28 protein-coding genes (1 of these 28 cut by a window edge) are annotated in these 45909 nt (G+C 59.4%); 20 read left to right on the top strand and 8 right to left on the bottom strand.

Annotated elements, in window-relative coordinates; genetic code table 11:
* Positions 1–679: 679 nt before the first annotated feature.
* From WBA38_RS03960 to WBA38_RS03945, 4 genes are all read left to right on the top strand, one after another.
* Positions 680–2155, top strand: coding sequence for an alpha/beta hydrolase (locus WBA38_RS03960; protein WP_424322109.1), 1476 nt, complete (start codon positions 680–682; stop codon positions 2153–2155).
* A 2-nt stretch (positions 2156–2157) separates the two neighbouring features.
* Positions 2158–2715 (top strand): LppA family lipoprotein, encoded by a 558-nt coding sequence (locus WBA38_RS03955; protein ID WP_424322108.1) that lies wholly within the window; start codon positions 2158–2160, stop codon positions 2713–2715.
* A 306-nt stretch (positions 2716–3021) separates the two neighbouring features.
* The gene (locus WBA38_RS03950; RefSeq protein ID WP_424322107.1) at positions 3022–3210 is read left to right on the top strand and encodes a hypothetical protein; all 189 of its coding nucleotides are present in this window, start codon (positions 3022–3024) and stop codon (positions 3208–3210) included.
* A gap of 875 nt (positions 3211–4085) precedes the next feature.
* The gene (locus tag WBA38_RS03945) at positions 4086–4625 is read left to right on the top strand and encodes a hypothetical protein (protein ID WP_424322106.1); all 540 of its coding nucleotides are present in this window, start codon (positions 4086–4088) and stop codon (positions 4623–4625) included.
* A 384-nt stretch (positions 4626–5009) separates the two neighbouring features.
* Here WBA38_RS03945 and WBA38_RS03940 read toward each other — a convergent pair whose 3' ends face one another.
* Complete coding sequence (locus tag WBA38_RS03940; RefSeq protein ID WP_424322105.1) at positions 5010–5879, bottom strand: hypothetical protein; 870 nt, start codon at positions 5877–5879, stop codon at positions 5010–5012.
* Between the two features lie 1006 nt (positions 5880–6885).
* The gene (locus WBA38_RS03935) at positions 6886–8097 is read right to left on the bottom strand and encodes a hypothetical protein (protein ID WP_424322110.1); all 1212 of its coding nucleotides are present in this window, start codon (positions 8095–8097) and stop codon (positions 6886–6888) included.
* Positions 8098–8779: 682 nt separating this feature from the next.
* On the opposite strand from WBA38_RS03935, the gene WBA38_RS03930 reads away from it, so the two are divergent.
* Both WBA38_RS03930 and WBA38_RS03925 read left to right on the top strand, forming a co-directional pair.
* Positions 8780–9829, top strand: coding sequence for a lipoate--protein ligase family protein (locus WBA38_RS03930; protein ID WP_424322104.1), 1050 nt, complete (start codon positions 8780–8782; stop codon positions 9827–9829).
* 85 nt (positions 9830–9914) lie between these two features.
* Entirely contained in the window at positions 9915–10952 is a 1038-nt protein-coding gene (locus WBA38_RS03925; RefSeq protein ID WP_424322103.1) for a hypothetical protein, read from the top strand.
* 230 nt (positions 10953–11182) lie between these two features.
* Here the strand turns inward: WBA38_RS03925 and WBA38_RS03920 are convergent, their stop codons facing one another.
* On the bottom strand, positions 11183–11950 hold the full coding sequence (locus WBA38_RS03920) for a DUF2249 domain-containing protein (protein WP_424322102.1): 768 nt from the start codon (positions 11948–11950) through the stop codon (positions 11183–11185).
* Between the two features lie 83 nt (positions 11951–12033).
* On the opposite strand from WBA38_RS03920, the gene WBA38_RS03915 reads away from it, so the two are divergent.
* From WBA38_RS03915 to WBA38_RS03870, 10 genes are all read left to right on the top strand, one after another.
* Positions 12034–12711, top strand: coding sequence for a helix-turn-helix transcriptional regulator (locus tag WBA38_RS03915; RefSeq protein ID WP_424322101.1), 678 nt, complete (start codon positions 12034–12036; stop codon positions 12709–12711).
* Entirely contained in the window at positions 12708–13859 is a 1152-nt protein-coding gene (locus WBA38_RS03910; protein ID WP_424322100.1) for a hypothetical protein, read from the top strand. The genes WBA38_RS03915 and WBA38_RS03910 overlap by 4 nt, the downstream gene beginning before the upstream one ends.
* A complete protein-coding gene (locus WBA38_RS03905; RefSeq protein ID WP_424322099.1) occupies positions 13856–16474 on the top strand; it encodes a multicopper oxidase domain-containing protein in 2619 nt (872 codons plus the stop codon). Before WBA38_RS03910 ends, WBA38_RS03905 begins: the two co-directional genes overlap by 4 nt.
* 594 nt (positions 16475–17068) lie before the next feature.
* A complete protein-coding gene (locus tag WBA38_RS03900) occupies positions 17069–17914 on the top strand; it encodes an FRG domain-containing protein (protein ID WP_424322098.1) in 846 nt (281 codons plus the stop codon).
* Positions 17911–18990, top strand: coding sequence for a DUF262 domain-containing protein (locus WBA38_RS03895; RefSeq protein ID WP_424322097.1), 1080 nt, complete (start codon positions 17911–17913; stop codon positions 18988–18990). The genes WBA38_RS03900 and WBA38_RS03895 overlap by 4 nt, the downstream gene beginning before the upstream one ends.
* Positions 18991–19269: 279 nt before the next feature.
* Complete coding sequence (locus tag WBA38_RS03890) at positions 19270–21702, top strand: type I restriction-modification system subunit M (RefSeq protein WP_424322096.1); 2433 nt, start codon at positions 19270–19272, stop codon at positions 21700–21702.
* Positions 21699–22946, top strand: coding sequence for a restriction endonuclease subunit S (locus tag WBA38_RS03885; RefSeq protein WP_424322095.1), 1248 nt, complete (start codon positions 21699–21701; stop codon positions 22944–22946). The genes WBA38_RS03890 and WBA38_RS03885 overlap by 4 nt, the downstream gene beginning before the upstream one ends.
* A 50-nt stretch (positions 22947–22996) precedes the next feature.
* Entirely contained in the window at positions 22997–23887 is an 891-nt protein-coding gene (locus tag WBA38_RS03880; RefSeq protein WP_424322094.1) for a GIY-YIG nuclease family protein, read from the top strand.
* Positions 23880–26966 carry a type I restriction endonuclease subunit R gene (locus WBA38_RS03875; RefSeq protein WP_424322093.1) on the top strand — a complete coding sequence of 1029 codons (3087 nt, stop codon included), beginning with the start codon at positions 23880–23882 and terminating at the stop codon, positions 26964–26966. The genes WBA38_RS03880 and WBA38_RS03875 overlap by 8 nt, the downstream gene beginning before the upstream one ends.
* Entirely contained in the window at positions 26953–27675 is a 723-nt protein-coding gene (locus tag WBA38_RS03870) for a M48 family metallopeptidase (RefSeq protein ID WP_424322092.1), read from the top strand. The genes WBA38_RS03875 and WBA38_RS03870 overlap by 14 nt, the downstream gene beginning before the upstream one ends.
* A 927-nt stretch (positions 27676–28602) precedes the next feature.
* Here WBA38_RS03870 and WBA38_RS03865 read toward each other — a convergent pair.
* From WBA38_RS03865 to WBA38_RS03850, 4 genes are all read right to left on the bottom strand, one after another.
* Positions 28603–34017, bottom strand: coding sequence for a DUF4011 domain-containing protein (locus tag WBA38_RS03865; RefSeq protein WP_424322091.1), 5415 nt, complete (start codon positions 34015–34017; stop codon positions 28603–28605).
* 271 nt (positions 34018–34288) lie between these two features.
* Complete coding sequence (locus WBA38_RS03860) at positions 34289–37498, bottom strand: C-terminal helicase domain-containing protein (RefSeq protein ID WP_424322090.1); 3210 nt, start codon at positions 37496–37498, stop codon at positions 34289–34291.
* Complete coding sequence (locus WBA38_RS03855) at positions 37495–39261, bottom strand: phospholipase D family protein (RefSeq protein WP_424322089.1); 1767 nt, start codon at positions 39259–39261, stop codon at positions 37495–37497. The genes WBA38_RS03860 and WBA38_RS03855 overlap by 4 nt, the downstream gene beginning before the upstream one ends.
* Entirely contained in the window at positions 39245–40399 is a 1155-nt protein-coding gene (locus WBA38_RS03850) for a DUF6361 family protein (protein ID WP_424322088.1), read from the bottom strand. The genes WBA38_RS03855 and WBA38_RS03850 overlap by 17 nt, the downstream gene beginning before the upstream one ends.
* Before the next feature lie 289 nt (positions 40400–40688).
* Here WBA38_RS03850 and WBA38_RS03845 point away from each other — a divergent pair, with 289 nt between their 5' ends.
* Positions 40689–43139 carry an AAA family ATPase gene (locus WBA38_RS03845; protein ID WP_424322087.1) on the top strand — a complete coding sequence of 817 codons (2451 nt, stop codon included), beginning with the start codon at positions 40689–40691 and terminating at the stop codon, positions 43137–43139.
* A complete protein-coding gene (locus WBA38_RS03840) occupies positions 43136–43543 on the top strand; it encodes a hypothetical protein (protein ID WP_424322086.1) in 408 nt (135 codons plus the stop codon). The genes WBA38_RS03845 and WBA38_RS03840 overlap by 4 nt, the downstream gene beginning before the upstream one ends.
* Positions 43544–43685: 142 nt before the next feature.
* On the opposite strand, the gene WBA38_RS03835 is transcribed toward WBA38_RS03840, so the two are convergent.
* Complete coding sequence (locus WBA38_RS03835) at positions 43686–43946, bottom strand: DUF732 domain-containing protein (RefSeq protein ID WP_424322085.1); 261 nt, start codon at positions 43944–43946, stop codon at positions 43686–43688.
* A 513-nt stretch (positions 43947–44459) separates the two neighbouring features.
* Between WBA38_RS03835 and WBA38_RS03830 the strand changes: the two genes are divergently transcribed.
* Positions 44460–45488: a hypothetical protein gene (locus tag WBA38_RS03830; RefSeq protein ID WP_424322084.1), complete on the top strand. Its 1029-nt coding sequence runs from the start codon at positions 44460–44462 to the stop codon at positions 45486–45488.
* Positions 45485–45909, top strand: the 5' portion of a protein-coding gene (locus WBA38_RS03825; RefSeq protein ID WP_424322083.1) for a hypothetical protein. It continues 13 nt past the right edge of the window; 425 of the gene's 438 nt are visible here — the first part of the coding sequence; its start codon is at positions 45485–45487; its stop codon lies beyond the right edge, outside the window. Before WBA38_RS03830 ends, WBA38_RS03825 begins: the two co-directional genes overlap by 4 nt.

Below are 45909 nucleotides of genomic sequence, written 5' to 3'. Positions count from 1 at the left end.
CTGTCGTCCCAGGTTGGAGCGGTGGTGCGGGCGTCTATGGAGTCGTACTATCTCTTGGGTTCTGCGGAGAATAAGGCGACAGCTTTGGCTTCTGTGTATCCCGGATTTGAGGCGGCGGTAAGCGATGGTGAGACTGATATTGATTGGTTTCCCACTGCGCGATACCGATTTGAAGGAGTTATCGCACTCTCGGTGCAGGGGGTTGAACAATCGAGTAATGGTCTCTCGAGCTATCTTGTGTGCAGTGATACACGGTATGTGAGTTTCAACTCGGAACCGCTTCCGGCTCCTGACCCTAGTGTGCTGGCGTTTGCGGTAAAGGTGTGGCCGGGGCAGTTTGAGGCGCGTTCAACAACGGGGCCACTGAGGCGCCCTTCGACGAACGTCTTTGGCGATTGGACTGTTGAGTCCATCGTAACTCCCTCTGGGCGGCATGATCTGAAGAATCGCTGCGAGGCTTGGGCCTCTGCTGTTGATCTGACCGGAATCGAGAACAGCAAACGTGTGATTCCCGGATGGCCGTTGGCAGATGCATTCAGACGGTAAAGTCCGAGTTTGGAAATGATGCTGCTCGAACTGCCGTAGCTCCCGCCGAGGCAGACGGATTTCTGCACGGCAGGGTGTGGTTTCGCAGTGAATCGCCGACGTAATCCCCACTGCCGATGGAAGCGCGAGGCTAATGGCTGGTCCGGAATCGCAAAAGACGCTGCCCCCAACTGCTCAGGCCGCGCCAACTTCGGTGCCAGCAGCTCCGGCAGTGCCCATTTCGTCGGCAGCGGGAAGCGAGCCGCCAAGTGTGGGTCCGGAGAAACCGTCCGGCCCGTCGGCGGTGAAATCGGGGGAGCGCGAACAAGCGCCCAAGGGAACGCCGGGATTTAGAGACATCCCGATGTGCGTAATCCCGGAGCAGAAGCCGACACTTGTTGACAATCCGAAGCCGAAGAGTCCGGTCGTCGATGTGACCGCGTCAGAGCCGCCGGCAGAACTTTCGGGAGAGCCTGACGCTGTTGCGACTTGGTGGAAGGATCTCCCGAGCGACGAGCGGGACAAGATCGTGAAGGAGCGACCCGAGTGGGTCGGCAACATCGACGGAATCGCGGCAACGGACCGCGATCGTGCCAACCGGTCGCAGATCCCCATCGAACGGGCCCGACTCGAACGTGAACGTGACCAACTGCAACGCAACCTCGACGACAACTGGTTCGGTGGAACCTTCACTAACGACGACGCCAAGAAGTGGTATGTCGAAGAGAAGTTGAAGGACCTCGACACCGTAGAAAGCACCCTCGCCAAAGGCACGCCCGATGCACCCAGGCTGCTCCTTCTGCTGGATATGCGGTCGGGAGAGCGCGGCCACGCCGCCGTCGCAGTCGGAAATCCCGATACCGCCGATCACGTCGCGGTGACCACTCCGGGCTTGGGGACGACGATTAGCGGTGCGCTTGACGGTGGCCGCCCGTCCGACGGGATGGTCGGTGAAGCCCAGCAACTACGGGCGGAGACAAGTCGGCAGCTTGATCTTGCCGGACGCCCCGACGAAACAGTTTCCACCATCGCGTGGCTTGGATACGACGCACCGAACATGACCGGGCCTGGAAAGCTTGACACCGTCCGAGGTGGCGGAGATGTGGCGTCAACCGGCAAGGCCAACGAGGCGGCGCCCCGGCTGGCGAATTTCTTCAACGGACTCGATGCTGCGTCGGTGAAAAAGGACCCGCATATTGTCGCGTACGGCCACTCGTACGGTTCGTTAGTCACCGCCGAGGCGCTTCGCAAGACTCGTGGCTCGGTTGATGAAGCGGTGTTCTATGGGTCGCCGGGACTAGGCGGCGACCCGAATGACCTGCCACGTTATGAGGCAAAGCACTTCAACCTCACGAGCGATCGGATGTATTTGCTCGAGAATGGGGAGGACCTGGTCGCCGACTTCGGGCATTTCGGCCCCGACCCATCGGTCGCCGGCGGCTTTACCCGGCTGTCGACCCATCCAGGCGTGGACAGAACCAACGTTCCTCGTATCGGAGGTACCGGGCACTCTGACTATCTGAGAGTTGGATACGGTCCAGATGGTCAGACACCCGAAATGCGGATGGCTGGCTACAACATGGCGGCCGTCTTAGGGTCGTTGCCCGACAATCTCATCGAAGGCGATTAATCATGCGACGGATTTCAATTGTGGTTTCGGCCGGGCTGATCGCCTTCGTCGTGGCAGCCTGCTCGACGATCACGCCTAGTTCCAATGAAGGGCCGGACATGACAAGCAACGATTCCTGGCGTCAACTCGACCATCCCGAGACGGCCGAAGCGCTCCTCGCCCGACTCAAAGGAACCGTTGAAGAGATCGGTCGGATCGTTGCCAAGCATGCTCCTGAGATGACGGCGTTTCGTTGGTCGACCACCGAAGGTCGGCGAGGCGGGTTGGCCGGCTGTGGAGACTTGTTGAAGGATAAGCAGTTTAACGGTGCTTTCCCGTCTACCGGTTCTTACTATTCCGATAGTCCAATTCCGGACCTGGCCTGGCCAGCAGCTCTGGCGGAGGTCACTGACTTGCTTGCGCGCGAGTACTCCGCGGTCCCCGACTTCGCGCCACAGAATTCACCGGGGAACTACGACGTCAGATTCGCGAGCCCGGATGGTTTCACCTTTGCGTTCGGATCCAAGGTCGCGACGTCCGTCGACGGGGCGGGACCGTGCCGCCGCAAGGCTGGGATTTGAGGATGAAGACGGTAGATAACGATCTATATCGTATGCCCAAAGTTATTGAGGGAATGGTCCAGCAAGATCCTAATATCAAGAATAACCCCTTGTATAAGGCCTGGGAATCCGAGGATCGTCAGACTCGAAGGAAAACTTGGCACGGAAAATCGTTGAGGCGTATGAGCGAAATGAGACGCCATTTTCTGTGAGGGTTGACCAGGGCAAAATTGGCGGCGAATTTGGAAAGGTGCGTCATAATGTCACGCTCGAACGGCCCGGTGATGGAGAATCTTTCGCGAGGAGTATCTGGATGATTTTGAATCGATGCCTGATGCCACTGTCTGCGCTTGCTGGCGCGGTCGTTTTGGTGTCTGGATGTGCGGGTTCTCCGGATCAATCGGTTTCGGTGTCTTCGTCGACGACGCCATCGGGGTCGCGTTGGTTGTCGCCTGCGACGTTGCCATTGACGACTGTTCCTACCCGCACTACGTTTCCCGGGTGGCCTGGAGGTAATCAATGATCGACTGCCGGTGTCAGTTCGAAAGTCGAGTTAATAGTTCAACAGGGTAGAGTGGGTAGAAACTTGTCTGTCAGAAGTCGATCTTTACGATTCGGGTGTTACGCGCTTTTTGCTATGGTGCCGCTGTTCCTGACTGCGTGTACCAGTGATAATCCGTCAAACGGTGGGCAGGCAATGCCGCCGCAGAATTATCATGCCACTTTTCGGTGGGTTATGAACGGTGACGGTGATCTTTTGAGCCCACAAGCGCAGGTAGCTCGGGCTTTCGTAGAGGCGAACTCGATTAGCCTCTCAACAGTTTCGGGTGTTTCCTATCAAGGGTGGGTCAACCTCTTGAAAGATTCTGGTGAATTTAGAAAATACCCGAATATGTTTGGTAGGGGAGGTGACACTATTCGGGAAATCTACGGTACCTCTTATCGCAGTTTGAAGCTCACCCCTATGGAGTGGGGATGGCGAGTTCTTTCGTGCAATTATTCGGACGGGGTAAGGCAAAAGTTGGAGACGAACCCGACTACTTTTGAGCACTGGGGTACCACAGTCGAGTCGAGTGTTTTCCAGTTGATTCCAAATTTTGACGTTAATCCGACGGATCGGGGTACTGGCGGAGATAGTAGGGTTCCGCCGAGCGACATATTCGATGGGTGGCGGATTAGTACTTCGAACCAAGATCTCGGGATTGGTGAGTGTCCTTCCAGCCTAGATAGTATTCCCAGTGCCATTCGAGGGTCTCAGCTTGGGGCTCCGGAGACTATAGCTCCGGTGGCATTGAGCCCAATCCCAGGTTGGCCAGAGAAGTAGCGAGGATGCTCAAGAGAGAGGCGACGCTGTCGCCGCTGGGCTCGATATTTTCGGCGAAGACCCGCACTTGATCATCTTTCGCGACACGGAGGCGGGAAAGACAAACCTGCTGAAGGCGGCCCTTGGTGAGATTGTGCGGCGCCGTGACGTGCTCAGTAACGACGTTGTGGTGGTGGATCCGCGGCGGTCGTTGCTGGACTTTGTTCCGACACCGCCGCAGCGGCGATATGTCACGACGCAGGAGCAGGCGTCTGAAGTGTTTGTGGCGCTCGATAAATACCTGCGAGCCCGCTTGTCTGGACCGGACGTGACCCCGGCACAGCTGCGTGAGCGGAGCTGGTGGAAGGGCCCGGAGATGGTTATAGTTATCGACGACTACGTCGTTCTGGTGCCGTCCGGAACGGCGCTGAATCCATTTTCGCCGTTGGTCCCGCTCTTGCCGCACGCACGCGACATTGGCTTGCACATCATCGTCGCCCGTAAATCGAGCGGTGCTGCACGAGCCATATTCGACTCGTCTATCTCTGGTTTGCGGGACAACAGTGCGGCTGCGGTGCTGCTCTCGGGTGACCTGGAAACGCGCCCCAAGGAATGCCAGCGTAAATAGTCGCCGATTCAAAGGCGGCTCGTACGACCTCGTAACTCCTTGAGGGAATTACCACGTTCTGGTTGACGGTCCACTGAAAGTAACTCTGGACCGGCGGTGGGCTCGACTCTGCTGCTTCTGGTTCGCTGTTTGGTGAGCTCGACGATTCTGTTGCCCGCTCGCCATGGTTACATGACGTGAGGAGAGGCAAGATGATCAACATCGCAAACAAGAGCCGACTCCGCCGGATGGGACGGCCGTCCCTCACTAGCGCAAACATGATCCTCTATCCGGGGTTGGTGCCTCGTTTTATGTTCGAGACTGGCGATGTCTCGTGCTAACAGTGTATGGAATTCGCGGAGTCGATTGGAGTTAATTCCTCCTCGCAGCTGCTACGTCCACGACCTAGTTTGGAATCCATCGAGGGCTGCTATGCAAATTTGCGCGTTCACGCTCAAATTCGGCTTGCGAGGGCTCGTATCTAAAATCTGACGACCAATGTCCATCATTGCCAATCGTGGCTGCTGTAAATTCACGACAAACAGGGCCTAGATTCGGGGTGTGGTCTATCGAGTCAAGGGTGAATCGGGTGATGTGGTGGTCGCGAAATACGTTGATCTTCGGGCGCCATGTGACCGATCGCGGCAACGGTTGGCCGTGATCTTCGGGGGTCAACGCGCTAGCTCCCGCATCGCTTAGGTCATCTACTTTGAATTCTAGGCTGAAAACTAGGGCTCGCGCCGGTGGGCGAACGTTCGTGCCATCCAGTGGCAGCAATGACCCGTAGGAGATATTGCATCCGCTTGCGCTTATTGTGTCGCCACGCTCCTCGTATTGATAAATCAGTTCTTTAAAGGACCACGGATAATTTGGAAGCGACTCATAGTAGTTCTTTCTGAATCCATTAGAGATCAATCCGTCGACGATACGCGGATCATCGGCAGACTTGGGTATTCCTCCAAGGAAGGACTCTTCATAACCTGGGAAACCGCCCCACGACATACCTCCGTATATGGTTGCCGATTCAATGGCGGCTCGTACGACCTCGTAACTCCTTGGGGGAATTGCCACGTTCGGGTTGACGGTCCACTGAAAGTAACGTTGGGCTGGCGGTGGGCTCGACTCTGCTGCTTCTGCTTCGTTGCCTGGTGAGGTCGACGACTCTGTTGCCCGCTCGCCATAGCTACATGACGTGAGCAGAGACAACGTCATCACCATCGCAAATAAGATCCGACCCCGCCGGATGGCACCGCCGTCCTTCATCAGTGCAAACATGATCCTCTACCCGGGGTTGGTGCCTTGTTTTATGTTCGAGACTGGCGATGTCTCGTGCTAACAGTGTACGGAATTCGCGGAGTCGATTGGAGTTAATTCCGCCAACGCAGCTGCTACGTCCACGACCTAGTTTGGAATCCATCGAGGGCTGCTATGCAAATTTGCGCGTTCACGCTCAAATTCGGCTTGTGATGGTTCGTACGTAAAGTCTGACGACCAATGTCCGTCATTGCCAAACGTGGCTGTTGTAAATTCACGACAGGCAGGGCCTAGATTTGGCGCATGGTGTATCGGATCAAGGGTGAATCGGGTGATGTGGTAGTCGCGAAATACGTTGATCTTCGGGCGCCACGTGGCTGAGCGCGGCAACGGTTGGCCGCGATCTTCGGGGGTCAACGCATTAGCCCCCACATCACTTAGGTCATCTACTTTGAATTCTAGGCTGAAAACTAGGGCTGTCGCAGTTGGGAGATCATCCCGGAGATCATCCGCGCCCTCCGGTGGAAGCAATGACCCGTAGGAGATATTGCATCCGCTTGCGCTGATTGTGTCGCCACGCTCCTCATATTGATAAATCAGTTCTTAAAGGACCAAGGGTAATTTGGATAGGAATCGTAGTAGTTCTTTATGAATCCATTGGATATTGATCCGTCGATGATACGCGGATCATCGACGGACTTGGGTATTCCTCCAAGGAAGGACTCTTCATAACCTGGGAAACCGCCCCACGGCATACCTCCGTATATGGTTGCCGATTCAATGGTGGCTCGTACGACCTCGTAACTCCTTGGGGGAATTGCCACGTTCGGGTTGACGGTCCACTGAAAGTAACGCTGGACCGGCGGTGGGCTTGACGCTGCCGGTTTAGATTCGTTCGCAGAAGAGTCCGACGGAAGTGGGGTCGCCTCTCCGCTGCTGCATGAGGAAGCGAGCGAGACCACAAGGGTCACTGTACACAATAGGCGGCTGAACTGGATATACTCTGCGCTTTTCGCGAGTTTAAACACTACCCACCGCCTGTGGTTGGCACCATATCAGGTGTTCGAACAGGGTAGTCGTAACACGCCATTTCAAAGAGTGTTGCGTAGATTATTTCCCTTTCGACCGCTGAGGGAACATCCTTCTCGATCTCCGCATCGCTCTTCAACTTTCCAGAGCTGTCAAATATTCTACTATTCGGAACTCTGGGAATTATACTCTGGCCGGGTTTTTCCTTTTCGAACATTCCCCGCAAATTCGGAATCTCGCGCAGTACTCGAGTCCTCGGATAGATCACTTCATCAATTCGGCTCATCTGAGTCGAAACGTTGGTACTCGGAAGTGGCTTGCCGTTGTCACCCAAATATTGACCGGTATCGTATGTGAAATTGACGCCGTTCGAGAGGGCTCCCAATTTATCTGCATAGGGAACGATTTTTCCTAAAACGCCCATGGATGTAAACATCAGGCTTTTGGCCGATTCATTTCGTGCAGTGATGGCGGCCGCGATTGAGTCCATATCCGTCGCACTGATTCCACTAGTTATGAACGACTCGCGATCTGCCGTATTTATGACAGAGGCCAAACGGGGGGCCTTCTGGAACTGTGCGCTGTTGGATTCGGATCGGTCGTCCTGTTGACCGTAGCTTGCCAGGTAGTCTTCATACTTTGCCCCAAATACCCTCATGATCGACGTGCGAACGGGATTTGTCTTCTTTCCGGTCTTGTCCCCATTCGCCATTAGGATCGTGAGGAGGTTTACTGACCGGTCAAGATAATTGGTGACCTGATCTTCATTCGAAGGGTCGGCACCAACATTCAAGAGACGCTTGTCGAGATCTGTTCCTGTCTTGTATTCATCTTCCGCGCCTTCGGCGACCCATGCAATAAATGAATTTTCATGCCAATTTTTGGCGACATGATCCCCATTGCTACCTTGGGATACAACGGGACCATCGAAATATTGGCGAATGCCCTTAGGGATATTGTGGTCTCCACCCCGAACTAACTTGAACTTCCCGTTTCCGTCCGGGTCTACGTTCGCGGTGACATTGGGATCCGATGTCCATTCCAGCATCCGACCAATTGCTGTTCTTAGGTCGGGACGCTGATCTAGTGTCCTCTTCAGGTACACGCCGTTGTCGCCGTCGCTGTCGCCAAGTTCGGTGAGGAACGTGGTAGAGAAGCGGTATTTTGTTTGCTCGACCTCCGTGTCGACGTCACCTGACATCGTGGCCAGTTGCTCGGGGGAAGCGCACTAGCAACTTCAACGAGCTTCTTCGCTGCTTCGATCTCCTCCGGTTTCGAGTCCGGATTACGTAAGATTTCAGCGGCCCTTTTGGCCTGTGCTTCCGGGTTTGAAATTGTCTCCCTGCCGTCCTCATGCTTATTAGTTCCGTAAGGAGTACACGTCACCGCGTCGATCTGGGCTTGGGGCTGTTCTCCGTTCCCTGGGGTTTTGTTGTCGACGGGAACGATCGTTGGTCTATCCGGTCCGATAATCGTTTGTTCTGCCCCCTGCGGACTTGTCATTGGAGGCCCGCTAAGAAGCAATGGAATTGGCACGTCGTGAGACCCTGGTGCCTGCCGGTGCAGTATTTCCACTGAAGGCAAGACCTTGCAATCGGCAGTCTCCGGAAGGAGAACGAAGTCGAAAAGTGCGGTCTGATCGACCTCTGCCGGATCTGAGAGTTGGTCAACCCGTAGCGGATTCTCACTCTCGGGTACGTGGGCGACACAGACGTCACCTACAGGTCGGGCGCGGAGGCGTTGCCGGAGACTGAACAAGCAGTGAGTGCGAGGACTGTTGCTCGCGACAAGGCAGCCAGTTGGGGAACACCACGGCTCGTTTTGACCATCCGTTTACCCTATGCGACCTAGGCATGGCCGCCGTCAGCTCCCCACGTCGATACTCTGGATGCGTGCATGGTGAATACAAGGTCCCCGGTGGAAAATTGGTTGTCGCGGACGTCGAAATAGAAGACGGTCGGCTCGCGCAGGTCAGCTTGTCCGGTGACTTCTTTCTTGAACCCGACGAAGCCCTGGAGCTCATTACGGCGGCAGTCGTGGGTGCGCCTGCGGCGGCGTCGGCGAAGGACCTCGGGGCAAAAATCAGCGCAGCGCTACCTGCCGACGTGGCGATGATCGGTTTTGATCCGGAGTCCGTCGGCGTAGCCATTCGTCGCGCGCTCGGCCATGCGACCAGCTGGCACGACCACACCTTCGACGTCATCGAACCCGTCGTCCTCGACCCCGCCATGCATGTGGCGCTCGACGAAGTGATCATGCGGGAAGTCGCCGACGGAACCCGCCCGCCGACCCTGCGGTTCTGGGACTGGGCGACCCCGCTGGTGGTAATCGGCTCATTCCAGTCGGTGCGCAACGAAGTCGATGAGGAAGCCGCGGAACGTCTCGGGTTCGGGATCGTCCGACGCATCTCCGGCGGCGGCGCCATGTTTATGGAAGCCGGCAACTGCATCACCTACTCGCTGGTGGTGCCGACGTCGCTGGTTGACGGACTCAACTTTGAACAGTCCTACGAGTTCCTCGACCGCTGGGTGATGGGTGCCCTCGCCGACGTCGGCGTCAATGCCCACTACGTGCCGATCAACGACATCGTCTCCGACCGCGGCAAAATCGGCGGCGCCGCCCAGAAGCGAATCGTCGCGGGCGCCGTTCTGCACCACGTGACGATGTCGTACGACATCGACGCCGACAAGATGACCGAAGTCCTCCGCATCGGCCGCGAAAAAATCTCCGACAAAGGCATCACCAGCTCCGGCAAGCGCGTCGACCCCATGCGCTCGCAAACCGGCATGACCCGCGACGCCATCATCGAGGCTTTCCTACAGCACTTCCGGACCTGGTACGAAACGAATGATTCCGAATACTCGGAGGGTGAACTCGCTGCGGCAACCAAGCTGGTGGAGGACAAGTTCAGCACCCCGGAGTGGACGTATCGCGTGCCGTAGTCGCCGGAAACAGCCGACCGAAATTGTCAGAGGGTGCGTGTACTTCTAAAGGCACAGACAAGTCGGCGAGTTGAAGGAGAGTGCGATGACGAAAGACTCCGTGGCCAGCACAACCGGCGTGAGTATCGAACACGACAGTCTGCGCCTCGGGCCGGTGCGCGTGTACTTCCAGCGGACGCTGCGCATCCCCGAGAAAGGTCTGCACTACCTTCCACCCGGCATGGGGAGATTCCCACTCCGACGGGTCGACGACTACCCGGACACGGTGCCCGCCGACTGGCGTGCTCGGGGCGGCGTCATGCTCCCGATCTACCAGCGCGAAGCCATGTGGTTGGCATTCTCCACGCGGGAACCCGCAGCCGCGCTACAGGTTGGAATTGGTGAAGTGTGTGCGGTCAGCGGCGAGCAGTGGTCGCCTGAACTCGTGCGCGAGCCCCAGAACTATTTGGCGCTACCCGAACAGCTTTGGCTCGACGGCATCAATTCCGGCGAGGGGCAGATCCGCCAATTCGTCGCTGTCCCACTCGGATTGGGGGCGACGGTGGAAGCGCAAGTGACGGGCGTCGAAGTTCACGGCGGCATTCAGTTGCGCGCGGTCGGCCTCACCGACGCAGGGCTGGCTGCAGCCCGTCGCGAGGAGGCCGCCCGGGCGGAGGCCGAGCGTGAAATGGTGTACGCGCTTGAAGCTTCGGGCGCGCCGCTGATGGACTCGCCTTGGCCGTCGCCGATGCCCCCGCCGACTGGCGCGCCAATGGGTCTGGGGGCAGGCGGAAGCATGCGGCAGGAGATTTACGAGGATCCCCGGCCCGTCACCGACTACGACCCCGAGCGTTCGTGGGAAGTGGTGGTGCACCTGTGCTCCGCCGACCAATGGACCGCGATTACGGGGGAGAAAGCGCCGTCGACTCCCGTCGACCGCGACGCCTACGTCGAGCGCGGCTTCCCGTGGTTCGACTACTACGACGCCGACAACAAAGACCTCGACGCACCGGAAGTGTTCGACGGCGTCGAATCGGTGGGCAAGGTCCTTGGCGAGAAGGCGCCGCCATTCGAGCCCGTCGACCCGAAGACCGTCATCACGATCAAGGGGAAGACGGCCGACGAAGTTGGTAAGCCCGCTTAGCGGCCGGGGCTTTTGAAGCTGGCTGACCCAGTTGGTTCTCACGGGCTCCGCGTGGACGTCCGACACGATCGTGCATACGGTGTCACTTTCGTGCATTGGGGTACGAACTTGATCGACACCTAATGCACGAAAGTGACACCTAATGCACGGTTTTGGCCCAGCCTGTGATCGCCGACTTCTCGATGCGCGGTCTTCGCTTCGCTCGGACCGCTTACTCGAAGATTGGGATGCTAAATCTTCGACAGCCGCAAACGCCAGGCCTCGGGGCCTTGCTCCAAGTATTCGACCTGGATGTGGCCGCCGCTGCGGTCGGCGAGTTGGTGGAGCAGCGGGACCGGATCGTGGTGGGCCACGAGGATCATCGACTCGCCGTCGGCGACCGCGTCGAACGCGCCGAACACCGTTGCGTGACGGATGGCGTGCGGAATCTGACGGACGTCGAGTTCCGGCTCCTCGGTGTCGTGCTCACCGCACGAGCAGCCGGCGTGACCACCCGCATCAGGCGCGGGGGCTGCCGAAACAGTCGGCAAATCAGCGACCAAATCCGCCAACGAAACCGAACTGTCCTCAGCGAGGGCAGGCATCAGCATGTCGGTGACCTTGCCGAAGAACACCTCCATCAGCACCCGCAGTGCCGTGGTGTCAGCGGCCGCATTCACTGCGTCAGTGCCAGCAGTGTTCACGCGCTTCACCAGCTGACTCATCACCCGCGATTCGCCGGCGAGGCCCTCAACCAGCAATCGTGCACGACCAACGTTGAGCGCCTCGGGAAGCAACTTCTTGCGGGCCGCCTCCAGCCACGGTTCCACATCGCCGGTCGCGAACGCGGCGACGGCGGTGCGTGCCTCGTCGACCCCGGTGCCGGAGGTCGCGGCCTTGAGCATGCCGGAGTCGAGCGCCGCCACGCGCCCCATCAGTTCGGCGACCGCCTGTCGCTGCTGCTCCAGGGTGTCGGCGTCGGCGGCGTTGGACGCCATCACTACGTCGTTGCTTGTCATCGCGAGTGTCCTTCCAAATGGTTGTCGGCCGGATGCGGAGGGTGCAGTGGCCGATCTGTCTTCTATTTAATACGGTAGTAACCGTGAATAATAAAGTGCCTGCCAAAGGACCGGCTCCCACGCCGACCGCCGCGCCCGCGCTGAGCGCCGCGCAACAGGCCGCCCTGGAGCAGCTTCGCGGTGTCTCCGGGCCCGTGCGCGTGGTCGACGTCGCGACCGCTTTGGGCTTGCACGCCAACACTGTTCGCGAACATCTCGACGCCCTCGTCGACGCCGGACTCGCTCAACGGACCCGCGCTGAGTCATCGGGCCGCGGTCGTCCAGCCTGGCTCTACGAGGCCGTCGCCGCCGATGCCGACGCCACCCTCCGCGCCTATGCAGGCATGGCCGTCGCACTGGCTGGTCACCTGAAAGCCACGTCCGACGATCCCGCTGCCGCCGCCCGCGAACTAGGCCGCACGTGGGGGAGGGACATCGCGAAAAAGCGGACGGTGCAGGGGGATTCGCGCGCGCAGGTGATCGCTCACCTCACCGACTTCGGGTTTGCGCCGCAGTCCGACGACACCGCCACCATCGCTCTGACGCGCTGCCCGCTGCTCGACGCCGCACGCCAATACCCGGATGTGACATGCCAGATCCATGTCGGTTTGGTCCAAGGCTCTCTGGACGTGGTCGGCGACACTAATCTCAAACCTGTGCTGACCCCGTTCGCTAAGCCCGGCTGCTGCCTGCTGCGCCTCGACGAGCAGGCCGACGAATGAGCGACGACGGCGCTGCCAAACCGAAACCCGCCCAACCCAGCCCCACGGCCCTGCGTCTGGCGCTGCTAATTCCCGGCGGACTCGCACTGCTCGCCGGACTCGACGCGGCACTCTTGCTCCTCGGCGTCGGCGCCCCCGTCACCGTCGGACGCCTCGCGGACGTGCACGGCATGCTGATGGTCTACGGCTTCGTGGGGACCCTGGTTGCGCTGGAACGGGCCGTCGCGCTGAGCAAACTGTGGGGCTTCCTGGCGCCCGCCAGCCTCGGCTTGGGTGGGCTCGCGCTGATCTTCGTCGAACCGTCGTGGATCGGCGGAGTGCTCCTCGCATTCGGGTCGGCGATGCTGATCGCCGTGTATGTGCCCCTGTGGCAACGCAATTCGGCGACCGCCGTGCTGGTCCAAGCCGCCGGCGCGGTCCTGGCGCTGGGCGGGGCGATCCTGTTCGCGTCCGGTGTCCCGATCCCATACCTGCTGCCATGGTTGGCCGGGTACCTGATCTTGACCATCGGTGGCGAACGACTCGAACTGGCTCGCGTCGCCTTCGCTGTCGGGAACGCCGAAGCCGGGGCGCTCGTGGCGTGCGCGGGGATTTGGCTCGCGGTGCCAGCGTCGTTGCTGTGGCCGACGGCGGGCTACCGCGTGCTCGGCGGCGCGCTGCTGGTGTTCACCGTGTGGCTCATCGTCTACGACATTGCCCGCCGCACCGTCCGCTCCACCGGCCTCACGCGCTTCTCGGCCGTCTGCCTGCTGGCCGGCTACTTTTGGCTGCTGATTGCGGGCGGGATTTGGCTCGTCGTCGGACCGGTCCGCGACGGCACCGGGTACGACGCGTCGGCCCATGCGGTGTTCCTCGGGTTCGTGATGTCGATGATCTTCGCGCACGCGCCGATCATCCTGCCCGCCGTCCTGCGTCGCCCGCTGCCGTACCACCCCGTCATGTACGTGCCAGCCGTGGTGCTGCATGCGACGTTGCTGCTGCGGATCGTCGTGGGTGACGGTGCCGATCAGCTGTGGGCGGTCACTGCGGGCGGCATCGGCAATGTGGTGGCGGTGCTGCTGTTTGTGGTGATCGCGATCGGGTCGGTACTGATGACGCCGCGCGTGAAGTCGAAGCCCGAACCGTCGAAGCAGGAGGCCACGGCATGACCATGCGTACCTGGAATCTGCGGGCCGGCCTCGTCGTCCTGGCATGGCTGATCGCGCTGCTTGGCGTCACCATCTCCGGCAATTCGCTGGCCGGTGGGCATTGGCTGATGATCCATCTGCTGGGCCTCGGGGCCGCGAGCAACGCGATCCTGATTTGGAGTTGGTACTTCACCGAGGCGGTCCTGCGGCTTTCACACACTGAGCAGCGGGTTCAGCACGCGGTTCGACTCATTGCGTTCAACATCGGTGCCGTGACCGTCGTCGTCTCGTACGGGATTATCGGGGCGCAGCGCGGGGAGGTGTCGCACGCGTTGTGGTACGCCATTGTGGCGGGGGCGACGGTCGCGTTCGCGGCGATCGCCTGGCATTCGGCGAGCCTGTTTCAGCGGGTGAGGACCGCGTTGCCGTCGCGTTTTGGGCCGATGGTGCACTTCTACGTGGCCTCCGGGACCATGCTGCTGATTGGCATCGGGTTCGGGGCGACGATCGCGCGCGGCGACCTGCCCGGCGACTGGCCCGCCCGCCTCGCCGTCGCTCACGCGACGCTCAACGTGTTCGGGTGGATCGGTCTCACGGTGATCGGCACCCTCGTGACGCTGTGGCCCACCATCCTGCGGACACGCATGGCCGACGGTGTGGAGAAGGCCGCCAAGAATGGGTTGCCGCTGCTGTGCGCCGCGATTGTGGTGATCGTGACCGGCGCGTTGATCGGCCTGCAGGTGGTCTCGGCCATCGGCATGCTCGGGTATGCGGCGGCGTTCGGTTACATGGCGTGGTCGCACGCCGACGAGGTGCGACGCAAGACGCCGTCGAGCTTCGCCGGACTGTCGGTGCTGGCCGGTGTGCTGTGGCTGTTCGTGTCGGTGATTGTCGGGGCCATTGCCTATGCGACCGCCCCCGATTGGGAGAGCGTCTACGACAGGCTCAACATTCTCACCACCGCGCTGCTCGGCGGGTTCTTGGCGCAGGTGCTGCTCGGTGCGCTCAGCTACCTGATTCCCGTCGTGCTCGGGAAGAAGCCGATCGCCACGCAGGCGTCGATGCGCGTCCTCGACATCGCCGGTCCCGCCCGCGTGGGAGCGGCCAACGCCGGCCTCCTGGTGTGGGCGCTGCCCGGGTCGGGCTGGCCGCACACGCTGGGGGCGGCCGTCGCCGTCGTCGCACTGGGATCGTTTATCCCGCTGGTGATTTGGGGTGCCTACAAGGGGCTCCGCCTGCCCGACGATGCGCGGTCCCGCCCCAATCCCACCGCACGTCCCGGCGGCGTGGTGCTGGGTTCCCTCGCCGCTGGGGTCGCGGCGGTCGTAGTGGCTGCGGCGGTTGGCGTGGCGGTGGATCCGGCGGCTGTCGGACTGCCGGGCAGCGACAAGTCGACCGTTGTCGCGACCGGTCAGACCACCACCGTCGACATCGGCATCAAGGGCATGCGGTTTACGCCCGGGAAGATCGAGGTGCCGCGCGGCAACCGCCTCGTCATTAACCTGACTAACACGGGGACGCAGACGCACGACATTGTGATGCCCGACGGTCGTGGGACGCCGCGGTTGTCGCCGGGGGAGAAGGCCACCCTCGACGCGGGCGTGATTGGTGCGACGCAGCAGGCGTGGTGTTCGCTGCCCGGGCATCGGCAGATGGGCATGGTGCTCGACATCGTTGTGGCTGGCAGTCCCGCCGAGAAGTCGACCGAGCCGACCATGAATCACGAGATGCCCTCGGGGCCTGTCGATCTGGAGGCTGCGCCGGGTCCGGGGTTTGTGGCGCGGGATCCGAACTTGCCGCCCGCTCCGCCGGAGAAGATGCACCGCTACCGGTTTGAGGTGCGCGACGTGCAGCGCGAGGTGGCGCCCGGCGTCACGCAGACGCAGTGGCCGTACGGGATTGTCGCCGCGGATGGGAACTACTCCGGGAGCGCGCCGGGTCCGACGCTGCGTGGTCGTGTAGGTGACTCGTTTGAGATCACGCTGGTGAACAACGCGACGATGGGTCATTCCATCGATTTCCATGCCGGGGCGTTGGCTCCGGACGGTCCGATGCGGACGATTCAGCCGGGCGAATCTCTCGTCTACCGGTTTACGGCGACGCGCAGCGGTGCGTGGCTGTACCACTGTTCGACGATGCCGATGTCAGTGCACATCGCGAACGGCATGTTCGGTGCGGTGATCATCGATCCGCCGAATCTGCCTGCAGTGGATCGCGAGTATGTACTGGTGCAGTCGGAGATGTACCTCGGCGGCAAGGACGGTGCCGATCCGGCGAAAGTGGCCGACGGTCGTCGTGACTTGGTGGTCTTCAATGGGTACGCCAACCAGTACGACCATGCTCCGCTGAAGGCGAAAGTCGGTGAACGGGTGCGCATTTGGGTTGTCGATGCGGGCCCGAACCTGGGGAGCGCGTTCCACATTGTGGGTGGTCAGTTCGACACGGTGTTCAAGGAAGGTTCGTACTCATTGCGGCCGGGGAATGCTGAGGCTGGCGGCGCGCAGGTGCTGGATCTAGCTCCGGCGCAAGGTGGGTTTGTGGAGTTGAGCTTCCCGGAGGCTGGGCACTATCCGTTTGTGACGCATGCGATGGCGGATGCGGAGAAGGGGGCGCATGGGGTGGTTGAGGTGGAGTGAGGGGTAGGTGAGTTAGGCGCGGTATCCCGCAGGGGTCGCACCGAATTCTGGAGGTGGCGGTGGGCTAGAGTCCTAGTCTTCCAAACTAGGTCTGCGGGGCGAGTTGGTGTGTAGTAGATAGCCGCCCTACTGCCCGCGTTGGTCACTCAATCGGCTCTACGGCAACCGCACCTTATCGAACCCGCTAGAAACTTCGGCCGACGCCGATTCTCCTCACGAACAGCGAAGGGCCACCGATCGCAGCTCGAGGGCGCCGGCGTCTTTGCGGGCGAACAGTTTGCGTAAGGGTGAACTCATCCGGGCTGAAGCCGTTGTAAATTCCGAATTGGGGGCAATGGCAGAGGTGATCGTGGAAGATTGCGTGTGGGCTTCGCCTTGCTGTTGGACGGTTCATCTAACGATTTGCATCCAATCCCGCAAGCCACTCCTGTCCCAGCTGCCACGCCGACGAATAGGCGCAAGTTCGAGGTCGCAGTCTCATGCACCGACTTCCGGAGCCCCGGCGCTGTATTGCAAGATCCTTGTTAGCTGGGAGTGCCGCTCAACCTGTAGTAAAGTATGAGATATTATTTGTCCGGATATATCAGAGCCGCAATGGGGAATCAAGAATTGACCGCACAAACACCGCCTTTCGAGGTTGGGTCCGTTTCCGAATTCGTGAAAATTGCTGGTTCTCCGAACGATGGTGGAACAGTCCGCTGGTTCCGGGGGATTTCCTCAACCCAATATGAACTGAAGCCTACGCTTTATAGGCTTAAATCTGAAGCTTCCGGCCCGGTTCTGGGAATTAATAGATTGTTGGACGTCGAGGAATGGCTCCTTGACCGATTTTCTGAGAGGTCTGCACCATTTCGTGAGGGGCCATCGCCTGTGGTGAAGATTGACTACCTTTTCGAGATGCAGCATTACGGAGTTCCGACCCGGCTCCTGGACTGGTCGGAAAGCGCTTTGGTTGCACTTTGGTTTGCAGTGCAAGGCAAGGCGGACGAATTTGATGCCGCTATCTGGGTATTGAATCCGGCGAAATGGAACGATTTAGTATTTTCTCAACAGCGGAGCGTCAACAATGTGCTTTCGCCTCACTCTGAGACGGTAGATTCGATGCAGCCTTGGACTGCGACTCGACGGGATGTTCTCGCAGACCCGCCCGTTTGTATTTACGGTGTACACAATACCAAGCGAATAGTTAGTCAGCGTGGAGTGTTCACGCTAGGGGGTCTATCTACAAGTTCGATAGAGGATCAGGCTGGCGAACTGGCGCGGGCTGGCTCATGTTCGAGTAAAGATTTGCTATTCAGGATTACGATCCCGGCGGCCGCTCGCCCGCAGATTCGTGCCGAATTGGTAAATCTCGGATTCACGCAATCAATGATATTCCCCGATTTAACAGGGTTGGCCCGGGAATTAGTTGAACGATTAGATGAGAGTGGGCTACTGTGACATTTGAAGTGCGGCCTTTTGAGGCAAAGACCGCTTCGTGGTGGTATCGAAACCGTGACAGCATCGACTTTGAGCCGCCATATCAGAGAACTGGCCCGGCCTGGGAGTTGGATCGGCAAGGTTTTTTGATTGACACGATCATTAATGACTTTGATATGCCTAAGCTTTATCTCGCCGATTTTACTTACTTCAAGTCTGATCTTAATACATCAGGAAAGAGATTTGCGATCATCGATGGAAAGCAGCGGCTCTCTGCGATCTTTAAGTATTTCGACAACGAGCTCTCGCTGCCGCCAGATTTTGTCCTTCGCTCGGATCCGGACGTTCCGATAGCGGGTCTCCGGTATTCTGAACTTAATGAATTGTATCCAGATCTTCGTTTGAAGGTAGATAATTTCAATCTTCCTGTGATGAGCGTGATTAGCGACGAGTTGGAGATGGTGAATGAACTATTTGTTCGATTAAATAGTGGTAAACCTCTGACGGCGGCAGAGCGAAGAAATGCGATGAATGGAATTGTTCCGGAGTTGGTTCGAGGTATCGCATCATCGACGTTCTTCTCCAAGTGTGTGAAATTCTCGAACAGGGGGCGAGCGCACGATCAAGCGGCGGCGAAGCTACTGCTACTTGAGGCATCCGCAAGACCTGTAGATCTTAAGAAGAGGCAGCTTGACGAGCTTTTTCGGTCGGGTTTAAGTGGTGACGACAATGATGGATATCTGGCTTCATCCGCGGATACGGTGATGGAGACCCTCAATGTGATGGTTGATATTTTCGATGAGCGTGATCCATTATTAAGTACGCAAGGTCAGATGCCTGTGTATTACCTGGTATTTCGCGGAGCTAATACTCAACCGCCAAACAGGGAGGCGCTTGAGTCGTTCGACAATTTGAGGACTGAGGTGAGGGGCCTAGATCGTCTTGAGGGCTCTACCTGGAACATGTCTCGTGAAGTGGGTCGCTGGGAGTTGGATGCACTGATTAAATACAACCGGCTCATGCGGAACCCAAATGACGCGCACTCAGTTTATCTAATGGCTGAAATAATGAGTGATTTCATAGCGAGCTATTTGTAGTGGCGACAGGTATAGCGTCACGCATGCCCGATCTCGTATGCGTTGAGGTGAGACTTGGACGTAGGGGATTTGTGGTGGCCATCGGGCATGCAGCGAACCTGGATCAGGTACTTTAGGAATGCTCACCATCCCGCCGCGACGTTGTCGACATTCGCAGGGTCGGTATGTCAGACCCACCTGCCATTCTTACAGTCGTAAAGTGGGTGTGGCCCAAAGACGAGGTATCGACCTCACCGGGCGTCCATGCCCAACCGTCATTATTGAAGGGTCCGTCCAACAGTGGCACTCAAGAAATCAGACCTCTACTCATCGCTGTGGGCAAGTTGCGACCAGCTTCGTGGCGGCATGGATGCAAGCCAGTACAAGGACTACATCCTGACGCTGCTGTTCGTGAAGTACGTGTCCGACAAGGCCACAATCGACGCGAACAGCCTTATTGAGGTACCTTCCGGCGGTTCGTTCGACGACATGCTCGCCGCCAAGGGCGACAAGGAGATCGGCGACCGATTCAACAAGATCATCGCCAAGCTCGCCGAGGCCAACGATTTGCGGAACGTCATCGATCAGGCCGACTTCAACGATGAGGAGAAGCTCGGCAAGGGCAAGGAGATGCAGGACCGCCTCTCCAAGCTGGTCACTATCTTCAACGACCTGGACTTCCGTGGCTCTCACGCCGAGGGCGACGACCTACTCGGTGACGCCTACGAGTACTTGATGCGCCACTTCGCTACGGAGTCGGGAAAGAGCAAGGGCCAGTTCTACACGCCGGCCGAGGTGTCCCGCATCCTCGCCAAGGTGGTCGGCATTGGGCCGAATACCCGCCAGGACCAGACCGTCTACGACCCGGCCTGTGGTTCCGGCTCGCTATTGCTCAAGGCTGCCGCCGAAGCGCCGCGCGGCATGACGATCTACGGCCAAGAGAAGGACAACGCCACCTGGGCCCTGTCCAAGATGAACATGATCCTGCATGGCAACGAGATCGCCGAGATCGAAAAGGGCGACACCATCACCAGCCCGCAGTTCACCAAGGGCGACCATCTGCGGACCTTCGACTACATTGTCATGAACCCGCCGTTCTCGGTGAAATCCTGGAACAACGGCCTCGAGAACGACTACGGCCGCTTCGAGTACGGCCGCCCGCCAGAGAAGAACGGCGACTACGCCTTCCTGTTGCACGCGCTCACCTCGCTCAAGAGCACCGGCAAGGCGGCGATCATCCTGCCGCACGGCGTCCTGTTCCGCGGCAACGCCGAGGCCACCATCCGCACCCGCCTGCTCAAGCAGGGCTTCATCAAGGGCATCATCGGCCTGCCGGCAAACCTGTTCTACGGCACCGGCATTCCGGCCTGCGTGGTCATCCTCGACAAGGAAAACGCCCAGGCCCGAACCGGTGTCTTCATGATCGACGCCTCCAAGGGCTTCATGAAAGACGGCAACAAGAACCGCCTACGTAGCCAGGACCTGCACAAGGTCGTCGACACCTTCAATAAGCAGATCGAGATCGACCGCTACTCGCGCATGGTCCCGATGAGCGAGATCGCCGACGCCAAGAACGACTACAACCTCAACATCCCGCGCTACATCGACTCCTCCGAACCCGAAGACTTGCAGGACCTCAGCGCTCATTTGCACGGCGGCATTCCCGACCGCGACCTCGACGCACTCCAGGGCTACTGGGACGCCTTCCCTCAGCTGCGCAGCCAGATCTTCGCGCCGAATCGTCCGGGCTACAGCGATTTGGCTATCGACGTGGGCGCCGTGCAGCAGGCGATCTTCGACGCACCCGGTTTCCACAAGCTGCGCGACGAAGCCACCGGCATCGTCGAAGACTGGTTCGCTGCGCACCGCGACACCCTTGCCAGCATCACTGCCGACACCAAGCCGAACAACCTCATCGCGGCCATTGGCGATGACCTGCTGTCGCGCTTCAAGCCGATGCCGCTGCTCGACGAGTACGACGTCTATGAGCAGCTCATGACCTACTGGCACGACACCATGCACGACGACGCCTACCTGGTCATGGCGGACGGCTGGCTGAACGCCGCCAAGCCACGCAAGACCATCGAGGACAAGGAACGCAAGCTCTCCGAAACGCCCGATCTTGTGGTCGGTTCCGGTCGTAGTGCCACCAAATACAAGATGGATCTGATTCCGCCGGCTCTGATCGTGGCGCGCTACTTCGCCAATGAACAGGCCGCCATCGACGACCTCACCGCTGCGGCCGAGGAAGCCACCCGAGCTGTCGAGGAATACGTCGAAGAACATGCCGTCGAAGACGGACTGCTTGCCGATGCTATGGATGACGACAAGATCTCCAAGGCGCTCGTCGCCGCACGATTAAAGGCGATCAAGACCGGCGGCGACCCCGACGAAATCAAGGCACTGCAACACGCCACCAAGCTGTACAACGCCGAAGCAACCGCCAAGAAGGCTGTCAAAGACGCCCAAGGCGAGCTCGATCTCGCCACGCTCAAGAAGTACGGCGACCTGACCGAGAATGACATCAAGACCCTCGTGCTCGACGATAAATGGCAGGCGACAGTTGTACGCCGCGTCGCTGGTGAGGTTGAAGCACTTACGCGTGATCTTGTAGTTCGTATTCAGCAACTCGGTGAACGCTATGCGACGACCGTCGAGGATCTCGATTCTGAGCTACAGAAACTTGAGGCAAAGATCGCGGGACATTTGGCTGCGATGGAGGTACGTCCGTGAGTCTCACCGGGTGGACTGAAACAACCGTAGGCCAGGCTTCGGAGTTCTTGACCGGATTTCCGTTCCCTAGCTCAGCTTTCGCGGAAACAGGAATCCGCCTTATTCGCGGCTCCAACGTCAAGCGGGGAGTCATCGACTGGTCGTCAGACATCGCTAGGTACTGGTCTGACCACGATTCAAGTCTCCGCGCTTTCGTCCTTCGGGATGGCGACATCGTCATCGCAATGGATGGAGCCCTGGTAGGGCGCAGCTTTGCCCGAATCACCGAGGCTGAACTCCCTGCTTACCTAGTCCAGCGAGTTGCACGATTGCGCGGCAAGGCGATAGACCAAGACCTCTTGTATCAATGGATCGGCTCGCGAGACTTTGTAAAGCACGTCGATGACGTAAAGACCCACACTGCCATCCCGCACATTAGTCCCCGTGATATCCGTGACTTCAAGATCTCGATGCCGAAAGATCCCAATGAACAGCGTGCAGTTTCAGTGGCACTTCGAGATGCTGACGATCTGATCACCACCCTCGAACGCCTCATCACCAAGAAGCAGGCGATCAAGCAGGGCATGATGCAGCAGCTACTGACCGGCCGCACGCGCTTCCCTGGCTTTACCGAGCCCTGGTCCGAAGTCAGTATCTACCAGCTCGCGAACAATCAAAGAACCCTGTTCAACGATGGTGATTGGGTCGAGTCAGAGCACATTACGACCGCCGGAAACCGCCTGCTCCAGACTGGCAACGTCGGGGTTGGTCGATTGCTCGATCGCGGTACAAAGCGCTACGTCTCAGATGAGTCATTTTCAACGCTGAAGTGCAAGGAAGTTGTGCCAGGAGACATCTTGATCTGTCGACTTGCTGAGCCTGCCGGACGGGCTTGCATCGTGAAGGATATAGGTGAACGCCGCATGCTGACGTCTGTTGACGTCAGCATCTATCGACCCGATCCAGGGCTGGCGGATCGTCGCTTTCTGGTCGCTGCCTTCTCTACACCTGGATGGTTTCAAGAGGTGAGCGAACGTTGTGGAGGATCAACCCGGACCCGTATCGCGCGTTCAGAACTTGGTCGCATCAGAATTCCCCTGCCTAGCCTTGAGGAGCAGAAGCGGATCGCCGATGTCTTCACGGATGCCGACGATGAACTAGACACACTAGAAGCACGCCTCACCAAGGCTCGTGCTGTCAAGACCGGCATGATGAAGCAGCTTCTGACAGGCCGCACGCGGCTGCCGTTGGAGACTGCTTCGTGAGTGGTGGCAAATCGGTTCGCCTGTTCCTGGCAGACGGCACGCCTGGTGGTTTGCTGACGGCCGAGATCATGAACTGGACTGGTCATGTCGTTGCCGCACCGCGTTCTGACCTGGCGGCGCTCTTGAAGCGTCCTGAGGCGACTCGCACCGGCATCTACATCCTGCTCGGCGATGATCCGAGCAGCCTGGGTGGCCAGTTGGCCTACATCGGCGAAGGTGACGATGTCAGTAAGCGCCTGTATCAGCACGCTCGCTCGGAAGACCAGAACGGCAAAGACTTCTGGGATCGAGCCATCGTGCTGACCAGCAAAGACACCAACCTGACCAAGGCGCACGCCCGCTACCTGGAAAGTCGGTTTATCACGCTGGCGCTGCAGGCCAGCCGGGCGAGGCTCACCAACGGCACCACGCCGCCACCGATCGTCCTGCCCGAGGCCGATGTGTCGGACATGGAGTACTTCATCGAGCAGGCCAAGATCGTGCTGCCAGTGCTCGGGGTGAACCTCTTCCGGTCGCCAACGACGACCACGACAGTGCCGCACACTGAGGTAGCGGGTACGCGCACCGATTCGCCGGTATTCGAGATGACGCTGAAGAAGTCCGGCATCACCGCAACCGCACAAGAAGTCGACGGCGAGTTCACCGTGATCGAAGGCTCCAGCGCCCGGCCGAAGTGGACGGGCGGCGAGGGACACAGCTACACCAGCCTGCGGACGAAGCTGGAGCAGGACGGCACACTCGTGCCCACACCCGACGGATCGGCGATGCGCTTCACCCGCAACCACGTATTTGCCAGCCCGAGCGCAGCCGCCGCCATTGTGGCCGGCCGCAGTGCTAACGGCCGCACCGAATGGCTGGTACAAGGTGCACGAAGAACTTATGGACAGTGGGAAACCGAAGGAGTTGAGGAGGCGATGAAGCAGGAGGTGACCAATGAGTGATGTAGGACAGATTGAACGAAAGGCGCAAAACCGGGTGGTGGCGCTGTTTCGAGACCAGCTCGGCTACGAGTACCTCGGCAACTGGGAGTACCGCGAGGGCAACGCCAACGTCGAGACCGAGCTACTGACGCAGAACCTGCGCGCTCGCGGCTACGACGACAACCTCATCAACCGTGCCCTCGACCAGCTCGGCAAAGCCGCCTCGGTCGGTGCCGGCCACGACCTTTACGAAGCGAACAGGGACGTCTACGGGCTGCTGCGCTACGGCGTGAAGGTCAAGCCTGGGGTCGGTCAGCAGACCGAAACCGTCTGGCTGATCGACTGGAAGAACCCCGACGCCAACCACTTCGTTGTCGTCGAGGAAGTCACCATCGCGGGCCAACACACCAAGCGCCCCGACGTGGTGCTCTACGTCAACGGCCTGGCCCTCGCCACGCTGGAACTCAAGCGCTCCAAAGTCGCTGTCTCGGAAGGCATCCGGCAGACTATTGGCAACCAGAAGCCCGAATTCATCCGGTCGTTCTTCTCGACCGTGCAGTTCGTCTTCGCTGGCAACGATGTCGAGGGCGCGCGCTACGGCGTCATCGACACTCCCGAAAAATACTGGCTGGAGTGGAAAGAATCCTCCGACGTCGCTGACCCGCTCGACCGGGCGCTGCTGCAGATGTGCAGCAAGCCGCGTCTGCTTGAACTGATCCACAACTTCATTGTCTTCGATGCGGGCGTCAAGAAGGGCCCACGTCACAACCAGTACTTCGGCGTCAAGGCTGCCCAGGAGCGCATCGCTAAGCGTGAGGGCGGCATCATCTGGCACACCCAGGGCTCGGGTAAGTCGCTGACGATGGTGTGGCTGGCTAAGTGGATTCGCGAGAACCAGCCCGACGCCCGGGTGTTGCTGATCACCGACCGCACCGAACTCGACGACCAGATCGAGAAGGTCTTCAACGGCGTCAACGAGCAGATCTACCGCACCAAGAGCGGCGCCGATCTCATCAGCTCGCTCAACGCCAGCGAGCAGTGGCTGATCTGCTCTCTCGTCCACAAGTTCCGCGCCGCTGACAGCGCCGGTGAAGACGAGGAGGCGACCGCCGACTTCATCAAAGAACTGCACGCCACCATTCCGAAGGACTTCAAGGCCAAGGGCAACATCTTCGTCTTCGTCGACGAAGCCCACCGCACCCAGTCCGGCAAGATGCACACCGCCATGAAAACGCTGCTTCCCGAGGCGATGTTCATCGGCTTCACCGGCACTCCGCTACTGAAGGCCGACAAAGCCACCAGCATCGAAACCTTCGGCTCGTTCATCCACACCTACAAGTTCGATGAAGCGGTGGCTGACGGTGTGGTCCTGGACCTGCAGTACGAAGCTCGCAACATCGACCAGGAACTGACCAGCCCGGCACAGGTCGACAAGTGGTTCGAGGTCAAGACCAAGGGTATGACCGACCTCAGTAAGGCCGAGCTCAAGAAGCGCTGGGGCACCATGCAGAAGGTCGTCTCCAGCGAGCCGCGCGCCAAGCAGATCGTCAACGACATCCTGCTCGATATGGAGACCAAGCCCCGCCTGATGGACGGGCGCGGCAATGCAATGCTCGTCGGCTCGAGCATCTACCAGGCCTGCAAGTTCTACGAGATGTTCGTCGCGGCCGGCTTCAAGGGCAAGTGCGCCATTGTCACCAGCTACACCCCGAACGCCAGCGATATCGCCAAGGAAGATTCCGGCGCCGGCAAAACCGAGAAGATCCGCCAGTACGACATCTACCGCAAGATGCTGGCCGACTACTTCGACGAACCAGAAGACACCGCCGTGAACAAGGTCGAGGAGTTCGAGCAGGCCGTCAAACGCCAGTTCATCGAGAACCCTGGCCAGATGCGACTGCTGATCGTGGTCGACAAGCTACTGACCGGCTTCGACGCGCCGAGCGCCACCTACCTCTATATCGACAAGAAGATGCGCGACCACGGCCTGTTCCAGGCCATCTGCCGGGTCAACCGCCTCGACGGCGACGACAAGGACTACGGCTACATCGTCGACTACCAGGATCTGTTCAACTCCATCGAAGACGCCGTCGGCGACTACACCTCAGGTGCGCTGGACGGGTACGAGAAGGGTGACATTGAGGGGCTGCTCACTGACCGCATCGAGAAGGCCCGCGAGAACCTCGACGAAGCCCTCGAACGCATCCGCGCTCTCGTCGAACCTGTTGCGCCACCGAAGAACACGCTGCAGTACCAGCAGTACTTCTGCGCGGTAGAGCAGGGCAACGCCGAACAGCTCAAGGCCAACGAGCCGAAGCGCGTCGAGTTGTACAAGGCGGTCGCGGCCGTCACCCGTGCCTACGCCAACCTCGCCAACGACATGGCCGCCGCTGGCTACAGCGTGGCTGAGGCCGAGGCGATCAAGAAGGAGATCGCGCACTACGTCGACGTGCGTGCCGAGGTGAAGCTCGGTGCGGGTGAGGATGTCGACTTCAAGCAGTACGAGGCCGGCATGCGGTTCTTGCTCGACACCTACATCCAGGCCGGCGCTTCCGAAGTTGTCTCCAACTTCGAAGACACGGGTCTGATTGACCTGATCGTCAGGCTCGGCGCTGGTGCGATCGACAAGCTGCCCGCCGGGATCAAGAAGGACCCCGAGGCGGTCGCCGAGACCATCACCAACAACATGCGCAAGGTGATCATCGACGAGCACGCGTTGAACCCGAAGTACTACGACAAGATGAGCGAACTGCTCGACGCCATCATCGAACAGCGCCGCCAGCAAGCTATCGACTACCAGGAGTATCTGGCCAAGCTCCTCGACGCCGCCAAGCAACTCGGTGTCAAGGAGTCGGACACGAAGTATCCAGACTGGGCGGACAACGGCGCACGACGCGCCCTGGTTGACTTCGGCTGGCCCGATCCGGGCACGCCGATTCGGGTCGACACTGCAATCCTGAGGAACAAGCCGTATGACTGGGTCGGCAACACGATGAAGGAGAAGGTCGTCCGCCGTGCGATCAGCCGGGTCTTGCCCGACAGCTTCGGTCGGCTCGACGAACTGTTTGAACTAGTGAAGGCGCGCGATGAGTACCGCTAACGCCTACCTCACCGTCCGCGGCATCGACATCGACGTCATTTACAAAGACATCAAGAACCTGCACATCGGCGTCTATCCACCGCTGGGCCGCGTGCGAGTTGCGGCACCCGATCGACTTGATGACGATGCGGTCCGCCTGGCCGTGATTCAGCGACTGTCGTGGATCAAGCGGCAGCGGGACAAACTGCGCTCCGCCGAACGTCAGACCGAGCGCGAGATGGTGACCGGTGAGTCGCATTACGTGTGGGGCGTTCGTCGCCGACTCAAGGTCGTCGAGCGGCCAGGTCGGGTTCACTTCGAGATCGACGGCGAGAGGCTGGTGCTCTACGCGCCCGCCGAGACCTCGGCAGAGCAGCGGCGTGACTATCTCGACCGGTGGTACCGCGACCAGCTTCGGCGCGCGATTCCTGAGCTCATCGCCAAGTGGGAGCAGACGCTCAACACGACGGTCCCGAAGTGGACTATTCGGCGCATGAAGACTAAGTGGGGCTCCTGCAACCGCGAGAGTCGACATATCTGGTTCAATGCCGAACTAGCCAAGAAGCACCCCGACTGCCTGGAATACATCGTTGTCCACGAGATGACCCATTATTTCGAACGCAACCACGGCGAGAGTTTCACCAGTCTGATGGATAAGTATTTGCCCGATTGGCGCAGCCGGCGAGACCAACTAAACAAGGCGCCGCTCGCCGAGGAGTTGTGGGCATGACGCAATCAGCAGGGGCTTGGCTCGACCGACGCATCGATGGATCGCGCGGGCGTTCACAGATTGGAACTCGCCGCGCAACGACCGTGCGAGGCCGTATTCCGAGTCTTGGGTCCCGACATTGGGACCCGTTGGCGGAGCGGCTCGCGGTGTAGCGGAGTTGGGCAGGAGATAAGCTACTGCGGCCGCGGGCCACTCCTGGTGTGGAGCGATCAAGGTAGCAAAGGTGCTACGAATCACTCGAGTGCGGACATGTCCAAATGCGTGATCCCGAATCGCTGAACGACCTTGTCGAAGTCATATTCTTCCAGACTTAGTGCGTGTACCGCGCGCACCAGGTCAATATTGGACTTGTATGTAACCCTCTCGTCGTTGTGATCAATCCACGCGGGAATGATTAGACTGAAATCCTCGGTGTAATGATAGCTTGCCCGTTGGATGGGTGACCCAGCCCAAAGTAGGCACACGTCGCTGTCGAAGCCGCCCTCGAATTTGGTCGAGTCCTCAAACGGGAAATCCCACTGGAGGGTAATGTTGATATTCTTCTTATACGCCGCTATTGAATAGCGCTGCGTCTAGGTATGGCCGCTCATGGACTCGATCCAGTCCGTTCGATCGAAATTTTCAATGATGGGTCGAAGTAGTCCAATGTTCATTCAGGTCGGTCCTCACTCTTGATTGATTAGCTGATTGCGTGTCGGATTTTTACGATTAATATCTGGCGAATTCCTTTCGGTGGCGCTATGGCGAAATTATCGGAGAGGGATTCGGTGATAGTGGACTTCTGTATTGGTCGAGTTCCTTTCTTTTATGGTCGTTTGTAATGGCCTGATAGAAAATTCTCCGCCAGTGTCTGGTACCGAGAATGGGTGCCGAATTTCGGGCACAAGAAATTTTGATAATCCCGCAGACTGGCGAGTGGGAACTGAGTTAAGTGGCGCTGGCTAGCTTCTCGGATTGTGCCTCGCTGATAACTCCGCCTTGCTCAATCGCTGTTCCAGCTGAGACGAGTGACTTGAGCGCTTCCTCGATCCTGCGGGTGACGACGACGCCGGATCTGTTCCATCCGAAAATCTGCCTCACCGCGGTGATCAATTCTGGTCGCGGAAGTGAGCCCACGTCGCGGACTAGGAGAGTGATAGCCTGGCTGATTTCACTGACATGCACATGTTCTGCCTTCCTCGAAAACTCGCCAGGTCCACGTACGGATACAGCTTCCGAATCGTGGGCAATGTAGAAGTCGCCGTCCGCAATGAGCTCAGACGCTTCCAACGCCAAGTCGAGGTTTCGTCGAATCTTCGGACCGATTCGGCCAATCGACCACCAGTCTCGGATCCGCTCCTCAATGACACTAATGTGGACAGGAGACTCGTGCGTGACCAGTGTCGTTAACGGCTCAATCAAGTCACGGTGACTACCTGCAGCGCCGACTTCAACGCGCCAGTGGAGACTCTGCGCCGGCGCTGCCGAGTAGTCGATGACCCAAGAAGGGATGTCGACAACCATTGTCTCTACGGTCTCAACTTCTGCGCGCACGACCGTCGGCAATTGTTTCGGTTCTGCACTCTCTGGCTCTCTGATCGCAGTCTCGATTGCGTTGATCAGCCGTGCCTCTTCGGTCTGCTTATCTCGGTACCAGGCGGTGCCCCAGATTCGATGCATGGTCCATCCGAGGCCTGTGAGGACCTGGTCGCGAAGCCGGTCACGGTCGCGTGCGGACTGCGCTGAGTGGTATTGGAATCCGTCGCACTCCACGCCCAAGACGAAGGCTCCAGGTCGCGATGGATGACGTACTCCGATGTCAATCCGATAGCCAGCCGCACCGACCTGCGGTTCGACGACATACCCCCAACCTCGGATCGCCGCAATTACCGACTCCTCGAACGGAGATTCAGCATCGAGGCCAGTCGAGGAGTAGGGGACCGCGAGGATCTTCTGTCCGCGCTCCGCGTAGTCGAGATACGCACGGAGGTACTCCACATTTTCATTCGTTGATGGAGGAATGTCGTGGGCGTGCATCGATGCAACGACTTCGACGCGCTGGCGGGCACGGGTGATGCCAACGTTCAGTCGCCGCCAGCCTTTGTCCCTGTTCAATGCGCCGAAGTTTGTTGAGATCTTGCCAGCTTCATCTGGGCCGTACCCGACCGAGAAGATAATGACGTCGCGCTCGTCTCCCTGTACTTGTTCCAACGCGCGAATGAAAAAGCCATCGAGTCGGTCGTCCGTATCGAAGTAGACATCGAGATCGCGCCGCTCTGTGCGGGCGTCGTCGATTGCCCTTTGTACCGCATCCGCTTGGGCCACGGAGAATGTCACCACGCCGAGGCTAAGGTCAGGTCGAGTCGAGTAGTGATCGATGACCCTTTGCGCGACTTTCTGCGCTTCGACCGGGTTGATTGCACCTCCACCGCGCTGATACGTACCGCCCGCGTGGAAGAACTCCACTCCGACGTCGGATCCTTGTGCGCGCGCAGAGGGGAACGTTATGAGTTTGCCGCTGTAGAACTTGTAGTTCGAAAATGCAATCAAGTCTTCATGACGTGATCGGTAGTGCCAATTGAGGCTGATGCTCTGGAGTGCCCCCGATGCTTTGGCTAACTCGAGGATCGACTGGAAGTCCGCGACGTCGGTGTCAGGGTCTTCCTCGTCGTCGGTTGTACGCGCGAAGAAGGAGGTGGGCGGCAACTGCTTGTCGTCGCCAGCGAGGATCAGGGCATCACCGCGGTATACGCAGTTGATGGCGTCCCCCGGTGTCACCTGAGAGGCCTCATCGAAGATGACGACATCGAACTTCATAGTTGGCGGCAGGAACTGCGATACAGCGAGAGGCGACATCATGAAGACTGGTTTGATGCTCGGGGTGACTGTTTGAGTGAGATTCATCAGTTCGCGCACCGACTTGTGTTTCTTCTGCTTCGCGCCTTCGCGACGGATTATGCCGGGTTCGCCGAACGAGCTATTTGTCGCTCGGCGGGCGTTTGCAGACTCGATGATTTCTGATGTCGCGGCGGTGGTCAGGTCGCGGTCAAGGGCGCGATACTCTTCAACGAGAGCGGTACGGTCTTTGGCTAGTTTAGGATTCAGGCGGTCGTCCTCGCGGAAGACCCAATCGATCCATGCTCCGTACAGCGAACGCATGATTGCGCCTTGCATGACTGTCTCGTCGTAGCGTTGGCTCGCGCAGTATTGAACGACGGGGACGAGGCCGAACTTGTTCAAGGTTGTCATAGCGGCCGCGTACTGGAACCACTCAAGTTGCCCCCGGGTATCGCCTTTTAAGTCCTCAAGGAGTTCCGGACCCAGCTCGTAATGGTCGAGTTCGCTGGCGATCTCGCCTTGTCTTGTCTCGTCGAACGAGGTGATAATGCGTTGACTCGAGCGTTCCCAGTTCTCGATTGCAATGATCAAGTTATCGGCTGGCTGTGCACTTGCCACTGATTCAATCTGTTCCGAGGTCAGGGGCGTCCCGGTGAACTCACGAAATCGATCGACCCAGTCGATTGCGTCCTGAGCTTCGTCGAACGGAGTGTCCTCGGCGCGGAAGTAGGCCCCGAGGTGCGGACTGAGCTTCGGCTTACTTTGGGAAACCGCTTGATCGTGCTCGTGCGCACGCCCGAGTGCGTCATAAAGCTCAGCGATGCTGCCCAGGGTCCAGTCTCCGCTGAGGGCAGCCTCGATTGCGCTTGTTCGAGCTGCGGCAGCGCGCATGACCTCGGCGTTCGCCGACAACCAGGTCCTTGCATCCTCGACGAGGCCCAAATAGAGGGCAGGGCGCCCTGCCGGCGTGGGGAGGTCAGCGAGGGTGCGTCGCCACGCTTCGAAGGCGGCTTCTGCCTGGCCGAGAACGCTAGAATATGGCTCGCTCGAACCTGCGCCGGTGAAGTACTGGACTGTTCGCGGATGCACGTCTGCGCCGGTGTAACGGAGGATCTCGTCGACAGTTTTGAGCGCGACATCAAGAGCCTGATAGTCGGTATTCGCGCCGTCCCAGTACTGGCCGAGGGCATGACTAGATTCTGCAGCTTCTACCGTGAATGCTGTCCTCGTTTGGTTCCACCGAAGTGCATCGTCGAGGCGTGAGATTCCAACCTTGACCTGCGAAGCATCGACCAAGACTTCAGCGAGCGCGCGCTTGTCGGTCCGGTAGGCTCCGGAGAGTTTGCGCAAACCGCGATGGAGGTTCTGGAACCGGTCTTGTAACTCGGCCAAAGGCTGATCGAGTGATGATGGTGTGAACATGCTTGCCGCTGCGGCTTCGGCAGTTCGAAGCTCTATCGTCCTTGCGCTGAGCCGTCGCGCTGCAGCACGCGCAGCTTCGAGTCCGCATGGAGTGAACCATGTCGACTCAAGCCGAACCGCTCGCGATTTGAGGTTGAGGAGCGCCCTCATTTGCGGAAGGCTCGAGAACTTAATGTCAGTGGGCAGTCCAAGTTCGCTGGCGATTGCCTGCAGCGCCTGACGATGGTCTTCGAGCATGACGGCGTCGCTGTCAAATGTATTGGCGGTGCGAGTCAGGAGTCTTGTCGACAGCGTATGCAACGGGACCGCCGCTGGCGTCAGCTGGAGCGGGTTAGGTTCCGGCGGAATTTGATCCTGTTGTGGAATTGAAGTCCACGACTGTCCGCCGATCAGAGCTTCGACTGTCGAGATGGATTTGCGTCGGGCGCTGACCAACTGGCGCAGCGTATTCAACGAGGTGTTGATGGGTTCGGTGTCCCGTACGGACAACCATCCCATCGAAGTTTCACCGCCGACAGCCTGGGTGGCAAGCCCGATGATCTCGTCTAGCATCCGTGCATCCGATGGCCGCGACAAATTGAAGGCTCGCATTAGGGCTTCATTAACGGATGTCGCTGACTGCAGGACACTGAGGTCATCGAGCGCCCTCGCCAGTTGGGTCTCAAGCGGGTGTTCGACGATGACGTCGCGCCAAGTGAACGAATCGCCCTGAACCGCTGGACGCCAAGCTCGGCCGAGCTGACTTAGCGTCTCCTCCACTACAAATAGGTCCTCTTGGCTCAACGTGAGTGGCTCGGTCGCTGGGGCGGGGACAGCTGGCGAATCTGATAGCAAGTCGTGCTTACCAATCACATCGTGCAGCGCCAAGCTGAGCGGCTTCCGAACCTCATTCATTGCTGCCGCGTAGGCATTGAGTTGCTCACGGCGTTGCCGGATCCGATTTCGCTCGCCGCGTGTCATTCCGTGAGGTGGCCGCACAGTGTTGTCTAACGTGTTCATCAGCTCGACGGCGACCTCCTTGCGACTGGCCTTATGCGAGTGGAGTTCGAGGAGGTAGCTTGCTAGACCTGCGTCAGCCAGCCGGTTACGAACCACGTCGAGCGCTGCAATCTTCTCGGACACAAACAGGACGCTCTTGTTGGCGTGAACCAGAGAGCCGATCATGTTTGCGATCGTCTGTGATTTGCCTGTCCCCGGAGGCCCGTCCAGGACGAAGGACTTCCCCGCCAGCGCGGCCGCGATCGCGGCACGCTGAGAGGAGTCGGCGTCAAGGACGAGCGGAGTCACCTCGGGTGAAAAATGGTCATCGATCTGGGCTGAGGGGATGGCGTTGAACCGAAATGCCGCCGTCTGCTTTTTGGGGTTCGACGTTGCGAGGGCTCGCACCAGGGGACTTGCAAGGACCGCGGCTTCGTTATCTTGGAGGTCCCTAAACATGGCCTCCTTCATGAATGAAAAGGTTCCAAGATAGGTATCGTCTGTCATCGTCCATTGGCTGATGGCATCATCCGCGGTCTCGAGCTTCGTCCGTACAAGATCGAGGACGTCGGTGACGCTCTCGCTATCCAAGTCCTCGGCTTCTGGAAGTTCGATGCCGAATTCCTTGAGGCGCAGCAGGAGCGCGGGGTTGATTACGGCACCGTCGTCACCTTCCGCGATGGTTGGTGTGGCCTTAGGTCCTTGCGAGTGCAATTCGACCGGTTGCAGCAGAATTGGCGACACCATGTCCTTGTCGTCGATGTCTTTCCATTCGAGCAGTCCGAACGACATGTAGAGGATGGATACGCCACGTTCGAGGTAGTCGGAGCTCGCACGGCGCATGAGCGAACGAGCGACTGTGCCGACCTCGCTGTCGGGCCGTGCACAGTGGAAGTGTGCATTGGAAGGGCGCTTCTTAGTGCCGTCGGTAGCGTCGGGCTCGAGGTCTCCGACGAGGCGCTGGTCTGTGCCCGTACGGAGTGCTTCCAGTAGATGGTCGGGGCTTGGGCTGTCGATTCGAAGCGTCGACGTCTTTCGTGGTTTAAAGCCAATCAATTGACTCGTACGCGTCAGTCCGACGAGACCGTCGCGCCACGTCTTCAGTGCTGCCTGGACGTCGTCCACTGGTGCCCCATTCTTGATCTTTGGTGATAGCCAAATTGTTTAGATTCGTGATGCTAGCCGGGGGTACTGACATTCTTGAATGCGGGTATTCGGCCATTCCTTCGAACGGGTGATTTTGCGATTGTTTTGGGTCAGAATTGTCAAAACTAGAGCAAATTGGGTCAAGGTTGTGAAAGGATGCCTGGGCTCGTCGAGTGGTGAAGCCCGATAATCCGTCAGGTCATGGAGCTTAAATGTTCACCGCACGTGCCCGAGCGTCGTTAGGCTTCACTTATCCAGGCGCCAGGTCGACCCGCCATCGCTCTGCCTCGTCGTCGGTAACGCCCGCGGCGCTGACGACTGAGATCAGGTCCTCCTGGCGGGCCTGACCGAATGCGAGGCGGTAGTACGCGACTCTTTTTTGGACGCGGTCGATCCGCGCCTCATCTGTACTGAGCTGGTATGGCATCAGTTCCCGGATCACTTGGTGTGGTCCCGGGTATACCCAGTCGGGAGCGAGACCCGGCAATGCGTCCTGGTAGGGGGCGTCCGCCTTCGCGAGGCTGTATGCGGCCAGCCAGGGATTCGCTGCCCCGAGCATCGTGCTGCCGTGCGTATGTGCGATGTTGCGTCGAACTGCGTGACCACGGAAACGGTTGACTCGGCCTTCACGCTGCTCATAGTCGACCGGGCTCGCAGGGATATTCCAGTGAACTAGGTTGTGGCACCACGGGTGGAAGTCGATTCCCTCCTGGCCCACGCTCGTGGTGACGAGGACGAACGGGGCAAATGGGGAGTTGAATGCTTCACGAACCTCAGACGAACGAAGCGATCCCTCCTCGACCTTTGCATCGCCGTAACGAAGTGCGAATCGGCAGGGGAACGGTATGGAGCTCCCGTCCATTGGATCCTTACCCTCGTAGGTCGCCTCACGAAGGCGCATCGCTTGCGCAGCTTCGGTCGCAACGGCAATTAAGGACTCGTCGTCGACAATGGCGTCGCCTTCGACAGCAGTCAGGTGAAAGATGTACTCGTCGAGCATGGCCTGAAGGTTGCCGTCAGCGCAGTATTGAAGCACCTTCTCCCAGTAGGGTCTGCTGTCGGGATACAGGCCGTCGAGAATCATGCCGGTCTCCGGACGGCTGAAGAGCGTCCGCAGCCCCGATGCCAGGACAGCGGCAGCCCTCCATTTCCCAGCGCGGGACACCGCGTCCGTCGAGACGTCCAGACGCCCTAATGATCGCCAAGCACAGTTGGCCGGCGAATGCATCGCCAGATTGGCGACTCGCTCTGCCAGCGCAGGAGGAAGTTGATCCAAGTCGAGAGGTACCGCGCTGCTGGCCTCGACAGCCGCTTCGAGGTAGCCGCTGATTGCCGACGCAGAGTCGGAGTCGCTGACCGTGTCCACGCCGGGAGATGTCCCCTTCCGACGGTCTGCTCCCATTGACTTAGCTGCGTCGAACTCGCCCGTGGAACTGCCTGTAAATTCCTTGAAGCCGGCACCTTCAAGTGCGAGGGGCCACCGCCACACAAGATCGGCGAACTCTGGACTCCGTGACTCAACTGCATTCTTGGGTAGCTTCGCGCGAAGGGATGCCGCAACGATCTGCACCGCTGAGCCGGGGTCGGCGGGACTTGCGGTCACCTTCGCGGCATGCAACGGATCAGTCTGATCCGCGATCTGCGGCATTGGTAGGAACGGGATGAAGTTCATCATCGAGGAGAGATCGCCCCGCTTCAGGGGCAGGCGCCAGTTAGTCGACTCGTGTCCGAGACCAGCCTTGCGAGCGATGCGCCGCCGCGCTTCGTAACTCAGTAACGAGGCGACGGCCGTCGGCGTCGCTGACCACTCAGAGAAGATGAGCTTCTTCGTCATCGCTTGTGCATCGACGGTCGAATAGGCGCCTGCGGGCGTGAAGTAGGGAAGCGATGGTGGAACCCACAGCAGTTCCTGCCAACCATGGCCGGTGGTTTCGTCGATGAGTGCACGGAGTCGCGGATTCACATTTGGTAGTTCCTCGAACCGCTTTAGTGCCTGCAGATCCAGCTTCTGCAGATCCTTGAGCTTTGCCGCAATTTCAGGATCACCACGATGGTCTCGGGTCCGCCTTCCAATTTGATAGGCATCCATGAAGTGGACCAGTTCGGGGACCGACTTCCATACATCCATCGGCAACGAGCTGTCGACGAGCCGTGCTAACTCAGTGAGTTTGATGAACTGCTCGACGTCCTTGATCGACACCGCAGCTGCGGGAACGTGCACCTTGCGCACCATGGAGTCGGTCACATTGGAGGGGCGCTCAGTCCGGCACATGATCGACAGGAGACGTTCGCGAAGCTCATCCCGGATCTCATGCGGATCGGCTTCCGACGTCACGGACTGGCGGAATTCATTGAGCAGCCGCGCGATCTCTGCGACACGGTCGTCGGACGACGAGCCAGTCGCGGGGCCGGAAAGGAATCTCAAGGTGTCTTCGAACTGATCGCGATGAGAGCCCGACCCGCTTTGGTTGCCATCGATCGTCCCATCCAGGTCGAATGGTTTGTACGGTGTTGCGGACAACAGGAGAACTCGAGCACCTTCGTAACCAAAGAGTTCCTGAGCTAGCTCACTCACGGGTCGATCACCGCCGATAAGGTCGGTGAAACGCTGAAACTCGTCGAGAATAATCAGATCGGGCTCGAGCGCTTCCACACCAGCCCTTGCCAGCGTCTTGCGAAGGCCAATCACGACATTGGCGGCTGCGGAGTCACCGCCAGGGATGCTTCGTTTGCCGATAGTTTGGTCCATCAATGAGGTGAATGCTTCCAGGACTGATTGCTGCCCATGCTCATGTTGCCTGGCAAGTTCCCGGAATTTTTCGACAACAACCTCGGCGAGGTAGCCTCCTCCGTCGGAACCGTCTCGCCATCGCGACTCAAACATCGCGATGCGGTCCTGGAACCGTTCCTTCGTGGCGATGCCACCTTTCAGGATTCGAAGGGCGGCGGTTTCCTCAGACCGTCTCATGTTCAGCCCCATATGGTCGCGAAGGATCACAAACAGAAGGGCGCGCTCCTCTGCCGATCCTGTCCGCCATCCTCGGTCCGGGAACGATGTTGCGGGTGTCAGGGTAATCAGATTCACCGGTTTGCCAACGTTGGTCACCGGGGTCTTCAACTGATGACTCGATACCGCGAGAAGGCTCAACCTCGTCGACATTTCGACCGGAGTGCCGAGCACATTGAGGCGTTTGATGTTCTGGCGGGCAACGTCGGCGTTTGAACAGATGTAGACGACGTCGATTCGTCCGACGCTGTCATCGTCCTGGAGTTCCTCGACCGCAGAGGCGATGACACCTCGGGCGATCAGACTCTTGCCTAGCCCGGTTTCATCGGCAACCAAATACCTGGTTCCGGACCGACTCCGGTAGAAGACGTCGACCACCTTGTCGACGGTGCGGCGCTGAAACTCACGGAGGCCGTTTAGGTAAGGCTCGGCGGAGAACCTTTGGTCGGTCACGCTTCGACGCCTTCCAGTTGTGTGGCTGCTGAGACCGCTGCCCAAAGCTCTGAAAACCCTTCTGGCAGAACACTGTTTGGATCGCCCTTGGCAATGATTGACGACACGACCCCAGACAAGTGGCGGAGGCCGTCCGTATTACTCACAGACGATCGCATGACGAGTTCGAAAAGGCCTTGGTCGAACTGTTTCCAGGACGTGCCTTGGCCCCCGAGCGGTTCGCCGCCGGCGCCGTCATCTGAGCTGGGAGAGACGCCGAATGCCAGGATCAGGGCGAGGAGTCGACGGAAGGCCTCGGGTGAATCGAGCTGGGCAGTAACGATCGAGTCGTAGCGTCGGGGATCGTCTCCTAGGAGTTCAGCTTTCAGCACAGTCTTGGCCGTCGTGCCGTCAGCAATTTCGACAGAGAGAACGAGGAAAGCCGTGACGTTGCTTAGCTTCAGGTCGCGGAACTCGACCCGAACCGGAGCTCCGCAGGCAACTTCATGCCGTGCCGCCTGATCGGTTAGCAGTGCCAGTGACAGCTTTACGTTCTCGTCAAAGGTCGGAACGGGTCCATCGCTGGTGACGGCAAGCATTGCGGTCTCGTCGCTGGCCATGAGCGTGGCAGTCAACGGGATTCCAGCGACAACGCGGACATAGTTGTCTAGCCTCGCCTGGACTTCATCGTGGTCAGTCTTCCCGGAGTTGATGTCTGTACCCGCGATGATCGATGCGAGTCCTTCCTTCCCGAGAAATGCGTCAACACCGAAGGTCTTGGTTTGTCCAGTAAGTTCGGCCAAGATTTCGACGTTGCTGGTGAATGCGGCACCAGTCGCGTTCGCGGATCCGACGAATAGATGGCTCCGTTTGCTGCGCTCTACCGCGTAAAACTTCGCGTGGAGCCCGCTGAGGATCGAATTGCTCGAAGCGTCCTCGTCCTCACTCGAAATCCCTGCATCAGGTGACAGTACGAACGCCTCGTCGATCCAGTCGGCGTTCTCCGTGCTCAGTCCATCAAGAGATTCTTGGCGCGAGACGACGTAAACCGGTCCGCGCGCGTCGTTAGTTAGCCGGTCGAAGCCGTCATCCGTAAGGAAGGGGGACACGACGAGGTGTTTGTATCCCGAGAAATCGGGTTGGGGTGCTTTGCGGCCAGGCAGTCCGTAGACATGAAATCCGAGATCGATCGCTCCGGGTGGCAAGTCCCAATCGGCCTTCAGGATTAAGTCACGAAGGCTAGCGATTCGCTGGCTCGTGCGTTCCGGCAGGCTGTTGGAGTCGCCGAGATAGGCGAGCAGGTTCACGAGCGGGACGTTCATAGGATTCCGTCGGGATCCGACTACACCATCAACGGAGAGTGCGACGTCCCAGGACCGGTCCTTGGTGAGGTTTCGGCTCAAGATGAGGAGTCGTATGGTCTGCTCGCCGTCGTCAGTGAGGTACTGCCCGATCCAGACTTTGGGATGGAAGAGACCGTGCGGCCTATGGATCCCGTGGATTGAATTCTCAAGAAGGGAGAACAGTGGGCTCTGATCCTTCGGCACCGAAACTTTGCCGACCTGGTGAAAGATGTCGACGTTCTGAACGCTGGCCGTTATAGCGGCAACTTTCTCGACGGCATCCGCTGCGTCCGGACTTGCACTTCCTGCGAGGGCAAGACAGGGGAGCAGTGCACTTTCTAGGTCGAGAGTGAACGTGGTTCCGAGCAAATACTCGATCGCGGAGCCGGGTTCGGGTGCAAGCTGTTTCAGCAGCGTGGTTCTACTATCCGGCGGTAGCATCAGCGATTCCCTCTCGGATATCGGCAAGAAGAACTTGGACGTTGGGCCAGCGATAGATCAACCTGTTCGAGCCGGACGAACCGCCCCAGTTCTTGAGCTGCCGTTCGTTTTGTAGTCGGGACTGAGACCCCTTGTTCTGCCGTTCGCGATCTGTGATGGCGCGCCGCACCTGGTTGTCGGTCGCGACAGCTCGCGCCCCGTTGGCCTGGACAATATCGATCCAGTTATTAATGAATAAACGGGTGCCGGGTGCGACAGGGCGCCCGAGAGTTCGTCCCTTGGCAACCGTCTGCCAGAACGCATGCCGGTCCCAGTTTTCAAACGCTTTCTCGTTCCTGGGTGCCTCCATCTCGGTGACCCATGCCTCGATGCGTTCGGAATAGAAGTCGGAGTAGCCATCTTCGCTGTCTGGTAGTGCGTCGTATTTTGTGGCAATCAGTTGGTTATAAATCAGCGCCGCACCGTTGATGGCGAGCGAGAACAAGCGGGCATGCTCGATTTGATCCTGGAACTTTCTGGGGGCTGTCACCAGGGTCGGATGGTCCCACGGGGCGTCAAACTCGTAGGGATCTGCGAGGAGTCCGTCGGTCAGAAGGTATGCCAAGTACGAATCAGGTACAGCCATGACGATTCGTTCCTTGAGCCACTCGGCTTCAGTCGAAGTCAGCGACAACCCTTCGTCGATTGTGTACGGAAATCCGGCGGGCGCCGGGATTGGTACATTCCATGTGAGTGCCTTTGGATCTGCGAGAATCCCGTATCGCCCAAGTGCGGCCCAGTACAAACTCGATGGCAATGTCTGGATAGCCTTGCCAGCCTGGGCCCCGATCATCCCCGCTTCCGGAACCGGATTGCGAAGTGTTTCGATCGTCGAGCGCTCTATGAGATTCGCTTTGGTGCGCACCGAGGTGCCGATGTGCTTGGCCGCCGCCTTCTGGAATGCCCAGGGAACCAAGAGAAAATACCTGGCCCGGGCATGCACGGTCGAGGTCCCAGGGAACAGAAGGTCTCCGAGGGCGTCGCGGACCTGGCCGATGCCGAGATCATCGAGCGTCCCGGTGTCCGAGAAAAGCTTCACAATCTCTCGCATGCGGCGCTCGTCCTCGGGGGATGTATCCAACCAAGCGAGACTCGACATGAAGACCTTCCGCGATGGGCGTGACGGGCGCTGAACTGACGACGAATTTGGTTCAGTCCGCAGCGACGATGGGGCTCGATTAATGTTGCCCCGAACTCGATCGACGTCAACCCCTGTACGGGTAGTGGGTCCGGCATCTGCACAAGTTTCGTTCGTCTAGATGACAGCTTCCCCTCAGCGAATTGGCGACAGCTGCAGACTGTGGCGACAAAATTGAACAGCGGCCAAAACTGTCAGTGTCACATGACAATGTGGTGCAGCAAGTGAATTGGACTGAGGGGAGACAACTTTGAGTCAGGCGAGTGGTGCGCGGACAACCGAGGAAGAGGTGTGGGACCTCTTTGATCAAACGCAGACTCCCGATGAGGTCGCGTACGTCGTCGCCGCAGCGATGAAGGGCGATGCGGAACTCGCCGCACAGCTTGGTGACGAGGAGTCCGTGCAACAACGTCCCGAGGGCGGCGAAGCCGATTCCGAGCCACTGAAGGCCTACCTCAAATCGATTTCCGTCGAAGGTTTCCGCGGTATCGGACCGAAGTCGACGCTGACGGTGAATCCGCGGCCCGGTGTCACTGTGGTCAGCGGGCGCAACGGGTCGGGCAAATCCAGCTTCGCGGAGGCGTTCGAGTACGCGGTCACCGGCAAAAGCTACCGGTGGACAGGCAAAGCCGCCCACTGGAAAGAGTCCTGGCGCAACAAACACGCCGGCCATCCGGCCACGATCGGCCTCACGTTTGCCGGACAGTCCGACACGTCACCCGACGAGGCATTTTCGCTGCAGGTCGGCGTCAAGTGGAAGGCTGAGGTTACTGACGTCGATCAGGCCGAAAGCTGGGTCAAACGCGACGGTGGAGAACGGACCACTCTCGAAGCGCTGGGATGGGCTCGGCCGGCCGAGACCTACCGGCCCATCCTGAGTTACGACGAGCTCGGCGGCCTCTTCGAAGACGGGCGCGCCGCCCTCTACGACGCGCTCAACAAAATCCTGGGCCTCGACGAGATCGGCAACGCTGAGAAGTACATCGCCGCAGCACTAAAAGCAGCGGGTGAAGAACGCAAAACAGCTGACGCCATGTGGCGTCAATTGAAGAAGACGATCGCGGCCTGTGACGACGGTCGTGCGAGGACCGTGCACGCCGAGATCAAGCAACGGCCCTTTGACCTTGACCTAATTGCTGGCGTTATCACTGGAAGTGCGTCACCCCAGACAAGTCTCATTCAATCGTTGCGGGAGTACGCCGCAACTGAACAGGTGACCCTCGACGACGTTGTCACGTGCACTGCGGAACTCAACGCCGCACACGGAGCCGTCGCCGATGGTGCGGACGCGGTGTTGCAGTTGCTGGCCGACCGCACCGAGTTGCTGCGGTCGGCGCGAGCCTATGTCGCTGCAACAGGAGATGACGACTGCCCTGTCTGTGAGGCTCCGCTTGCGAAGGACTGGGGTGAGCGCGTCGAGGAGGCAATGGCGGAATCGGAGGCGAAGCTCGTCGAGCACAGGCAAGCGCTGACGCGACTCACTAACGCCAAGCGTTCGGCATCAGAGCTTGTTGCGCGCCTACGGCCGTTCGATATCGACGTCGAATTGGACGGATGCTCCGCCCATGCGTCGGCGGTTGCGAGCGCTCAAGCTCTACCGACGAACAGCGCAGAGTGGGCTGCACATCTCGAAACGACGATGCCAACTGCCCTCACCACAAGTGCCGCGGTTGCTGAACAGGCAGAACAACACGCGAATGAACTTGAGGACGAGTGGGCACCGGTTGCTGTTGAGGTAGCTGCCTGGATCCAGGCAGAGCAGGCTGCTCGTACAAAGCAAAGCCGCCTCGACGTTCTGGATGCAGCGAAGTTGTGGCTGAAGGAGCAGGGGGAGGTCCTTCGTGCTCGACGGCTGGAGCCGGTTGCTTCCAAGGCCCGCGAGATCTGGGCGCAGCTGCGTCAAGAGAGTGGCGTCGACCTGGGCAGCATCACCTTGGAGGGAGCGGGGACGTCGAAGCTGCGTTACGTCAGCGTCCAAGGATCGGTGGAAGGCGAGGACACCGGCATCCTCTCGGTGATGAGCCAAGGGGAACTGCACGCTTTGGCCCTGGCCCTGTTCATTCCCCGCGCCACCGTAGCGTCGAGCCCGTTTGGCTTCATCGTCCTGGACGATCCGATCCAGGCCATGGACCCAGCAAAGATCGACGGCTTCCTGTCAGTGCTGCAGGAATTGGGCAAGACCCGACAGGTCATCGTCTTCTCGCACGACGACCGCCTACCAGCCGCGATCCGCCGGCTGTCGGTGGAGGCCGATCTGGTGGAAGTCACCCGCGAGCCAGGCTCAAGAGTGATCGCTAAACCTGCTGAATCGCCCGCGCATCGATACGTTGACGACGCATTCGCGCTCATCGTGGATGACAACGTCAGTGACGTCGTGAAGGCCAAAGCAGCACCAGGATTGTTCCGTTTCGCGGTGGAGTCTGCGGCACGGCAACGCTACTTCCGGGACTCGGCGAAAGACGGGGTCAGTGCCGCACGTGCTGAAGCCGTCTGGTTGGAAGCACGCAAGACAGGCTCGCGGGTAGCGCTTGCGGTCCACGGCGACCCGGCTCGGACGATTTCCGGCTGGGTGCATCACCGCCAATATCGTCAGCCGACAATCGCGGTCTGCACAGCAGGAGTGCACAACGGTCAGATTCTCGACAAGGCGTCAGTATCCGATCTGCGGAAGACCGTCGACGATATTTTGGATCAGTCGTGAACTCCGCAGCTCTGGTTCTCCTGGCGCATGCTGATGGACTGCGCTCCGGGCAGTCAACGGTGGCGTCCGGCAATTCGGCGCGGCTTGCAGCGTTCGTCGCCAGACAGGCCGCGGAGATTCTGATCGACGATCGTTGCGCGGAACTCGGGGCCGCGTGTCCCGAGGGCACGATGCGTTCCAAATCATCTGTCCTCAAATCCCTCGATGCTGAAGGCCCGGGCGTGGATCTGGTCTATGCGTGGAATCGGCTCAGCGAGTGCTGTCACCAGCATGCGTACGAGTTGGCGCCCACCGTGAACGAGGTGCGCGGGCTGTGCGTCGCAGTGGCGGCGTCTGCGGCGGGGCGGTGGAGATGGCCGGTAGCTGAGAATGTGAGCCGCGGCTACCACGGCGCACTGCGTTGAGGCGGACAGTCCGAAATTTGCGAGAAGTGCTCCGCCAGAAGTGGATTCGTTGAAGTCAACGTACTAGCGGGGCTCGCAATTCGGGCCGTTTCGGGTGTCGTCTAGATAGACGTAATCGCGGCATCAGCGCGAATGCTGGGACCTACTCGATCCATTGGTCTTCGCAGAGGGTTCCAGTCGCGGCACCCACAACGGCTCCGGCTGCTTCGAGCGTCCACGTCGAGGTCTTGGACACTATTTGGAGAACCGTTTCGGTGGTCGTGTGGCCATTGCGGAGGTAGTGGCAGATTTGGTAGCCGGGGCGCAGTACCCCCCGCGCGACCGGACTCTGTTGAGATGCCGTGCATGCGGACGGTTGCGAGGAACGATTCTTCGTTGACGCACGTTGGTCTTCGGCGTTCATTGGAGGAGGTTGGAGAGGCGCGGCCGCGGGGGTGCTAGAAGCCGGCCTACTGGCGGGACCTGGCGTGGTGTGTGCTCGGGTGCTGCTGGGGCTGGTAGCGGTGTCGACAGTTTGCAACGCGGAGTCGGGGAGCAGTGCGCCGACAGTGCCGACGACGACGAGCCCGGCCAGAAGTGACCACCGCAGATAGTGCGGTCTGGCCTCGGGATTGCGGTTACGGGCGATGAAGGTATCCGTCGCGTTGCGTTGTAGCTCGCCGATCGGCCTGTCGTTCGAACGATCGATCCCGCGGCGTTGTCACACCCGTACGGCACTATTGCACTCATAGATCTTGGTTTGGACGACGCAATGGCTGTTGGGATGGGCCGACCCGTGCCAAAGGTAGAGGTTGTTGTGCCGAAGTAGATGGACGCTCTGTGTGGTCCCTGAGTTTTGTCATGCAACGTCCGGAACCAAGTCAGGCTGCTACCACGGATGTCCAACGACGGTCGTCGTCCTTGAAAGGAGAACTCGATGGTGCTGCCATTGATTCCATTGGTCGCTGTAGGCGTCGGCGTGGTGACCGGCAGTGGTGGGGCCGTGCTCGGAGGCAGGGGTGCGGTCGAGATCAAGCGAGCGAATTCGCGCATCTCAGCGGCGAACCAGGAGTACGCGATCCGCAGAGCCGACTCGGACGAGCGCATCGACGACGCCAATCGCCGGTTGGGCAAGCTTGGATCGCAGCAGGAACAGGCATTCCAAGACGTCGTGGTCCGTATGCGCGACTTCCTGGTCAAAAACCAGCACAAGGTTCGTGATGCCGAGCGGATTCTGCTGGACGGACTTACTTCGGCGAGCACCAACCAACTAGCGACGACAACCGGAGTCGATGCTGATCTCACGTCGTGGGCGCGCGGGATCATCGGTGCCGCGACTGTTGGCGCGACCACTGGCTCGATGACCACCTCTGCAGTGGGTGCCTTGGCTACAGCGAGTACCGGTACCTCAATATCCTCGCTGTCTGGCGCAGCCGCATCGAATGCAACGATGGCCTGGCTTGGGGGCGGGTCGCTGGCGTCGGGTGGCGGCGGGATGGCTGCGGGCGCGGTGGCTCTGAACGCAGTGGTGGCCGGACCCGCGCTCTTGGTAACCGGTCTCGTCATCAAAGGCCAGGGCACGAAGGCGGACACTGCTGCCACCGAGGTCGAAGCTAAGGTAGCCATCGCTATTGCGGAATTGGATGCCTTCGACACAGAACTTGGCGTCATCGAGGAACGTTCAAAAGAACTCAGTGACACCCTCACCAGCGTGACTGCTCGTGCCGTCGATCGACTCGACGTACTCGAATCTGAAGATTTTGAGCCAACGCTCCACACTGAGCGTTTTCAACAGGCGATGGCGATGACGAAGGCCGTCGCCGAGTTGGCCGCAGTCAAGGTAGTCGATGACGACGGCGCTGTCAGCGGTGTTGGGCAAGCAGTCGTCTTGCGGTACCGAAGCTTCGTCGAATTACCGAAACAAGCTGAATCACAAGAGCAAGTAGTCGTGGAGGACAACTCATGAGCCTAGAGCCGGACCATAGCTTGACTGGGAAGATCATTGGCGTGGCCAAGGATCAAGCGCCGAGCGCGTTGCAAGGGTTTGAGGCGCTGACCTCGATTGTTGACGCGGCCCGCGAGGTTGCCGAGATTCACGAGGTCGAGAAGACGAAGCGTACTCAGATCCGTGCGATTGAGCACATGGAAGTCTCCAGGATCAAGGCTGCAGAGTCGGTGCTGAAGGCATATTTCGACAGTGCTTTCGCGGAGCGTCGCGAAGTGTTCGAGGGGCTCTTCGAGCGCATGGACCGGGCGCTGGATTCCGGTGATCCACGAATGGTCACTGAAGTTGTAAACGCTGTGGTTGATGTGGCGAAGAAGTCGCCGCTCGCCGATCTCGGCGATCTTGGTCAGATTCGCGCGGCGCTCGGCGATCCGGATCACGT

The sequence above is a fragment of the Gordonia sp. (in: high G+C Gram-positive bacteria) genome, assembly GCF_049647785.1.
In the GTDB taxonomy this organism is placed as follows: Bacteria; Actinomycetota; Actinomycetes; order Mycobacteriales; family Mycobacteriaceae; genus Gordonia.
The sequence above is the reverse complement of the archived record's forward strand: the minus strand, read 5'-3'. Positions and strand labels throughout refer to the sequence as shown.

Bases quoted from the DNA above. Each gene is read 5' to 3' on its own strand.
- WBA38_RS03960 (WP_424322109.1), top strand. From the start codon at position 680: ATGGCTGGTCCGGAATCGCAAAAGACGCTGCCCCCAACTGCTCAGGCC.
- WBA38_RS03955 (WP_424322108.1), top strand. From the start codon at position 2,158: ATGCGACGGATTTCAATTGTGGTTTCGGCCGGGCTGATCGCCTTCGTC.
- WBA38_RS03950 (WP_424322107.1), top strand. From the start codon at position 3,022: ATGCCTGATGCCACTGTCTGCGCTTGCTGGCGCGGTCGTTTTGGTGTC.
- WBA38_RS03940 (WP_424322105.1), bottom strand. From the start codon at position 5,879: ATGTTTGCACTGATGAAGGACGGCGGTGCCATCCGGCGGGGTCGGATC.
- WBA38_RS03925 (WP_424322103.1), top strand. From the start codon at position 9,915: ATGACGAAAGACTCCGTGGCCAGCACAACCGGCGTGAGTATCGAACAC.
- WBA38_RS03920 (WP_424322102.1), bottom strand. From the start codon at position 11,950: ATGACAAGCAACGACGTAGTGATGGCGTCCAACGCCGCCGACGCCGAC.
- WBA38_RS03910 (WP_424322100.1), top strand. From the start codon at position 12,708: ATGAGCGACGACGGCGCTGCCAAACCGAAACCCGCCCAACCCAGCCCC.
- WBA38_RS03905 (WP_424322099.1), top strand. From the start codon at position 13,856: ATGACCATGCGTACCTGGAATCTGCGGGCCGGCCTCGTCGTCCTGGCA.
- WBA38_RS03900 (WP_424322098.1), top strand. From the start codon at position 17,069: ATGGGGAATCAAGAATTGACCGCACAAACACCGCCTTTCGAGGTTGGG.
- WBA38_RS03875 (WP_424322093.1), top strand. From the start codon at position 23,880: ATGAGTGATGTAGGACAGATTGAACGAAAGGCGCAAAACCGGGTGGTG.
- WBA38_RS03870 (WP_424322092.1), top strand. From the start codon at position 26,953: ATGAGTACCGCTAACGCCTACCTCACCGTCCGCGGCATCGACATCGAC.
- WBA38_RS03855 (WP_424322089.1), bottom strand. From the start codon at position 39,261: ATGCTACCGCCGGATAGTAGAACCACGCTGCTGAAACAGCTTGCACCC.
- WBA38_RS03850 (WP_424322088.1), bottom strand. From the start codon at position 40,399: ATGTCGAGTCTCGCTTGGTTGGATACATCCCCCGAGGACGAGCGCCGC.
- WBA38_RS03835 (WP_424322085.1), bottom strand. From the start codon at position 43,946: ATGAACGCCGAAGACCAACGTGCGTCAACGAAGAATCGTTCCTCGCAA.
- WBA38_RS03830 (WP_424322084.1), top strand. From the start codon at position 44,460: ATGGTGCTGCCATTGATTCCATTGGTCGCTGTAGGCGTCGGCGTGGTG.